Here is a 57,671-nt window from a genome sequence, read left to right as displayed (position 1 = left end):
AGGATTACCCCGGCTACAAGATCAAGGTGCGCAACACGGTGCCGACGTCGCAGATCACCTCGACGCTGATTTCCAAAGGCGTGCTGGGTTCGAAACTCGACGAGCAGATTCGTCTGCAATCGGCGCGTTCGCTGAACTGGGCGGTGGATTTCGAAACCCTGCCGCTGCCGGAAAACCGCGTCACGCCGAGCAAGACCAAGTTCGATGCGATTGGCTTGCCAGTGCCGGAGATCTACTACAGCGTTCCGGACTACTGGCACGCGGGCAAAGAGAAGGCGCTGGAGGACTTCAAGCAGTTCGCCAAACTGCTCGATGCCGATATCCTCAGCACCGACGTCGGCTTCCAGAATCGCCAGCACATCATGGGCACGACGATCATGGGCGACGATCCGAAGAACTCCGTCGTCGACCGTGACTGCCGCACTCACGATCACCACAACCTGTTCATCGCCGGCACCAGCGTCATGCCGTCGTCGTCCTGCGTGAACCCGACGCTGACCGGCGCCGCGTTGAGCCTGCGGGTTGCGGATGCGTTGTTGAAGGAAGTTTAAACCCGCAGAAGATCGACCGTCGTCCGAACGTCCGATCCGTAGGACCGGCTTTAGCCGGGAGGGCTTGCTCCCGGCTAAAGCCGGTCCTACGGGATGACGCCAGGATCGGCCGCCATACTGGCAATAAGCCTTCACCCGTTCTAAACTCCCTGCAACGCGCAATGGATGCGCGGCCTATCAAGGACGGCTGCATGGACACGAGCAAGGATGACCCTGATTCATACGAGCGCTTCAGTGCTGACGATGACGGTCTGGCTCTGCGTGCCCGCAGACGCCAGCCGACGAATGCATCCAACCTCTACCGCAACGTGTTCGCGCTGCTGCTGTTTGCCGCTGTCAGCGCTTACCTGTTCAACCGCCACATCTCAGTGCCGCAGTTGATCCCTCAGGCTCGTATCGCGCCCCGCCCTTCCGCCGTATCCAACCCCGTACCGCCGATCTACACCGCCGACGCCCTGCTTGCGCCCAAACCCTTGGCCGAGTGCATCAAGCCGGACAATATCATCGACGAAGCCGTTGCTACTTGCCGCTATGGCCAGTTCCCCCGTGCCAGCCAGAATGAAGTCGCTCAGGGCATGGTTTCCGCCTCATACCTGGCCAGATTCAAGGCCGAGCAACAGCCTGCGCGAACCAAACGAGTCATCGCTCAGAACGTTGAACGAGACACCGTTTGGCAGTGGGACGGCAAACGCACCTACGCTGCCGAATGGACGATTATCAACGAGCGTATCGACGGCACCAGCGTCTGCGCCAACTACCGGCGTGGGTCGATCGAACATCGGGAATGCCGCAAAGGCGTCAAAGTGTATTTCCGGGAAAAATGCCGGGAATGGTCGGCTCGTGCAAGCAAGGACGGCGCGGATTTCAGCCTGGCGATCAAGCAACGTTTTTGCAGTGCCGCAGACAGCTTCAATCCGTTGAGTTGAGCCTCGCAGACGTCTGCCTTGCGCGATTGCGCTGCGCGCACTTCCCCGCAATGTGATTTTTTCTTCACTTTTTTTCGAAATCTTTTGTAACGGCTTCACCCCCAAAAACAGGGCGTCACGTCCATGCGGTTGCCACCATTGCCATGGTGTTCACCACCTACGGCATCACTGTCGGCATCTCCTCCTGTCTGGCCGGCGCACTCTCCAATATCTGGGGCCCCAAGCGCGTCATGCCGCCGGCTTGCCGACTCTGGGTTCGCTGGTGGCAAGCATCAGCATCCCGGTGATTGGCGCGATGCAAACCTTCTGGCTGTCCTTCGCGCTGGTAGTGATCGGCGGCGTGATTGGCTGCGCCTGCTGACCATCGTCTTCGTGTTCAACATCATCGGCAACCTCGCTTCCAGCGTGATCAGCACCCGCATCGGTTATCGCAACACGATCCTCTGGCTGGCCCCAGCACTCGCACCGCAAAACAAGGCTGCAGCGCTTTCGGTATTGAGCCTGGGTGCTGGCGCTTCGACCTGGGTTGGCCCGGCCATCGTTGCGATCTTCCAGGACAGCTTTGGCCTGGAAGGTGTCGTCTGGGCATTCACCGGGTTGTGCGCGCTGAGCGCCGTGATGACCGCGTTCCTGCAAGATCCGGAACCGGTCTGGGAGCCCAACCTGACCAAGATCAAACGCAAGATCCGCATCCACATCCCGCGCCTCGACAAGCGCTGGGCGCATGCGAGTGACAGCAAGTAAGTCTGCATATCTGTAGGCAAGAATGTGTGCGGGTGTGGGAGCGAGCTTGCTCGCGAATAGGCACAACGCCTCGCCAACAAGTTGGCTCCTACACAGACTGTGTGAAAACTACTCCGCTCGACAATACTGCGTTAAAAACAGGCGAAAAATGCTCATTTAGAACACCTAGACTCCGCTTTTTCGCCTGTTTTTGCCTTGTCTTGTCATCGCTCGTGACGTTTTCACACAGCCTGTACAAAATCTGTATTAACCGCCTTTCGCCCACTCCCGCAATAAATACTTCTGGATCTTGCCCGTCGAGGTTTTTGGCAGGGCCGCGAAAACCACGGTTTTCGGGACTTTGAAGCCGGCCATGCGTTCGCGGCAGAACTGGATGATTTCCGCTTCGGTGACGGCTTCATGGCCGGGCTTCAGGGTGATGAAAGCGCAAGGGGTTTCGCCCCATTTCTCGTCGGGCTTGGCGACGACGGCGGCTTCAAGAACGGCGGGATGTCGATACAACGTGCTTTCGACTTCGATGGTCGAGATGTTTTCGCCGCCGGAAATGATGATGTCCTTGAGCCGGTCACGGATTTCCAGATAGCCGTCCGGGTGCCAGACCGCAAGGTCGCCGGAGTGAAACCAGCCGCCATCGAAGGCTTGGTCGGTGGCTGTCGGATTGCCGAGATAGCCCTTCATCACGGTGTTGCCGCGCATGTAGATTTCACCGATGGTCGTGCCGTCTTTCGGCACCGGTTGGTGGGTCAGCGGATCGGCGACCATCACGCCTTCCAGGGTCGGGTAGCGCACGCCTTGGCGAGCCTTGACCGTGGCGCGATCATCGGCCGCCAGTTCGTCCCATTCGGCTTTCCAGGCGCAGACCGTGACCGGACCGTAGGTTTCGGTCAGACCGTAAGCGTGGGTGATGCAGATGCCCATGGCTTCGACCGACGCGATGACTTTGGCCGGCGGCGCGGCGCCTGCGGTCATCGCATGCACCGGATGCTCGAAGCTGATATCGGCAACGTCCGGTAAATTCGCTAGACCGTTGAGCACAATCGGCGCGCCGCACATATGGCTGACGCGATGCTCGCGGATCAGGCTGATGATTTTCTTTGGGTCGACCCGGCGCAGAAACACATGGGTTCCGGCCTGGGCGGTGATGGTCCACGGGTAGCACCAGCCGTTGCAGTGGAACATCGGCAAGGTCCACAAATACACCGGATGCAAACCCATGCCCCAGGCCATCTGATTGCCGATGGCATTCAAAAACGCACCGCGATGGTGATACACCACGCCTTTGGGGTCGCCGGTGGTGCCGGATGTGTAGTTGAGCGAGATGGGCGCCCATTCATCCTGCGGCCATTGCCACTCGAACTCGGGATCGCCAGCCGCCAGCAGCGTTTCGTAGTCCAGCTCACTGAGCTGCTGGCCCTGGCCGTATTCCGGATCGTCTACATCAATCAGCAACGGCGGGTTGTCCAATAGCGCCAGGGCGTCGCGCACCACCGCATGAAACTCGCGGTCGGCGATCAAGACTTTGGCCTGGGCGTGCTTGAGCATAAAGGCGATGGTCGGTGCATCGAGGCGCACGTTCAGGGTATTGAGCACGGCCCCCAGCATGGGCACGCCGAAATGCACGTCGAGCATCGCCGGAATATTCGGCAACATCACCGCTACCGTGTCGCCTTCTCCTACGCCGCGTTGACTCAGGGCTGAAGCCAGTTGTCGACAGCGCGTGTAGGTTTGCGCCCAGGTGCGACGAATCGCGCCATGGATCACTGCGGGGTAATCGGGATAGGTCGCGGCGGTGCGCTCGATAAAGCTCAGCGGCGTCAGCGCGATATGGTTGGCCGGGCCTTTTTCGAGCCCCTGGTGATAAATGGACATGTCTGCACCCTGGCGAATTATTAGCTCTGAACCCTTCACGCAAGATGAAGGGCCGGTGGTTTCAATTGATTGCTCTCCCACGTTATAGCTTGCCTGCCATCTGCTGCGCTGGCTCCTTTGGGTCAATTGCGCTTTTAGACCGTTTGTGCCACGTCAGCATCCCGCGCTATAGCGAAAGGCTTACACGAGCTGATGGCGATTGGCTCTGGCCGGCCCTCGCCTGGAAGCCTAAGATTGGATCCAACAGCTGATGCGCAGGACGCGCACAGGATCAAGGATGATCGACCATGGCCCGGAGGGCTTACCGACAGGATGTTGGAATGGTCTTGAAGAAAACCCGCCTCGGCGGGTTTTTTGTTGTGTGCGGGAAAGTGTACATCTCGCTCCAACGACACACGTCCAGTATCAACTTGCTTACAACAAGAACACAATCAACTAATAATCCTATGTCAATGTAAATAGTATGAAAAGACGTTCATTCAAGGCGGAGTAAGTTGTACGCTTGCGACTTCTTAACTGTATCGCCTCAGGTCATTACTTATGAACCGCCTCCTCTGGAAGTTGATTCCAAAGACGCAGCGCGAACTACTGCTTGAGCGTCTTCCGGTCATTGACCGGCAAGTCGTGAACAAGACATTGTCCGGCAAGAACCGCTTTCCTGTGGAGTTCGACGCGCTGGAGTGTGTGTTCATTCATGTCCCGAAATGTGCGGGCAGCAGCATTGCCACCGCCTTGTTCGGCAGCACGCCGACGGGGCATATGCCGCTCTACTGGTACGAAAAGCAGTTCAACGAGCGCTTCCAGAACTATTTCAAGTTCGGCTTTGTACGCGATCCGTTACAACGCGCCTGGTCGGCTTATATTTATTTGTTGAATAACACACAAGACCGGGACAAGGCCGCCCAGGCGTTGGTGAGCCGCTACGATAGCTTCGATGATTTCGTCCATCATTGGCTGCGCCCGGAAAATATAACTAAACAGATACATTTCACGCCCCAACATTACTTCCTGCAAGATGCCATGGGCCATCTGAATGTGGACTTCATCGGGCGTCAGGAAACCCTGAAAGAAGATTTCCGCAAGTTGTGCATTCATCTTCACGTCAAAGCCGAACTACCCCACATCAATCGCTCGTCGGCACCCGACAATCAATTCATTCAGTTTTGTTCCCCTGCTACCCGCCGCCGAGTGCGCGAGGTCTATGCCCGTGACTATGAGTTGTTCGCTTATGACTGAGCGAAAACCGCTGATCATCGCGCCGAATCTGTTGGTAAATCAGATGCAACGTGAAGACATGAAGCAGCAGCATGCCTGTTGCATCTGGCTCACGGGTTTGTCGGGCGCCGGAAAATCTACGCTGGGCATCGAGCTGGATCGAACGCTGCAACACAATGGCTTGCACAGTTATTTGCTGGATGGCGATCGGTTGCGTCAGGGAATCTGCCGGGATCTGGGCATGAGCGATGCCGATCGCCACGAAAACGTGCGGCGTATTGCCGAGGTCGCCAGGCTGATGGTGGATGCCGGACTGATCGTGATTGTCTGTGCAATTTCCCCCTTCCGCGCCGACCGCGATGCCGTCAGGCACTCGCTGGCAGCCGGCGAGTTCATTGAAGTGCATATCAGCACGCCCTTCAGCGAATGTGCGCGACGGGACACCAAAGGGCTGTATCGCGCGGCGCAGCAAGGCCGGATCAAGAACTTCACCGGCTACGACAGCCCGTATGAAGCGCCGCTGCAAGCGGAGTTCAGCGTGGATACCAGCGTCGATGATTGCCAGGCCTTTATCGACAAGATTGTCGCCGGACAATTGGGCGACCTGGCATCAGCTGCGTTTTGCGACGCGGCCAATGTGCTATCGCGTAAATCCTTCTGAGCCGGGAACGATCCCGCGCCGCAGGGCTCACATTTTGCAGGCAGCTATCGCCATCGAGGTCGGCGGACGGCTTTTAGGTCAACTCCTGGGTCTCCGCTCGGCTTAACGTCATTTCTGCTGTGAGTACCCATCGATGGAACACTTGTTGCCCCAGAGCTGGCTGGAGCTTTTGCCCCTGCCGTGGCTCAGAACCGTTATCGTCGCGTGCTTCGCCGTACTGGTCGCCTTGTTGATTCGCTGGGTGGCGTTCACGGTATTGCGGCGCATTGCCAATTCATTCGTGTTGCCTCAACAACTGCTGCATCGCGCGGCAAACCCGACCGTGTGGCTGCTGCCGCTGCTGGCCTTGCAGACGGTATGGACGGCGGCACCCGACGATCTGCTGATGATCGCGACGGTGCGCCACGTCAACGGCTTGCTGGTCATCGCCGGTTTCACCTGGCTGGTGCTCAGTTGCGTCAATGCCGTGGGCGAAGCGGTGGCGATTCACAATCCGCTGGATATCGAGGACAACCTCCATGCCCGGCGGATTCAGACTCAGGTCCGCGTGTTGGTGCGCTGCGTGAACGCGCTGGTGCTACTGTTCGGCACCGGGCTGATTCTCATGAGTTTCCCGGCGGTGGCGCAGATCGGCACCAGTTTGCTGGCCTCGGCCGGTCTGGCTGGGCTGGCGGCGGGTTTCGCCGCAAAACCGGTGCTGGGCAATTTGATTGCCGGCCTGCAAATCGCCATTTCCCAGCCCATCCGCCTGGACGATGTGGTGATCGTCGAGGGCGAATGGGGGCGTGTCGAGGAAATCAGCGGCACCTATGTGGTGATCAAGATCTGGGACGAACGCCGCATGGTGGTGCCGTTGCAGTACTTCATCGAGAAGCCTTTCCAGAACTGGACACGCGCCACCTCCAGCCTGATTGGCTCGGTGTTCGTCTGGGTGGATTATTCGCTGCCGGTGGAGGAGCTGCGCGCCGAGGTGCAGCGTATCTGTGAAGACATTCCGCATCTGTGGGATGGTCGGGTTTGCGTGCTGCAAGTCGCCGACACCAACGCCAAGGCGATGCAGCTGCGGGTGTTGTTGAGTTCTGCGGACTCTTCACGCAGCTGGGATGCCCGTTGCCATATGCGCGAACGCCTGATCGCGTTCATCGCCAAACAGTACCCGCAAAGCCTGCCGATGCTGCGTACCGAAATTTCCTCGCGCAATGTGCGTCCGGAAATCGAAGGTCACGAAACCCCAACGGAGGTGCCGCGCCAGCCGCCGGTTTAAACAATGGCCAGAATGCACATCCCCGAACTCGTTGGAGGCTTGCCCGCGAAGGCGGTGGTTTGAGTTCGGAAAAATGGGTGGATGTACCGGCCTCTTCGCGGGCAAGTCGGATCGCCGCCCGCTCGCTCCAACGGGATTCTCGCCAACGAGTTGGCTCCTACAAGGCGTGTCAGTGCTAGCACTTCGCTTCCTGTCAGAAGTGACAGTAGCGAGCGAGCGTCACTTGGGAGGATGCTACCCGGTGCAGCTTATTGGCATGGAGCGCCATCATGGACAATCTGAATTTCATCAATATCAGCACCGATAAAATCACTGCGTTATGGGATGTGGTGCTGCAATACGGGGTGGTGATCCTGCTCAAGATAGTGACCGCAATACTGCTCTGGATCGTGGGACGCTGGTTGATCGGGGTTATCGTCAACATGGTCCGGACGTCGCTGACCAGACAAAAATTCGATCCAACGGTGCTGCGCTACCTGGGTTCGTTCATCACCGTGGTGCTGAACATTTTCCTGGTGATTGCGATCCTCAGTTATTGCGGCATCGAGACCACCAGCCTCGCGGCATTGCTGGCAGCGGTGGGCCTGGCCATCGGTATGGCGTGGTCAGGGCTGCTGGCGAATCTGGCGGCAGGCGGGTTCATCATTGTGCTGCGCCCGTTCAAGGTCGGCGACCTGATCAGTGCGGCGGATGTGACAGGAACGGTCATGGAAATCGGCTTGTTCGTCACCTCGATCAACACGCTGGATAACGTGCTGACGATGGTGGGCAACAACAAGGTTTTTGCCGGCAATATCGTCAACTTTTCCAGCAACCCGTTCCGGCGCATGGAGTTGACGGCAACGCTGCCCGCCTCAGTGGACGAGCAGGCTGTGATCTCAACGCTCAAGCAACAGATCGGCAGCATTCCCGATGTGCTGGCCAACCCGGAAGTGGGCATCAATCTCTCGGCTATTTCCGCGGACACCTTGACCCTGTCGGTCAGGCCTTATTGCCATAACGACCATTACTGGCCGGTATATTACAAATCCGTGGAAGTGATCCGGGACTTGCAGCGCAACATTTCGAAATTCCAGCCAGCAGGCTGATGCGCGGCGAGGTCGGGGCTGATGCGGATCGCTCAGCCCTGACGTCGGGGTTTATTGACCGGACATCCCGCCAACCTTGCCCATGATCAACGCGACAAACTGCTGCGGGGTCATTTTGACGCCGTTGAAGTCCACGATGTCATTGGCGTAATGCAGGTCCGAGACCACGTTGTCGCCATCGACCTTGGCCAGTTGCAGCACCGCGGCCATACCGCCGACCATGTCGCTGGCAGCCTTGGCTTGCTCGGCAATTGCGGCGGCATCGGTCAGACCGGCAGCGCGCGCCTGCAGCGTGGCAAGGTCCTGGATCATGGGCTTGGACAGCACGACTTTGGCGTCCAGCTGGCCAATGCTTTTTGCAGCGACAGCGGACGAAGGCTGATCAAGTGAACCCGGATCTGCCAGATCGACAGCAACCCGCACATGGCTTTCGCCGTTGACGGTTTTGAGCGACAGCTTCTCAAGCTCGACATGCGGCTTGCCGGCCAGCAGCTTGGCCATTTCGGCATCCAGCAGCTGTTGATCAGCTGGCAGCAGCGCCAACTGCAGAGGTTCGCCCGCAGCGGCGGCGGCCTGTTGTTGCGGAAGGATTTTGGTCTGGTACAGCTGATACAGCGCTTGTGTCGCCACGACATCAAAGTTGCTGACTTTGAACGCCAACTGCGCGGCGCCCACGTCGTTGCCCTGATAGTTGATCATGCCAACGTTGTAATTGACCTGCGCCGCAAATTTGCCGTTGTCTTCCTGAGCCAGGTTGGTGTTGACCACATCCTTGAACAGCATGGGCGGCTGACCGGCAACCTGAGCCAGCGCGCTGTTGATTTTCAGATTGCTGTGGCCCAGATAGAAACCGGATTTGCCCTTGGTGCCGCCGCTGTCGAACGTCAGGCCCTGCATACCCAGGACGACCTGGCCGTCGGGACCGGTAACGTCCAGTTTCAGGTTGTCCATGTTGCCGGTGAGTTTGACCTTCTCGGCATCGGCGCTGGCGTCCACATCGACGGTCAGGCCGGAGAAGCTGAACGTGCCGTCCGTATCGTTCATTTCCAGCGGCGACAGGTTCAGCCTCCCGCTGACTGCGCGGTCGTAGCCAACACTGGCGTAACCCGTGACCGGCGCGACGCCTTTGCTCATGGCGAACCACTTTTCAGCGCTTGGGCTTTTCTCCATCTCGAAGTTGCTCTGCGCCATGACCGGTAGCAGTTTCAGCGACTTGATACGGGAGAACGGCAACGGGCCATGTTCGATGCGATCGACAAACAGGAACTCGGCACTGGTGCCGTCGGCGGACAGGTTCGGATCCTGAATGACAAAACGGTAATGCGCAGTGCTGCTGAATACATGGCGGTCAATCGAGAGCAGCTCGATGGTCATGCTGCTGTTGCTGCCCGTGAGCGAGTTCTTCAGCTCCTGGTTGGCATTCTGGATCGAGTCGCGCAGTACGCCTTCGAGTCGAGTGCCGGTGTACCAGGCGCCGCCGGTGGCCAGGGCTCCTGCGACGACGATGACGCCTACTGCGATGCCTGCTGATTTATTCATGTTCGACTCGAGGATTTCCGTTTCTGGATGTTGGAAGAAGTCTTCCCTGAACCAGGGCGGGTTTTGATGGCCTTAGACATGCCAACCAAAATCATGCCGCCTCGGTGAAAAGTTGCGAGAGATTATCATCGACGGCTTGGAACGGCCCAGCGATGTTGTCCTGTTGTGTGTACGAATGCTCCTTTTCGACAGGTGTTGGGCAGCTACATGGCTATTTGGTTGCAGCCATTCCAGATTCATACGCGGGTAGCAATAGTCTTCCTACAGGCGTTAGGCTGACGTCAGGCTTGAAAATACAGGATTCAATAACATGACTGAACTGCAAAGCGAGCGAGGCCCGATCAAGGCTGTAATTTTCGATATGGACGGCTTGTTGCTAGATACCGAAGGTATTTACACCGAGGTCACCCACCTGATTGCCAGCCGCTATGGCCGCACGTTCGACTGGGCCGTGAAACAGCACACCATCGGCCGTGGCGCGCGGGACTTTGCCGGGTTCGTGATTCAGGAGCTGGAGCTGCCACTGTCGGTGGACGAGTTTCTCGACACCCGCGCGCCGATGCTCGACGAGCGTTTTCCCAAGGCTGCGGCCATGCACGGTGCGGAAGCGTTGGTGCGTCATCTGGCGCAGAACAATATTCCCATCGCCGTGGGCACCAGTTCGTCGATCCATTACTTCAAGGCCAAAACCGAACTGCACCGCAGCTGGTTCGAGCTGTTCGAGATCGTCGTCACCGCCGATGACCCGGACGTGGGCGCAGCCAAACCCGCGCCGGATATCTTTCTGGTTGCCGCCCGTCGCCTGGGCATCGATCCAGCCGATTGCCTGGTGTTTGAAGACTCGCCCTTCGGCGTAACCGCAGCCAAAGCAGCCGGCATGTATGCCGTCGCGGTGCCAGATCCACATATGCCGGTCGAGCAGTATGAACATGCCGACCTGCTGCTGGGGTCGCTGGCTGACTTCCCGCTTGAGGTCTGGGGTTTACCGGGAATGAAGGCTTAACGCCCAGGCTTTCAGAGGACCGCCGTTACCGGAGAGAACGCCCTCCCGGCTAAAGCCGGTCCTACTGGTCGCACTCTCTGTAGGAGGGGACTTGTCCCCGAAGAGGCCGGTTCAGCCAAACGCAATCTGGCTGCCAGTTCTCCATTGCCCAGATGGACGCCTTCCCGGACAAGTCCGGTCCTACCCAGACTGTGTGAAAACTATTGCGCTCGACAATACTGCGTTAAAAACAGGCGAAAAATGCTCATTTAGAACACGCCTTCCCGGACAAGTCCGGTCCTGACAGAGCAGTAAAAGAGCGCATTTGCCGTGTGACGGCGCCATGTAACATTTGCTTGCATCTTCGTCGTCGTTTTTTCGCATCTCATCCGTCTTAGTGGTATGCCCAAAATTTATTGGGCCCGGCCTTGTCCGTTTTTTCGGACCGGTTGTCACTCTCAAGACAAGATTGCGCCCCATGTCCAAAAAGTCGCGTTCGCGTATCTGGTTTCTGGTTCACAGCTGGCTCGCCCTGCCCATCTGGTTCTTTGTGTTGATCGTGTGCGTAACCGGTACGCTGGCGGTGGTCAGCCAGGAGATCGTCTGGCTCGCGCAGCCTGAGGTGCGCGCGTCCAAACCTTCGGATGACGCCCCACTGCTGACCCTCGGCGAGGCGGTGATCGCCGTGAACAAGGCGCGCCCGGAACTGGTGATCAGAAACATCGTGCGCCCGGATGAATCACACTTCGCGCTGACCGCCAGCGTCAGCAATCCCGACGGCACGCTGACCACGCTGTACGTGAATCCCTATACGGGCGTCATTCAGGGTAAAGCGGCAACGTTCAACTTCCGCGGCTTCACCCGGGCGCTGCATGGCTGGTGGCTGGTGCCCTTTACCAATGGTTTCAGCTGGGGCTGGTATCTGGTGTCGTTCCTGGGCCTGCCGATGTTGCTGTCGCTGATTACCGGGCTGGTGGTCTACAAGCGTTTCTGGCGTGGTTTCCTGAAACCCAAGCTGCGTTTCAATCAAGGTGCACGGGTTTTCTGGGGGGATTTTCATCGGCTGTCGGGGATCTGGTCGATCTGGTTTATCGCCGTAATTTCCATCACCGGCACCTGGTTTCTGATTCAGGCGCTGCTGTTCGATAATCGCATTTCCATCTCTTCCGAAGGCGTACCGGTGTTTGTCGCCCGAGAAGAAGTGCCGATTTCGCCTTCCGGTGAACGCCCGCCGACCTTCAATCTTGATCAGGCGATCAACGTCGCTCAACGTGAAGTACCGGGGCTGGAAATCAGCTTCGCCGAACTGCCCGGCACCGCCTATGCGCCGCTGACCGTGGGTGGGCGCGGCTGGTATCCGCTGATGTTCCAGACCGCCGAGATCAATCCTTATAACGGCGCGATCATTGGCCAGCGCCTGCTTGCAGACAATTCGAAGCTGGAATTCGTGACCGAATCCATGCGGCCACTGCACACCGGGGATTTCGGCGGGATCTGGATCAAGATGATCTGGTTCGTGTTCGGTCTGCTGTTGAGCATGATGGTCCTCAGCGGTCTGCTGATCTGGAGCAAACGTACGGCGCTGGCTACCGTCGCATTGCTCAAGCGCCCGGAGCGTGACGCGCAACGCCTGAAAGCGGTGAACGCCCTCAGAAAGGAACTCAACTCATGAGCCGGACCGCGACCGCCAACAGGAAAAAACCTGCCCCGCCCACCACTCGACTCGCACGTTGGTGGCTCAAGTGGCGCTTTCATCTGAATATCCTGCTGCTGTTGATTCCGTTGGGCTTCATGCCGGCGTACTTCAAGAATGCTGCGTTTTTTCGCGGCGATGCCGGGCTTGGCGAACGGATGATCGGCGACATTCAGGTCGGCCCGTGGAGTCTGACGCTCGCTGAAGTGCATGACGAAGGCCCCGAGTCGGACGGCCCGGCGGGTTTCGTCAAGGAATTCAACGCGGCGCTCTGCCAGGCGTGTATCAGTCAGGTAAAGGCGGGCTACATGCGCGTTGGCAAACCCCGCAGCCTGCGCGCTGCCGGCGCAATTTTTGAAGGCAGTCCGTACCGGCTGGGCGCAGAAGTGCCGGTGCCGACGACGACTCAGGCCGATGATCAGTTGTGGATAACCCTGGAGGGTTGGGACGGTTCGGTGCATCAGAAAGCAATCCCGCTGAGCGAAGCCTCGCCGAAGACGATCGAGTGGCTGGCCAAGAATGGAGACAAACCATGATCCGCTTGAACGCGTTGAGTCTGCTCGCGCTCGCCAGCCTGATCGGCGTGGGCAACACCGCCTACGCCCACGGCCTGGTGTGCAGCTGCGAAGAACTGCCCGACCAGCAAGTGCGCTGTGTTGGCGGTTTTTCCAGTGGTGACGGCGTGCCCAACGTGACCGTGGATGTCATCGATTACAACGAACGCATCCTGATCCCCGGCAAATTCGGCCCCGACTCCACGGTTACCTTCAAACGTCCGAAAGGTGAGTTCTACGTGCTGATGGATGTGGGCGCAGGGCATGTTCTGGAAGTCGATCATTTGCAGATCAAGCCGGCGCTTTGAAACAGTTCGGCATCAAACGCGATTCGTTGGAGCGAGGCTTGCCCGCGAAAAACGATAACGCGGTGGATCTGGACCACAGAGGGGTTTGATTCGCGGGCAAGCCTCGCTCCAACATGTTATTACAACGCCTTCAAATCAACCCCCAGCGCCGTCGCGAACGCCTTGACCAACGGGCTGCGCGGGGCGTTGTGGCGCAGGATCATGTTGAGGTTGGTGCGAATGTTGATCAGGTCGGGACGCAACGCACGCAACACGCCGTCACGGACCAGGTGCGCAGCGAAATGCTCGGGCAGAAAGCCGATGAAGCGTCCGGTCATGACCAGCATCGCCACCGCTTCGACTTGGGAAGCCGTGGCGGATTGACCGTCGAGGGTCACGAAGTTGGCCTTGTCTCCATGCAGCGCGTAACGATGGTTGACCACTTCACAGCCGCGCAGCACATCGACATCGATCTCGTGCTCATCGACATCGAACAGCGGATGGCCCATTGCGCAGTAGGCGTTTGAAGTTTCCTGATACAGATCGAAGTAATCGAATTCCTCGCGACGCTGATAAACCGGGACAACCCCGACGATCAGGCGCCCTTCGACGATCCCGCGCTCAATGTCATCCAGCGGCGAGGCATGCAGGCGCAATCTGACCTTGGGCGCTTCGTCATGCAGCACGCGCAACGCCGCAATCAGCGGCGAGTTGGGGTCCTGGAAAGTGTTGTCGATCACCCCGATGTTCAGGTCGCCGGTCAGCTCGTTCTGCGCAGAGCTGAGGCGGTCACGAAAACTGTCCACCGAGGCGAACAAATCGATGGAAGCCTGATAGACCAGCTTGCCTTCTTCGGTCAGGCAAAAGCCTTCCCGGCCACGGGTGCACAGGCGCATGCCGAGGCGAATCTCAAGATCGGAAATCTGTTTGCTGATGGCGGCGAGGCCAACGTTGAGCTCATTTTGCGCAGCGCTGAAACCGCCGGCTTCGACCACTGCCTTGAACACCCGTAAAAGTTTGAAATCCAGACCGCTGAGCGACAAAGGAGGGCGGTTTCCGGGCTTGGGGGGCAAGTTTCCAGAACCGGAAAGTGGAGTGTCCATAAAGCTGATTGACCTCAGTTGCCTTTTTCCACAGGCTGCGAGCCATGATACGAACATAGCCAACGGTGATTGGCAACTTCACCTCAAGGACATCAACTTCGCGTGGCCACTTACTCTCTCGTTATCCGGCGCCTGATGATCTGCTCGCTGACCATTGTCGTCAGCCGGGCGATTACCAGTCCGTTGCTGACATTGTTTCTGAGCACGCGATTGGGGCTGGATCAACAGGATGTCGGCTTGCTCATGGGCATTGCCGTGTTCCTGGCAACCTTGCTTGGACTGTATGGCGGTTACATCATTGATCGTCTGGAAAAACGCAAACTGCTGATCGTGGCAATGCTTTCTGGCGCGATAGGTTTCACGTTGCTGACCTTCGCCCACGACGTGTACCTGACCACACTGACGCTGGTGATCACCGAAACGGCATCGGCGTTGTTCCTGATCGGTTCCAAAGCCATCATCAGCGAGAACCTGCCGATTGGCCTGCGCGCCAAAGCCTTCTCCCTGCGCTACACGCTCACCAATATCGGCTACGCCACCGGCCCGATGCTGGGCGTGATCATCGCTGGCTATTGGCCGCTGGCGCCGTTTTTTATCGCCAGCGCCATCGCCTTCGGCAGTCTGTTTTTGATGATCGGCATCCCGCCGACCCAGCGCAGCAACGAGGTCAAGCCGCAAAGTTTTCTCAGCACGCTGCGCACCTTGAAAAACGACCGAACGCTGATCCTGTTCACCAGCGGCAGCCTGCTGAGCACCATCGTGCATGGGCGCTTCACGCTGTATCTCTCGCAATTTCTGCTGGTGACCCAGACATCGACATCCGATGCCTTGACGATTCTTTCTGCCATGCTGGCCTGCAACGCGGTGACGGTGATTTTGCTGCAGTATCAGATCGGACGCTTTCTCAAGCGCGAGCAATTGCCTTACTGGATCGTGGCGGGCACGGCGTTGTTCGTGGTCGGCCTGTTGGCGTTCAGTTTTTCCCACAGCATGCTGGCGTGGTGCATCGCAATGTTCGTTTTCACCTTGGGTGAAATGATCATCTATCCCGCCGAGTATCTGTTCGTCGACACCATTGCACCCGAGAACCTGCGCGGCAGTTACTACGGCGCGCAGAATCTTGCGGCGTTTGGTGGCGCATTAAGCCCGGTGATTTGTGGCTATTTGCTGATCCATACGCCAGCGCCGACCATGTTCTATGTGCTCGCCGGGCTGACCGCAATGGGCGGGATGCTGTGCTTCTGGAGCGGACGCAGCGTGGCGCTGATGGCCAATGTTCACGACCTGGCGGATGAAACTTCCAGCTGATTCACTGCCACGGCGCAGGCTCTCCGAAGAGCTGACCCTGCGCCGCCTGAATACCCATCTCACGAATGACGCGCAACTCGCCCTCGGTCTCGATACGCTCGGCAATCAGCGGCAGATCGATGCTGTGGGCCGCGCGCTGCATCGCTTCGATAAACAGGCGTTTTGGCACTTCTACATCAATGTTGCGGATATAGCTGCCGTCGATTTTCAGGTAAGCCAAGCCCAGGCTTGAGAGGTCGCCAATCATGCTGAAGCGGCCGCCGAAATGCTGCACCGCCAAGGCAAAACCCAGCTCATGCAGGCGCGCGGTCAGGACTTGCAACCCGGCTTGCTCAGACATGCGTCGGGCATCGATTTCAAGGGTCAGCCGCGCGGCAACTGAAGCGTGTCGACGCAGCAGCTCGAAGGCTTGCTCACGGGTGGTCGGGTCTTCCAGCGTGGTGCCCGACACGCTCAATGCCAGTGATTTGCGATGTAGAGTCAGCTGTTCGAAAACAGACTCAAGCATCAACAGGTCCAGCCTGGATGACCAGCCGAAGCGTTCGATCCAGGGCAGGAATCGACCGGCCGGGAGCAACTGCCCGTGTGGGTCACGCAACCGCGCGAGCACTTTGTGATGCAGCACCTGCGTGGGATCACGGGTGTCCACCACCGGCTGGAAAAACAGCTGAAAACTTCGCTGACTCAGCGCCTGATCCAACAAGCGGTACCAGGCGTGATGGTCGTCTTCAGGGTTGGATACCGCGCTGCGCGGCGCCATACTCCAACCCGGATCGTGTTGGTTTTCCGCCTCGACCAATGCCTGGTCTGCCAGCCCGATCACGGTTAAGGGGCTTTCGCCCGGACTGAATGTCGCCAGGCCAATCGACGCAATAGGCGTGACATCAGAAGCGCCGGTTTCCTGCAGGCTGACGAGGCCGCTTCGCAGCTTTTGAACCAGCAGCAACGCATCTTCGCGGCCCATGCCCGGCCCCAGCACGGCAAATTCACCACCGCGATTGCGCGCGAGCAAGTGACGCGTTTGAAGGTGGGCAGCGCAATGGCGCGCGAGCAGATCGCTGATTGCCAAGAGCAGCGAATCGGTGCGATTGCCACCCAGGCGCTCGTTAAGCCCGGCCATGTCATTGACCCGCAACAGCAGCAGATAACCAGGGCTGGCATCCTCTCGACTGGTCAGATACTCCGCGAGCTGCATATCGAAATAACGCCGGTTACCCAGCCCGGTCAGACTGTCCTGCCAGCACTCGGCACGTAGCTGCTCGGTTCGCTGGGTGTTCTCGACAAACAGCGCTTGCAGCTTGTCGACCATCTGGTTCATCGCCTGAACCACCCGCCGCAATTCCGGGGTGCCGGGCAGCGCTGAGAGACTCAGGAACTCACGACGGGCGATGGCATTGGCTTGCGCAACCAGGTAGTCCAGCGGTCTAAGCTGGCGTTTGATCAACAGGCCACCCAACACTGCGCTGAGCAGGCCGCAAATCAATAACCAACCCAGGCTGCCCAACGCGCTTTGCCAGAGTTTCTGCACGGCGAACAGCGGATGGCTGACCACCTCGACCCGTGCCGCCTGCTGCCAGCCGCGACTGATAATCGCACTCCCGCCGGCAGGTTCCAGCGCGATCAATTTGATGAACCATGCGGGCACGTCGTTGGTATTGGGTTGAGCCTGGCGCTGTACCAGCGATTGCCCACTGGCCACGTCCACGACCTTGATACTTGTGTAATACCCACTGTCGAAAATCGCTGAAGCCATCAGTTCGACCATCGCCGGATCATCAATCACCGGCGTCAACGAAAGCGCCAGTGCCGTCGCCGCATCCTGGGCATGGGAGCGCAACTGGGCGACGTATTGGCTACGTGAGCTTTCCAGGCTGATCAAAAATCCGCCGCTGAAGGCAACGACCAAAAACAGGCATATGGCGATCAATAGCTGTTTGAACAATGACATCGGCGCTCCTTGCTGCGGGCAGACTATCGTTCAGGTTCTGGCGGAAAGCCTTCGGCTCGCATTTTTTGCAATACATCCTGCCAACGGGACAGACGTTTGCTATCGCCCATTCTCGTATTGCCGGAATCACCCGGGAGCCATAAACCTTCGCCGTTAAATGCATACACCGGCAGCAAATCCGGGCGCTGGCTCGCGGGCGCAATCACATCGACCAAACTGTCCAGAACCAGGGGTTCGCTGGCTGGCGTGGCGTAGTAGGTCAACACCATATGAGCACGATTCAGGCCTAACGCCTTTACGTAGGTAATCAGCAATTTTTCGCTGGGGACGCCCAGGCGCCGCAGGCTGAAGTATTTGGCAATTGCATAGTCCTCACAGTCCCCTGCGCCCTTGATCAGCGATTCCACCGGCGTCGCCCAGTAATCCGGCTGATGCCACAACTCGCTATCTTCTCGATAATGCAGTTGGCGATTGAAGAACCGATTGACCAGGTTCAACTGTTCCAGCTCGCTGGACTGCCTGCGTGTGGCCAGCAGATTCTGCCAGGCGTCGATGCGCTCCCGCCCTTCTCCCAGCGGCCCATACAAGGCTTCGGCGCGATGGCTGATGACGGCAAAATCCCAGTCAGCATGAACCGCGCCGATGAAGCTGAGGGCAACCAGCACGAGCGCGATACAAGGCCCGCGGCCAAGTTGATCAAACGCCAATCGTGCCGCCATGCAGTGATTCCGTGTGGCTGGCCATTAGCGCTTGATGGTGCAGTTTCGCTCGGAGAAAGACAATGGCGCGGTGAGATCATCTTCTCAACAGTCTGGCGGCAGTCCGAAGAATCAACCACGTTGCAAGCCCGCCATGAAACGACTAATACTTTGGCAACGTTTGACAATGTGTTGAGCTGTTCTAGTGTCAATTGGCTCCAATCCCCGTAGGTCTCTCAGAGAAGTAAAGGGTGATGCGCAATCTCGATAGACAAAGCTTCCTGCGCGGACTTTTGGGCGATGAACAGCCTCCTGCGCATCTGGCCAGGGCCGTTATCGAAGAAAGGCTTCGCAACGCGATCCTTGATGGACGCTTGCCCGCCGGTATCGCGCTGCGTCAGCAGGAGCTGGCAACCTTGTTTGGCGTCAGCCGCATGCCGGTGCGCGAAGCACTGCGGCAACTCGAAGCTCAGTCGTTGTTGCGTGTCGAGACGCACAAAGGGGCCGTAGTCGCATCGCTGATCAATGAAGATGCAATGGACGCCTACGCGTTACGCATTCTGTTGGAATCCGAAGCGCTGCGTCAGTCGATCCCTTTGCTGGACGAAGACGATCTCGCCCTGGCGCGCCGTTGCGTCGAGCAACTGGAGGTCGAAACCGATTACAGCGAGATGGGCAGGCTCAATCGAATCTTCCACATGGCTTTGTATGCCAAGGCACACAACAAAAGGCTGATGATTCTAGTGGAACAGGGCCTGAGTGAGGAGGAGCGATTCCTGCGTTTCAATCTTTCAGCGATGGGTTTTCACAAACTGCCTCAGAAAGACCACTGGGATCTGTTTGAACTGGCCAAAGACAATATGGTGGAGCAAACCGTCCAAGCGCTTGGCCATCACCTCAACCGCGCTATGGAAGCCATCACCCGGTATCTCGGTAGTCGGCCGAGTGCCGAACCGGCAAGATCGTCCGAACAAAAAAAGGATGATGGCTGACGGGGACGACTTGCGCGTGGCTGGTATCGTGCCACCTTTGTTAGCCCGCAGAAAAACAAAACCCCCGAACGCGTAAGCGATCGGGGGTTCTGGAATTCAATCTTGACGATGACCTACTCTCACATGGGGAAACCCCACACTACCATCGGCGATGCATCGTTTCACTGCTGAGTTCGGGATGGGATCAGGTGGTTCCAATGCTCTATGGTCGTCAAGAAATTCTATGGCCAATCCGTTACCAGGTAACGTGTCAGCGAAAAATGTGTGACCTTTACTTAAACAAAACCCCTGAACGCATAAGCGATCAGGGGTTCTGGAATTCAATCTTGACGATGACCTACTCTCACATGGGGAAACCCCACACTACCATCGGCGATGCATCGTTTCACTGCTGAGTTCGGGATGGGATCAGGTGGTTCCAATGCTCTATGGTCGTCAAGAAATTCGGGTACCGACGCGTCTTTCGACGTTTCGGCAAATCGGGTATGTGATAGTCAGGTGTCATTTGTGTGCGTCCGAACTTTCGGTTCGTGTCGTCTTCACAGTCACCGCAATCTGTCTCTTTCGAGTCGCAAATTGCTTGGGTGTTATATGGTCAAGCCTCACGGGCAATTAGTACAGGTTAGCTCAACGCCTCACAGCGCTTACACACCCTGCCTATCAACGTCGTAGTCTTCGACGGCCCTTCAGGGGACTCAAGGTCCCAGTGAGATCTCATCTTGAGGCTAGTTTCCCGCTTAGATGCTTTCAGCGGTTATCTATTCCGAACATAGCTACCCGGCAATGCCACTGGCGTGACAACCGGAACACCAGAGGTTCGTCCACTCCGGTCCTCTCGTACTAGGAGCAGCCCCTCTCAAATCTCAAACGTCCACGGCAGATAGGGACCGAACTGTCTCACGACGTTCTAAACCCAGCTCGCGTACCACTTTAAATGGCGAACAGCCATACCCTTGGGACCGGCTTCAGCCCCAGGATGTGATGAGCCGACATCGAGGTGCCAAACACCGCCGTCGATATGAACTCTTGGGCGGTATCAGCCTGTTATCCCCGGAGTACCTTTTATCCGTTGAGCGATGGCCCTTCCATACAGAACCACCGGATCACTAAGACCTACTTTCGTACCTGCTCGACGTGTCTGTCTCGCAGTCAAGCGCGCTTTTGCCTTTATACTCTACGACCGATTTCCGACCGGTCTGAGCGCACCTTCGTACTCCTCCGTTACTCTTTAGGAGGAGACCGCCCCAGTCAAACTACCCACCATACACTGTCCTCGATCCGGATAACGGACCTGAGTTAGAACCTCAAAGTTGCCAGGGTGGTATTTCAAGGTTGGCTCCACGCAGACTGGCGTCCACGCTTCAAAGCCTCCCACCTATCCTACACAAGCAAATTCAAAGTCCAGTGCAAAGCTATAGTAAAGGTTCACGGGGTCTTTCCGTCTAGCCGCGGATACACTGCATCTTCACAGCGATTTCAATTTCACTGAGTCTCGGGTGGAGACAGCGCCGCCATCGTTACGCCATTCGTGCAGGTCGGAACTTACCCGACAAGGAATTTCGCTACCTTAGGACCGTTATAGTTACGGCCGCCGTTTACCGGGGCTTCGATCAAGAGCTTCGCGTTAGCTAACCCCATCAATTAACCTTCCGGCACCGGGCAGGCGTCACACCCTATACGTCCACTTTCGTGTTTGCAGAGTGCTGTGTTTTTAATAAACAGTCGCAGCGGCCTGGTATCTTCGACCAGCAGGGGCTTACGCAGTAAATGCTTCACCTCCACCGGCGCACCTTCTCCCGAAGTTACGGTGCCATTTTGCCTAGTTCCTTCACCCGAGTTCTCTCAAGCGCCTTGGTATTCTCTACCCAACCACCTGTGTCGGTTTGGGGTACGGTTCCTGGTTACCTGAAGCTTAGAAGCTTTTCTTGGAAGCATGGCATCAACCACTTCGCGCACTAAAAGTGCACTCGTCATCAGCTCTCGGCCTTAGAATCCCGGATTTACCTAAGATTCCAGCCTACCACCTTAAACTTGGACAACCAACGCCAAGCTGGCCTAGCCTTCTCCGTCCCTCCATCGCAGTAACCAGAAGTACAGGAATATTAACCTGTTTTCCATCGACTACGCTTTTCAGCCTCGCCTTAGGGACCGACTAACCCTGCGTCGATTAACGTTGCGCAGGAAACCTTGGTCTTTCGGCGTGGGTGTTTTTCACACCCATTATCGTTACTCATGTCAGCATTCGCACTTCTGATACCTCCAGCAAGCTTCTCAACTCACCTTCACAGGCTTACAGAACGCTCCTCTACCGCATCACCCGAGGGTGATACCCGTAGCTTCGGTGTATGGTTTGAGCCCCGTTACATCTTCCGCGCAGGCCGACTCGACTAGTGAGCTATTACGCTTTCTTTAAAGGGTGGCTGCTTCTAAGCCAACCTCCTAGCTGTCTAAGCCTTCCCACATCGTTTCCCACTTAACCATAACTTTGGGACCTTAGCTGACGGTCTGGGTTGTTTCCCTTTTCACGACGGACGTTAGCACCCGCCGTGTGTCTCCCATGCTCGGCACTTGTAGGTATTCGGAGTTTGCATCGGTTTGGTAAGTCGGGATGACCCCCTAGCCGAAACAGTGCTCTACCCCCTACAGTGATACATGAGGCGCTACCTAAATAGCTTTCGAGGAGAACCAGCTATCTCCGAGCTTGATTAGCCTTTCACTCCGATCCACAGGTCATCCGCTAACTTTTCAACGGTAGTCGGTTCGGTCCTCCAGTTAGTGTTACCCAACCTTCAACCTGCCCATGGATAGATCGCCCGGTTTCGGGTCTATTCCCAGCGACTAGACGCCCTATTAAGACTCGCTTTCGCTACGCCTCCCCTATTCGGTTAAGCTCGCCACTGAAAATAAGTCGCTGACCCATTATACAAAAGGTACGCAGTCACCCAACAAAGTGGGCTCCCACTGCTTGTACGCATACGGTTTCAGGATCTATTTCACTCCCCTCTCCGGGGTTCTTTTCGCCTTTCCCTCACGGTACTAGTTCACTATCGGTCAGTCAGTAGTATTTAGCCTTGGAGGATGGTCCCCCCATGTTCAGACAAGGTTTCTCGTGCCCCGTCCTACTCGATTTCATTACCAAGAGATTTTCGCGTACAGGGCTATCACCCACTATGGCCGCACTTTCCAGAGCGTTCCGCTAATCTCAAGATAACTTAAGGGCTGGTCCCCGTTCGCTCGCCACTACTAAGGGAATCTCGGTTGATTTCTTTTCCTCAGGGTACTTAGATGTTTCAGTTCCCCTGGTTCGCTCCATACACCTATGTATTCAGTGTAAGGTAACCATCTTATGATGGCTGGGTTCCCCCATTCAGACATCTCCGGATCACAGTCTGTTTGCCGACTCCCCGAAGCTTTTCGCAGGCTACCACGTCTTTCATCGCCTCTGACTGCCAAGGCATCCACCGTATGCGCTTCTTCACTTGACCATATAACCCCAAGCAATCTGGTTATACTGTGAAGACGACATTCGCCGAAAATTCGTACGCTTGCTCACTTAAGAGCAACTCACACATTTTACCTTAGCCTGATACCCACCAGTGAAAGTGGCTACCAGTCTATATTTCTATCACATACCCAAATTTTTAAAGAACGATCTAATCAAAGACTAGAAATCAACATTCACCATCACACGATGGAATGCTCATTTCTAAGCTTTACAGGCAACAGAAGCAGTAAGTGGTGGAGCCAAACGGGATCGAACCGTTGACCTCCTGCGTGCAAGGCAGGCGCTCTCCCAGCTGAGCTATGGCCCCGTATTTCTACAGGCGTTTCCCACACAAAATTGGTGGGTCTGGGCAGATTCGAACTGCCGACCTCACCCTTATCAGGGGTGCGCTCTAACCAACTGAGCTACAGACCCAATTTCGAGCTTGTAGCCGCTAGCCTGAGCTATCAGCGTGGAGCTTAAAGCTGCTTCTAATCGTCTTCTTCAATGAATCAAGCAATTCGTGTGGGAACTTACGCTACAGCTAAGGTCTTCGATTAAGGAGGTGATCCAGCCGCAGGTTCCCCTACGGCTACCTTGTTACGACTTCACCCCAGTCATGAATCACACCGTGGTAACCGTCCCCCCGAAGGTTAGACTAGCTACTTCTGGTGCAACCCACTCCCATGGTGTGACGGGCGGTGTGTACAAGGCCCGGGAACGTATTCACCGCGACATTCTGATTCGCGATTACTAGCGATTCCGACTTCACGCAGTCGAGTTGCAGACTGCGATCCGGACTACGATCGGTTTTCTGGGATTAGCTCCACCTCGCGGCTTGGCAACCCTCTGTACCGACCATTGTAGCACGTGTGTAGCCCAGGCCGTAAGGGCCATGATGACTTGACGTCATCCCCACCTTCCTCCGGTTTGTCACCGGCAGTCTCCTTAGAGTGCCCACCATTACGTGCTGGTAACTAAGGACAAGGGTTGCGCTCGTTACGGGACTTAACCCAACATCTCACGACACGAGCTGACGACAGCCATGCAGCACCTGTCTCAATGCTCCCGAAGGCACTCCGCCATCTCTGGCAGATTCATTGGATGTCAAGGCCTGGTAAGGTTCTTCGCGTTGCTTCGAATTAAACCACATGCTCCACCGCTTGTGCGGGCCCCCGTCAATTCATTTGAGTTTTAACCTTGCGGCCGTACTCCCCAGGCGGTCAACTTAATGCGTTAGCTGCGCCACTAAGAGCTCAAGGCTCCCAACGGCTAGTTGACATCGTTTACGGCGTGGACTACCAGGGTATCTAATCCTGTTTGCTCCCCACGCTTTCGCACCTCAGTGTCAGTATCAGTCCAGGTGGTCGCCTTCGCCACTGGTGTTCCTTCCTATATCTACGCATTTCACCGCTACACAGGAAATTCCACCACCCTCTACCATACTCTAGCTTGCCAGTTTTGCATGCAGTTCCCAGGTTGAGCCCGGGGATTTCACATTCAACTTAACAAACCACCTACGCGCGCTTTACGCCCAGTAATTCCGATTAACGCTTGCACCCTCTGTATTACCGCGGCTGCTGGCACAGAGTTAGCCGGTGCTTATTCTGTCGGTAACGTCAAAACCGATACGTATTAGGTAACGGCCCTTCCTCCCAACTTAAAGTGCTTTACAATCCGAAGACCTTCTTCACACACGCGGCATGGCTGGATCAGGCTTTCGCCCATTGTCCAATATTCCCCACTGCTGCCTCCCGTAGGAGTCTGGACCGTGTCTCAGTTCCAGTGTGACTGATCATCCTCTCAGACCAGTTACGGATCGTCGCCTTGGTGAGCCATTACCCCACCAACTAGCTAATCCGACCTAGGCTCATCTGATAGCGCAAGGCCCGAAGGTCCCCTGCTTTCTCCCGTAGGACGTATGCGGTATTAGCGTCCGTTTCCGAGCGTTATCCCCCACTACCAGGCAGATTCCTAGGCATTACTCACCCGTCCGCCGCTCGCCACCAGGTACAAGTACCCGTGCTGCCGCTCGACTTGCATGTGTTAGGCCTGCCGCCAGCGTTCAATCTGAGCCATGATCAAACTCTTCAGTTCAAACATCTTTGGGTTTTGAGAAAACCCTAAACTTGGCTCAGCAATCGTTGGTTATTTCTTTGATTTCTCGCGGAGTAACTTACGATGCTGATAATCAGTTGACTTCAGTCTGACAGCGCAAGCACCCACACGAATTGCTTGATTCAATTGTTAAAGAGCGGTGGGTTGATTCTTTCGTCTCAACCGAGGCGCGCATTCTACAGCAGCGCCAGTTACTGTCAAGCGGTTATTTTTCGAAGTTTTCAAAGTTTCCTTTGCAACTTCAACCACTTGCGCTTCGATCAACTTCGCGTTGCTCGTGAGCGGGAGGCGAATTCTACAGCGTTACAACCTGCTGTCAACCACCTTTTTCACCGCTTCCGATCAACTCATCGAAACCTCTTCCCCGCCAATCAAACCGGCTAACTACTTGATTACCAAGGAGTTTTCCGTTTCATCTGCTCCGGAAGAGGTGCGAATTATAGACAGATTCGAGAGGCCGTCAACCGTTAATTCAGGCTTTCTGCAAAAAAGCTTATATAGAGCTGGAAAATGCACTCTTCTATATATAGAAGGGCTACAACACTCCCGCTTCACGCAGAAGGCATACCTCTGCCGCTTCCAGCCCCAATACAGCCTGAAGCACCTCGGACGTATGCTCACCCAATAAAGGCGGCGCAAAGCGATACTCGACAGGCGTTTCGGAAAGCCGGATCGGGCTGGCAACCGAAGGAACGCTTCCACCCAGCGCGTGAGGCAGACTCATCGCGAGACCCCGCGCCTGCACCTGCGGATCAGCAAACACCTGCGCAAGGTTATTGATCGGCCCACAAGGCACACCAGCCACCTCCAGCTCGCCAACCCACTGCGCAGTCGTCTTGAATACAGTCGCCTGGCGAATCAGCGGGATGAGCTGCGCCCGATTGGCCACTCGCAGCTTATTAGTAAGGAAGCGTGGATCGTCAGCCCACTGCGACTGCCCAGCGACCTCGGCAAACTTGCGGAACTGGCTGTCATTGCCCACCGTCAGGATGAAGTCGCCATCAGCAGTAGGAAAATCCTGATACGGGACGATATTCGGATGCGCATTACCCAATCGCTGTGGCGCGATCCCCGTGGTCAGGTAGTTCATCGCCTGATTGGCCAGACAAGCCACCTGCACATCCAGCAACGCCATATCGATATGCTGACCAGAACCGCCCTGATCACGATGCGCCAGAGCAGCCAATATCGCAGTAGTCGAATACAGTCCGGTCAGAATATCCGTCAGCGCAACGCCAACTTTTACCGGCCCCGCACCCTCTTCAGCCTCAGGCCGCCCGGTCAGACTCATCAGCCCGCCCAAGCCTTGAATCATGAAGTCATAGCCGGCGCGCTTGGCGTAAGGTCCAGTCTGCCCGAAGCCAGTAATCGAGCAATAGATCAGCCGCGGATTAACTGCTTTCAGCGACTCATAATCCAGGCCATATGCAGCCAGGCCACCGACCTTGAAGTTCTCGATCACGATGTCAGATTTGCCTGCCAACTCCCGCACCAGTTTCTGACCTTCAGGTCGGGTGAAGTCGATGGTGACTGACTGCTTATTCCGATTTGCGGAAAGGTAGTACGCCGCCTCGCTGGTATTCTCGCCGTCGGCATCCCTTAGAAAAGGGGGACCCCAGGCGCGCGTGTCATCGCCATTGCCGGGACGCTCCACCTTGATCACCTCGGCTCCGAGGTCCGCCAGGATCTGCCCGGCCCACGGCCCGGCCAAAACCCGCGACAGATCCAACACCCTTATATGTGAAAGCGCACCCATGATCGGCCCCTCTATTAATAGAAAGCCTGGATACCGGTTTGGGCGCGCCCGAGAATCAGCGCATGCACGTCATGCGTCCCTTCATAGGTATTGACCACTTCCAGGTTGACCAAATGGCGCGCGATGCCGAACTCATCAGAGATCCCGTTACCGCCGAGCATGTCGCGAGCCATGCGCGCGATATCCAGGGACTTGCCGCAGGAGTTGCGCTTCATGATGGAAGTGATTTCCACGGCAGCGGTGCCTTCGTCCTTCATGCGACCCAGACGCAAACAGCCCTGCAATGCCAAAGTGATTTCAGTCTGCATATCTGCAAGCTTCTTCTGGATCAACTGATTCGCTGCCAGCGGGCGGCCGAACTGATGGCGATCCAGCGTGTACTGCCGAGCGGTGTGCCAGCAGAATTCGGCCGCACCCAATGCTCCCCAGGAAATGCCGTAGCGCGCCGAGTTCAGGCAGGTGAACGGACCTTTAAGGCCGCGCACATCCGGGAAGATGTTCTCTTCGGGCACAAACACGTTATCCATGACGATTTCGCCAGTGATGGACGCACGCAAACCAACCTTGCCATGAATAACCGGCGCACTCAGCCCAGACCAACCCTTCTCCAGTACGAAACCGCGGATATCACCCGCGTCGTCCTTACCCCAGACCACGAAGACATCGGCAATCGGGCTGTTGGTGATCCACATCTTGCTGCCCGACAACCGATAGCCGCCGTCGACCTTTCTGGCTCGGGTGATCATCGCACCAGGGTCCGAACCATGATTGGGCTCGGTCAGGCCGAAACAGCCGATCCACTCGCCGGAAGCCAGCTTGGGCAGGTACTTCTGTTTTTGTGCCTCGGTGCCAAACTCATTGATCGGCACCATCACCAGCGAGGATTGCACGCTCATCATCGAACGGTAACCGGAGTCCACGCGCTCTACTTCCCGAGCGATCAATCCGTAACACACGTAATTCAGGCCGCTACCACCGTACTCCTCGGGAATCGTGGCGCCCAGCAGGCCGATTTCACCCATCTCGCGAAAAATTGCCGGATCGGTTTGCTCATGGCGAAATGCTTCGAGGACTCTGGGCGCCAGCTTGCCTTGAGCGAACTGCGCAGCGCTATCGCGAACCATGCGCTCTTCTTCAGTGAGCTGTTGATCCAACAACAGTGGATCGATCCAGTTGAAGCTTGCCTTGGCACCCATGAAAACCCTCACTCAGTCATGCAAATTTGTTGTGCATTGATCCTAGACCCGTATCAGCCGCGCCACAAACGAGGATTTTGCATGCACTTGTGCTAATTTCTCACTCCGAAATTGCTAAACCCTGAATATTGACTGCTGATTAGTGAGCGCTACGAACATGCGTCGAAAAATACCCAGCACCGCCGCCCTGGTCAGCTTTGAAGCCGCTGCACGTCACGAAAGTTTTACCAAGGCGGCTGACGAACTTTCGCTGACCCAAAGTGCTATTTGCCGACAGATCGGCAGCCTTGAGTCTTTCCTCGGCGTGGAGCTATTCCGACGTTCGCGGCGCGGAGTGAAGCTGACAGAAGCAGGCCTTTCCTACAGTCGACGTGTAGCGATGCAACTGGACGCTGTCGAGCGGGACACCTTGTCAGTCATGGGCCAGCAAGGGACAAACGCTATCGAGCTGGCGGTCGTGCCTACTTTCGGCACTCAATGGCTGCTGCCACGCCTCAAGGATTTTCAAAAGCTTCATCCTGAAGTGACGGTTAATCTCACCAACCGCACGCGCCCTTTTCTCTTCGCAGATACCGAGTTCGACGCTGCGATTTATTTTGGCGATGCCGACTGGCCGGGTACCGAGTCCTATCGTTTGATGGGCGAAAATCCCATGCCCGTGTGCAGCCCGGCATTGCTCAATGGCCGAGCCAGTCTCAGCCCCGACGAACTAGCCGAGCTGCCGCTACTGCAGCAAACCACTCGGCCCTATGCGTGGCGGCAGTGGTTCGGCGGGCTCAACTTCAACGTCCCACGCGACATGACCGGCCCGCGCTACGAACTCTTCTCGATGCTCGCCCAAGCGGCCATTCATGAAATGGGCGTCGCGCTGATACCGCCCTTCCTGATCCAGAGAGAGCTGGCAGAACAACGCCTGGTGGTTGCCAATTCCTACGCCCTGTCGAGCATCAAGGGTTATTACCTGATGATTCCGCTGCGAAAGGCCGAATCGGCTTCCTTACGAGCATTTCGGGACTGGCTAATAGAACAGGCAAAAGCCTACGAGCTAATGAAATCAGGGGGCTCAGCGACACCATAATTATGTAGTGCTATACATTATTAACTACATATATAAACTTATGTCGCCTTGATGAAACTGCATTCCCGTCAGGAATAGCAGGTATAAAGTGCCGGAATACATGGCCTGCGGGCCTATTTGAGGTAACTTTTGTTCTTTTTCATTTTTTAAATCAGCAACTTCGAAAAAATCGTCTATTTTCCCTTAAAGCCCCGGATATAAAGGGCTGTGGTCGACCATTGCGACATTAGGTCACAGCATGACTTGTAGTTAATTTATGGTCTCATTACAGAATCTGTTGAAGAGACCGAACTTCGCCTGCAAAATGCCGCGCCCGCCCTTGTTCGGCTGGGTCGTGCTGATCGGCAGCCTAAAAGCACCGCATTGGCGCTCTCGACTCATTGAGAACTATAAAAAGATCACGCAGGAGACTTCACGTGCATATTGGCGTTCCTCTCGAGACCCAAACGGGTGAAAAGCGGGTAGCTGCAACCCCGGAAACCATCAAGAAATTGATCGGTCATGGCCACCGCGTCACGGTGCAAAGTGGCGCGGGCGTCTACGCCAGTGTCCCGGATAGCGCCTATGAAGCTGCAGGTGCCGCTATTGGTACGCTCAGTGACGCTTTGGGCGCCGAGTTGCTGCTCAAGGTCGCGGCCCCCAACGATAGCGAGCTGTCGCATATAAAGAGCGGCGCGATCGTGGTCGGGATGCTCAACCCCTTCAACAGCGAAACCATTGGCAAAATGGCCGCGCAAGGCATTACCGCTTTCGCCCTCGAAGCCGCGCCGCGTACTTCCCGCGCACAAAGCCTCGATGTGCTGTCTTCGCAAGCCAACATCGCCGGTTACAAGGCCGTGTTGCTCGGCGCACATCACTATCCGCGCTTCATGCCGATGCTGATGACCGCCGCCGGCACTGTAAAGGCGGCTCGCGTTCTGGTGCTGGGCGCTGGCGTGGCCGGTTTGCAGGCCATCGCTACGGCGAAACGCCTGGGTGCAGTGGTTGAGGCATCCGATGTGCGTCCGGCCGTGAAGGAGCAGATCGAATCGCTGGGCGCCAAGTTTATTGATGTGCCTTACGAAACCGACGAAGAACGCGAATGCGCGGTCGGGGTTGGCGGTTATGCGCGCCCGATGCCCGCAAGCTGGATGCAGCGTCAGGCCGTTGCGGTGCACGAGCGCGCCAAACAATCGGACATCGTCATCACCACGGCGCTGATTCCGGGTCGCAAGGCGCCGGTGCTGCTTAGCGCAGAAACCGTGGCGCAGATGAAGCCCGGTTCGGTGGTCATCGATCTGGCAGCAGCGCAAGGCGGCAATTGCCCGCTGACGGTTGCTGATCAAGTCGTCGTCGAGAACGGCGTGACCATCGTCGGCCACACCAACCTGCCCGCGATGGTCGCCGCTGACGCCTCAGCGCTGTATGCCCGCAACCTGCTGGATTTCATGAAGCTGCTGTTCGACAAGGACGGGCAACTGCACATCAATCAGGAAGACGACATTGTCGTTGCGTGCCTCATGTGCCGCGATGGCCAAGTCATCCGCAAGAACGGTTAAGGATAAAAATAATGGAAGAGCTGATCTCCCCAGGTATCTATAACCTGATCATCTTCGTTCTCGCGATCTACGTGGGTTATCACGTGGTCTGGAACGTTACACCCGCCTTGCACACACCACTCATGGCCGTGACCAACGCGATCTCGGCCATTGTGATCGTCGGCGCCATGCTCGCCGCCGCACTGACCGTTACACCGCTGGGCAAAACCATGGGCACGCTGGCCGTGGCGCTGGCCGCCGTCAACGTGTTCGGTGGCTTTCTGGTAACGCGACGCATGCTGGAAATGTTCAAGAAAAAAGCACCTAAAGCCAAGGAAGAGGTGCGCAAGCCATGAGCATGAATCTCGTCACCGTGCTGTATCTGGTCTCTGCGATCTGCTTCATTCAAGCGCTCAAGGGTCTCTCTCATCCGACCACATCACGCCGGGGCAACCTGTTCGGCATGCTGGGCATGGGGCTGGCGGTGATTACCACCATCGGTCTGGTCTACAAACTCGCGGCGCTGTCCAACACCAGCGCCGGCATCGGCTACATCCTTATCGGCTTGCTGGTAGGCGGCACCGCTGGCTCGATCATGGCCAAGCGCGTCGAAATGACCAAGATGCCCGAGCTGGTTGCCTTCATGCACAGCATGATCGGCCTGGCTGCGGTGTTCATCGCCATTGCTGCAGTGGTCGAACCGCAATCGCTGAACATTGTGCCCAACCTGGGCGATGCGATCCCGACGGGCAACCGCCTGGAGTTGTTCCTCGGCGCAGCTATCGGTGCAGTGACCTTCTCCGGTTCGGTGATTGCGTTCGGCAAGCTCTCGGGGAAGTACAAGTTCCGCCTGTTTCAAGGCGCACCGGTACAGTTCGCGGGTCAGCACAAGCTGAATCTGGTGATTGGTCTCGCCACGCTGTTTTTTGGCTTGATCTTCATGTTCACCGGCAACCTGAGCGCCTTCGCCGTGATGCTGGCTCTGGCGTTCGTGATCGGTGTACTGCTGATCATCCCGATTGGCGGCGCAGACATGCCAGTCGTGGTCTCGATGCTCAACAGCTATTCAGGCTGGGCGGCGGCGGGTATCGGCTTTTCGCTGAACAACTCGATGCTGATCATTGCCGGTTCGCTGGTGGGATCTTCCGGCGCGATCCTCTCGTACATCATGTGCAAGGCGATGAACCGATCGTTCTTCAACGTGATCGGCGGCGGCTTCGGCGGGGCCAAGGACGTTGCCGGTCCGGCGGGCGCCACGGAAGCGCGCCCGGTCAAGTCCGGCTCGGCCGACGACGCGACCTTCCTGCTGACCAACGCCGACACGGTGATCATCGTCCCCGGCTACGGCCTGGCGGTGGCGCGGGCGCAGCATGCGCTTAAAGAGCTGACGGAAAAACTCACCCATCACGGTGTCACGGTGAAGTACGCAATTCACCCGGTTGCCGGACGCATGCCCGGCCACATGAACGTGCTGCTGGCCGAAGCCGAAGTGCCTTATGACCAGGTGTTCGAGATGGAGGACATCAACTCCGAGTTCGGGCAAGCCGACGTGGTGCTGGTGCTGGGTGCCAACGACGTGGTCAACCCGGCGGCGAAAAACGATCCCAAGTCGCCCATCGCCGGAATGCCGATTCTGGAGGCGTTCAAGGCCAAGACCATCATCGTCAACAAGCGCTCGATGGCAAGCGGCTATGCCGGCCTGGACAACGAATTGTTCTATCTGGATAAAACCATGATGGTGTTCGGCGACGCCAAAAAGGTGATCGAGGACATGGTGAAGGCGGTCGACAACGCGTAGCCTCCAAACGCGTTTATCCAAGCCCCAGCACGCGAGTCGGCTGGGGCTTTTTACATTCCATGTAACAGTGTTTTGCGTTGCAACCCGTTAATTAGAGCCTCCAGATGCGACCTTGGTAGCGGGACGAAAAACGCCCAACTCACTAAACTGGACCCTCGCTTCCACCCCCGAGATAAGAATCCAATGTACCGTGACCGTATCCGCTTGCCTTCGCTCATGAGCAAGGTGATGAGCGCGGCTGATGCCGCAGCCTTGATTCAGGACGGCATGACCGTCGGCATGAGCGGCTTCACCCGTGCAGGTGAAGCCAAGGCGGTGCCCAAGGCACTGGCCGAACGCGCCAAAGATTTCCCACTCAAGATCAGCCTGATGACGGGCGCCAGCCTGGGCAACGACCTGGATAAACAGCTGACTGAAGCCGGCGTGTTGTCGCGGCGCATGCCGTTTCAGGTCGACAGCACACTGCGCAAGGCCATCAACGATGGCTCGGTCATGTTCATCGACAGCCATTTGTCCGACACCGTCGAGCAACTGCGTAACCGGCAGATCAAGGCCGTGGACCTGGCCGTGATCGAATGCGTGGCTATCACCGAGGAAGGCCATCTGGTCCTGAGTACCTCGGTGGGCAACTCCGCGAGTTTCGCCATTCTCGCCAAAGAAGTGATCGTCGAGATCAACCTCGCCCAGCCGCTGGAGCTGGAAGGCCTGCACGACATCTATATACCCAGCTACCGCCCGACCCGTTTGCCGATTCCGGTACTCAACGCCGACACGCGAATCGGCAACACTGCCGTGCAGATCGACCCGGCGAAAATCGTCGGCATCGTCATCAGCAATCAGGCCGACTCGCCTTCCACGGTGCTGCCGCCAGACACCGACACCCAGGCCATCGCCAATCACCTGGTCGAGTTCTTCAAGAAGGAAGTGCGTGAAGACCGCCTGACCAACAAGCTCATGCCATTGCAGGCCGGGATCGGCACCATCGCCAACGCCGTGATGCATGGCCTGGTCGATTCGCCGTTTCACGACATGACCATGTATTCCGAGGTCTTGCAGGATTCGACATTCGAACTGTTCGACGCCGGCAAACTGAGCTTCGCCTCCGGCAGCTCCATGACCTTGTCGGCCAGCAAACATGCCGAAGTCTTCGCCGACTTCAACCGCTACAAATCGCGTCTGGTGCTGCGTCCTCAGGAAATATCCAACCACCCGGAAATCATTCGCCGCCTCGGCATCATTGGCATCAACACCGCCCTTGAGTTCGATCTGTACGGCAACGTCAACTCCACTCACGTGTGCGGTACACGCATGATGAATGGCATCGGCGGTTCCGGCGATTTCTCGCGAAACGCGCACCTGGCGATCTTCGTCACCAAGTCGATTGCCAAAGGCGGCGCTATTTCCAGCGTCGTGCCCATGGTCAGCCATGTGGATCACACCGAGCACGACGTGGACATTCTCGTCACCGAGCAAGGGCTGGCCGATCTGCGCGGCCTCGCACCGCGCGAACGTGCCCGGGTGATTATCGACAACTGTGTCCATCCCGCTTACCGAGCTGCGCTCAACGCGTACTTCGAAGCGGCCTGCGCCAAAGGCGGACACACCCCGCACGTGCTGCGCGAAGCACTAAGTTGGCACTTCAGGCTGGATGAAACCGGCAGCATGCTGCCGGCCTGATGCAAACAGTTGCGGGTGAGCAATACAATTTCTCGCTCGCCTGCAAACTGAAATCGCCATAACTGGCAGAACTGTACTTCTGTACCGGTCATTTTCAGGCCCTAAAACGTCTATTTCACTGCTTTGGCGCACAAAACGCACCATTTAGGTGCCGACCGGTACAGTTGCCCCATTTATGAACAAAACAGTGCCTCTAAACAGTTAACTGAACCCTCACAATACAAGTGAACTGTGTCTGGAGAGACTGGCCAACTGAGAGGAAGATTGGCACCAGTCAAGCCACTATCTAAACCCGCCACAAGCGGAAGGAAGTCACACCATGGAACGTACAGTCAGTTCCGACATGTTCTACGAAAACACCGCTACTACCGCTCAAGCTGCATGGCCGATGCGCGCATTCGCTAACCTGATGCTCTGGCAGCGTCGCCTTTCCAGCCGCCACCAATTGGCTCGCCTGGATTCGCGTTTGCTGGCTGATGCTGGTATCAGCGAATCGCAACGTTACGAAGAGCTGAGCAAGCCGTTCTGGCGCTAATTTAGCGCACGCTGGTCCCTGACCTTACAGGTCTCTCACCAGCAACCCGAATTGCTACATACAAGACCCGTCGCAGGTAACTGCCGACGGGTTTTGTCATTTCAGGGCCTGGGATTTCGCCTGTGCAAATGTCATGTGCAGAACAAACCGACATCATCGGGCACAAGTCCCCCTCCTCCCCAAACCTGCACAGATTCGGTAGGACCGGACTTGTCCGGGAAGGCGCTGGATCAGGCAGATCGATGTTGGAACATCCGACGTCATCGGGGACAAGTCCCCCTCCTACCCTAACCTGCACAGATTCGGTAGGACCGGACTTGTCCGGGAAGGCGCCGGGTCAGGCAGATCGATGTTGGAACATCCGACGTCATCGGGGACAAGTCCCCTCCTACCCTAACCTGCACAGATTCGGTAGGACCGGACTTGTCCGGGAAGGTGCTGGATTCGGCAGATCGATGGAACATCCGACGTCATCGGGGACAAGTCCCCTCCTACCCTAACCTGCACAGATTCGGTAGGACCGGACTTGTCCGGGAAGGCGCCGGGATCAGGCAGATCGATGTTGGAACATCCGACGCCATCGGGGACAAGTCCCCTCCTACCCTAACCTGCACAGATTCGGTAGGACCGGACTTGTCCGGGAAGGCGCCGGGTCAGGCAGATCGATGTTGGAACATCCGACGTCATCGGGGACAAGTCCCCTCCTACCCTAACCTGCACAGATTCGGTAGGACCGGACTTGTCCGGGAAGGCGCCGGGTCAGGCAGATCGATGTTGGAACATCCGACGTCATCGGGGACAAGTCCCCTTCTACCGGAACAGGTACAGTTTGATCTATGCTAATAACCACCTGTACAGTTATGCCGATCAGGCCTGCCTGGATTTAAGCCAGCATGACCAGCCAGTCACCGGCTATCCGCCGCGATGGCACAGGTGGCATTGCTGGGATAGGCTTAATAGTTATTACAGCCGCACCTGATGAAATTTTCATGATGTCTGGCTGTGATCTGACCTTATAGACGTCCGCGTTTCTTACTAATGGAGTTTCACCATGTCCCGCCTACGTTTGCTCAGCGCTGTAGTCCTGCTGGCCGCCGCAACGAGCGCAAGCGCTTCCAGCTTTGTTGTTACTACGGATGCGGTCGTGCGTGCAGTGGATGCTTCCACCAACGCCACATCGAACATTTCGTCCTCCTTCAAGGATGACAAAATCGTGCGCGCCGCTCGCGACGACGCGGCTAGCTTCGTTGCCAGTGCCGGCGAAATCCGTGGCGTTCAGCTCGAAGGCGCCTTCCAGCATATCCGTCAACTGGCTCCGCAACTGGACGCTACCGATGCTCAGCTGGCTCAAGCCATCCTGACCATCTGATTGACCTGCGCGGCGGTCGACACTGCATCGTCGATCTGCCGGGCTGGCTCTGGAACGGGCATTGCGCTAGCCTTGGCGCCTCGCTTTGCCAGTTCTCGAGACCATGCGTTTATTGCCGCTCCTATTGCTGACGCCCTTGGCGACCCTGATCTGGGCAGCCCAGGCTCAGGCGTTCGATACGACCACGCAAAGCCTGGTGATCAGTGGTTACGCCACCAGCCAGGTGACGACCGGCCCGTTCGACAACAAGCTGATAATTGCCGCCCAGGATGACGCTGCAGTGTTTATCGCCACTGATGGCCAACTGCGAGGAGCACAGCTTGAGTCGGCGTTGCAGTATTTGCGTCAGACCCAGCCAAAACTTCGTGCCAGCGACCTTGAACTGGCGCAGGCAATCCTCGTCCAATAACCGCTTTCTACTCTTCTGCATTTTTTTGGAGACGTTTCATGCGTACCCCGCTGATTGCCGCCTTGGGCCTGCTGTTGCTGGCCAACGTTGCCCAGGCTGAAACCGTCGTACAGACCAGTCACATCATCGTCAACGCGTTTGCCCGCACCATCGACTTCACTTCGGACACCACCACTTCGGTGCGCGATTCCAAGCTTGTTGTCGAGGCCAAGGACGATGCAGCCAGTTACGTCGCCAGCCGTGGCGATATCCATGGCGCGCAACTCGAAGCCGCCTTCGACATGCTGCGCACCCGCGTTCCCGAAGCCCGCAATGCCAGCGATCAGGTTCTCGCCGAAGCCATCCTCGCACTGTGAGGCAGCTTGGTGCCTGGCTGTTGGCGTGCGCACTGGCGCTGACCGCCACGAGCGCCTTCGCCAGCCTGAGCCTGTCGCTGACCACTGACGGGCTCACTCCTGCGCAACAGCAAGCGACCCAGACCCTGCTCGACGAAGCGCTGCTCGCGCTGCCGCCGAGCTTTGTCCGCGATCTGGATCGGCGCGTCGAAGTGCGCTGGTCCGCCGACATGCCGACCAACGCCTATGGCCAGGCATCCGGGCCTTATCGATTGGACCTCAACAGCAGTCTGCTGGCCGGTCTCACTGACGGCTCGGCTGCCACCGCGAAAACCAATCGCCCTCACGGCACCGTGCGTAACGAAATGCTTGCGACCGTGCTGCATGAGCTGACCCACGTTTATGATCGCGCCCGACTCTGGCAAGCCCCGCAGCGCTCACTGATTATCAAATGCTCGCGACGCAGCAACACCCTGGGCAAAGTCGGCCTGCCGGAAGACTGCCGGGGCGAAACCGATCGGCGCTTCACCCTCAGCGACGACCCGCGCCTGCTGGACCTAGCCGGCTGGCCGCAATACGTTGGTCGTCGAGGCGAGCGCGAACAGCACAATGGCCAGGTCGCGCGCAGCCCGGACATCTACGAAACCACCAGCCCGCTGGAGTTCGTCGCGGTCAACATGGAGTATTTCCTGCTTGATCCGGCCTACGCCTGCCGCCGCCCGGCGCTGTACGACTACTACAAGCAGCACTTCGGCTGGGCACCCAAGGCGAAAGACGCTTGCCCGACGTTCTACCCGTACCTGAACGCCGGCAGCGACTTCGGTCGCCAGCCGTTGGGCAAGCTTGATCCCGAGCGCGTCTACGAGGTCGACTACCTGCTGGCCGAAGCCAACCAGAACATGATGAGCCGTTGGGGCCACAGCATGCTGCGTCTGGTGATCTGCAAACCGGGTCGTCCGCGTGGGCCCGACTGCCGACTGGATCTGGACCAGCATCTGGTGTTGTCCTATCGAGCATTCGTCGGCGACGTGCAGTTGTCGAGCTGGGATGGCTTGATGGGCGCTTATCCATCACGGCTATTCGTGTTGCCGCTGGGTCAGGTCATCGACGAATACACCAAGACCGAACTGCGCAGCCTGGCCTCGGTGCCGCTCAAATTGTCTCGCCCGGAAATCGAAGGACTGGTGCAGCACGCGGCCGAAATGCACTGGAGCTACGACGGCAATTACTTCTTCATCTCCAATAACTGCGCCGTGGAAAACCTCAAGCTGTTACGCAGCGGCACCCATAACCCACGGCTTGGCGATCTGGACAGCATCCTGCCCAACGGCTTGCTGGAAGTGTTGAAAGGGCGCGGACTGGCGGACACCAGCGTGCTGGACGACCCCAAGGAAGCCTTGCGCCGGGGCTATCGCTTTGACTCCTACCGCGACCGCTATCAAGCGATGTTCGAAGTCGTGCGCAAGCGCCTGCCCATTAAACAGACCACGGTCGAAGACTGGCTGTCGCTGCCTGCTCAGGAGCGCAAACCGTGGTTCGCCAAGGCTGATCTGCAGAGCAGCGCGGCAATGCTGTTGCTTGAACAAGCCAGCCTGCGTCGGCAATTGCTGACCGCTCAGGATGAGGTCAAGCAACGCTACCTGAGCGCGCGTGAACAAAAAGACGGCAGCGTCTCCAAAGCCACCCAAACGCTGCAGGAAATCCTCGCCAGCAGTGGCTTCCTGAGTCGACCGGCGGAACTGCTGGACAGTGGCGGCTATGGCTTGCCGCAAGCAGCGGAATGGAAACGCCTGGAAGATGAAAGTGGCCAACGCCAGAAACAGCTCCAACGCCTGAGCGGTGACCTCGACAAAGAAGTCCGCGCCCTGCTCGAACCCGAACGCGCCGCGGAAATCGCCGCCAACGAAGCCAACCTCAAACAACTGGGCGAGCACCTGCGGGCGCTGCATAAAGCGGCGGGCGGGCTGGAATTGCCTTGAGTGTTTGCAGGCGAAACACTGAGTTCGTAGGAGCGAATTTATTCGCGAAGGCGTCAGCCATGACACCGAGTTGTGTCAGGAAAGCATCTCGCGATCAATCCGGTCCGCTCCCGGATAAATCCGGCCCTACAGAAACGAGCACCTGCTAAACCTTCTTCTTCCTCGGCTTCAGGTACTTCATCAAGCCCTGAAACCAGATCACCAGACCGGGATTGCCCTTGATCTGGATATCCTGATCCTGAATACCCTTCATGAACGCCAACTGCTTGTTCTTGGCCTGCAGTGTGGCGAATCCGAAAGCGGCATCCTTGAAACAAATGGCGAACGCAGGTTCAGCAACGGTACCGGCACGGCTGGTGATGCGCTGGTCGCTGACCACGAAATGCCGCGCCACCTTGCCATCGAAGGTTTGCAGCTGAAAAGTCAGCGCCTTGCCGGCCAACTGTTGTTGAAACGCAGGATTGCTGCGACTGGCCCGAGACATCAACAGGCCCAGCATCCAGAGTAGAAAACGAAACTTCATGACACTGCCTCGGTAGAGAGTTCCGGTCGGAGCAACCGGCGCAGCAGTGTAGCGGTTCGCATGATGCACTTCAGCAGGAAAATGCATTCCTGTTCGGCGAAGATAGCGGCAATAACGTGACTGATCGGTCACTATTTTCAGCGATAAGCAAAGCGCCATGCTGAGAAGGAATGGCGCTTGCCCGGGGTTCAACGGATCAAACAGGAATCAGCGGATGCTGCTGATGCTGCCTTTGTTGCCAGTCACCTTGACGTCGACCTTCTTGAAGATGAAGTAGTCTTTGACGTTCACTTCATAACGAGGCGCAACGATCAGGTCGGCGCCCGAAGACTTAACAGCCTTGTAGGCTGCAGCCGCCTTGGCTTGTGCGACCGGATCAGGAATTGGCAGACCCAGGCCGCCCAATGCACCGCCACCACCGCCGCCAGCGCCATACACCACGCCGTCCGCGAATTGAGTGTCGCCACCAAAGGCAAAGAAGTTGAACAGGATATTGGTGGACGATTGACCACTGATGGTTTCGCCAACCTTGACGTCTGCTTTCAGATCACTTTTGACAACGCCTTCCAACGGCGCACTTGGCTGACTCATGTTGTAGCTGACGCAGCCGCTGGTGGTCGCAATCAAGGTCGCAATCGCAGCAGACATCCATAGCTTTTTCATAGCACTTTCCTGGGTAGTTTTTTAGGGGTTATCAACAGCGGCGGAACTTTAAGGGAATAAGGAATATTAAAAAGTCGGAAAATTCCTAGGATTACGTAGTCCCCAATACTTAGTTGTAGGGAAATTTCTGACACAGCAATACCCGGACAAAACTTGAAAAGTCCTGACATAAAGTAGGAAAAATATTAATAGCGCGTAGTTGATTTACAGACCAAGTGCCGGGATCGGCGATCAGAACTGCATGCGGCCGATGGGCACGGTACTGAACGCATCGCGCAGTTCGCGGGCGGTGATGGATCTGCTCACGCACCTAGCCAAGGTGGCTTGGGTACGCGAGCAGAAGTAGTAGAGGGGAACGAGGGACCAAATTGAGCGGACTACCCACAGCCCCCCGTTTGTGGAACCAGACGGATATCGACCCGACGATTAGCAATGCGACCCGCCTCGGTGTCATTGCTGGCGATGGGCAGGCTGGCGGCAACACCCTGAACAGCGAAGCAACCGGAAGGGATCTCACCGACGCGCTGCAACCAGTCACGCACCGCAGAGGCCCGCGCTTGCGACAGTTGGAGGTTTTGCTGAGGATCGCCCGTGGCATCGGTATGGCCGACGATGACGATCAACCAGCCGGGCCGCGATTTGATAGCCAGCAGCGCATTGATCAGCACCTTGTCGGAGTCAGGCTTGAGTTCCGCTTTGCCTGCATCGAACAGCGAAAGGCTGTCCAGATGCAAAGGATCGGGAATCGTCTGCTCCTGCTTGAAGATACTCACAAGGCTTGTAGATCCGTCGCTTTCCGGGCTGGCTAACCATGTTTTCCAACCTACCCAACTCGCAATCGCCAGTACAGCAGCCAGTGCCAATAGCCACCAACCCGTACGACGCCGCGTTGTTTCAAGCGCTAAAGCCGGAACCTCGGGAAGGCGGGGGGTTGGCAAGATGACAACAGGCATCACAAAGGCTGGTTCGGGAGCCCTTGTCATTTGCAATACCGGTTGCCCCGCGACAGCGTTTCGCTCCAATCGGTACATCAGATTGCTGACTTGCTGACGCAGGGACGCCAGCGTGACTATTGGAAATTCAACCTCCCGCAGCAACAGTCTATTTAGGCGCTCTAGTTTGGCGTCAAGCTGAATGAGCGCCGGTACGCTTCGCGGCCCCGTATCCATACTGCGCAGCAGCGGTTGCAGCTGCGCGAACAACCAAGCCAGGATATCCACGCGTACCGATGACATTGGCGGCCATAAATACGACCATTCACGGCCAAGCGCCTCTATCAATGTCACCCCTTCCGTCATTCCCTCCAGCCCATGCAGGTAGCTACGCGCCAGCGCGAAGTAGGCAACGGTTTGTACTTCCGCCCCGTTTCTTTCAAACAATGTCAAACACAGCTGCTCCACCTTGGCCCAATCCACATCGGGACAAGCCGGGTGATTCAGCTTGGCGAGCTCGTCGCATAGCGTTAAAAACTCACTAAATTCGCGCGGATCGCCGCCGACGCGGATTCGCATTTCAAACAACGCGGTCATCCCGCTTTCCTTCTATGGCAGGCTCAGGGTTTCGACAAATAGTTCTGGCGCTTCAAGTGACGCACCAGAGCTCGGCCTTCGGGGGCTAGCGTTGTGCCGAAATTCAGCCACTGGCCTCCTTTCATCTGCACATCAAGGGAGTATTCCAAATGCCCTGGCAGAGTCTGCGGCAGCATTTGGATATTCACTGCCGCAAGGCGTGGCTCGTACTTCAGCAGAGTGTCAGTCATTGAGCTCATCAGCCCATGCGCTGTGGCGGGCAAGCCTTGCAGGACCGTGCCCATGTCCGGCAAACCGTAATCTGGCAAGTGACTGAGCGTACCGGCTCGGCTGTTGAGGACCCGCTGCAAATTATCGAGAATCGACAACGTGGACTGATCCTCTTCGCTGACTTTATGCATGTCCAATTCGCCATCGAAGTTCTGTAGAAGCATTTCGTAAAGCGAAGGATTGGGCTCATTCATCGCTCATTCCTTCGCCAACGGTCGCAGAGTCAGTTGGCTGTCTCTCAACTCGATGACTCGCGCCCGATCCGGGTCCAGGTCGTCGCGGGTCAGCGTGAGGCGCCACGCATTTAATTTGGTATCGGGCTCGCGGAACAGCGCTACCACCACGACAAACTGAGCATCCTCGTTCATGGGAACATTCAGTTGCGCGCCCTCCTCCGGTTTCACCACCACTGCACGCTTGTCCAGAACATCACCGACCAAGGCGTTATCGTCATTGCTCACTAGCTTGTCGTAGTCGGCGCGCTCCACGGCCTTGTTATCGCGCAGCTGGTAAACCCGCACCAGCGTCGGCACTGACAACACAGTCATATCCGTCTCATCAGTGTTAGCTGATGAGCGGCCGCTGAAGTCCAGATGCAGGTTTTTTACCTGTTTGTAGAAAACTGCCTTGGTCATGGATGCGGTGGATTCTGTGACTTTCTGCGTCAGCCCACAGCCGCCAAGCAGTGCGCCGAGCGCAAGCAACGCCACTGAGTTAAAAACGGTACGCGACATGCTGCACCTCCCTGTTCTTTGGGTTGTTTGAAAGACCTTGATAGCGGCCCAGATTGATTGTGATTTTGTCGTGTTCCGCGACCTGCCGGGCTTCACCGCCCAGGCCGAGGACACAGGTCATGCCGAGCAGAACTGGCGCGCCGCCCAGAACCGGCTTCGGCAGGCTGTTCACTGGCAGCGATAACTGCAGCATTGCGGTGCAACGCCAACCGAGGTACACGCGCAACAGCACTAACAAGTCGCTGTGCAACTGAGCACCGGGCAGCCAATCGCGAGCTTCGTTCAAATCTTCAGTGAACAGCGCCAGATGAAGCTGGCTGTTGGCGTCATAGCCAACGCTGCCCAACGGCATACCTTGCGACAGACGCACGGGATGACTGGACGAAAGGCTGGCGGGCTGCGCCAAAAGAACTTTCTGCGGCCAGTGCGGTGTAACCCGCGCCTGAGTATTGGGTGCCAGCAACTTGACCAGCGCGACAATGCCTTCGGCGTTGCGGGTAGGCAGACGCATCACGCTCAGTAGCGCCAAAAAGCGTGATATCGGCGTCGCGATCTGTTTGGCGGTTCCGGGAATCCCCAGGCCGATCAACCCCAGCAAGCACTGCGATGTTGCATCGCTGCCTCCAGCCTCGAACGTCGCCGGATACGAGTACTTGCGCCAGATGCGATAGAACTGGGTGAAAATCCGATGGTTGAAAATATCGAGGAAAGCTTCCAGCGCTTCGTGGCCTTCCCGGCGCTGGGCGATGTCATCCAGATAAGCAGTCGGCAACGGAGAGTCGACCCCGTACAGACCAAGTAGACGGGTGCGCACAGTGGCCGGACGTTGTGGGTGAACGCCGCTGGTTTCGATTCCTTTCAGTTCGCTGACAGGAAATCCCATGCCGGGGTCGGGCCGAAAGCGTACCGGGTCATCCGCAGGATGCGTCGTGCTGCCCAGCGGCGGATGGTTCGGCAAAGCCTGTTCCAGCAGTTGGCAGAAGCGATACAGATTGGCTTCCGTCACCCGAGCTTTCAGCGCCTCCAGTAAACCGGAAGTCTTCAGCCGGGAATACGCTGACTGTGATTCTCGTTCCATCGCAGGCATTTTCCTGTTGGTTGCAATATCAGCGTGAGCTGGTTGTACAAGTGGATATCTGCATACAGCGCAAAGAAGCGGTTAAGCATTTCGCCGAACAGGCTGATGTCGCCCTCGCCGGAAAAACCATTTGCGTCCAGGGTGATCTCGATATCCACGCCTCGTAGCAGGAACCCTTTCTCGAAGCGCTGGATCAGGTGATGCTTGACCTCGACTATCGCCGCCAGGCGACGCCGATTCAGCTCACTGTGCGTCCAGTCGTAAAGCGCCAAAGTACCGCGCAGCACCTCCGCGCTGTCGAGCATCGGCAGAAAATTAGAGCCCAGGTGACTCAGCACTCGCCAATGAAACCGATCCCGGTTCGGCGGGTAGCAAGGCAAAGTCGGGGCACACAGGTTGCGCACCCGCAAACCAAACTGGTTGGATTGCACGACGGTGTCGAGCAACGTGCTTTGCAATGCCTTGCGCGGTAACTGGCCATGGGTGCCGGTGAGCCGTAAAGACAGGCTTTGGCTGACCTGCAACTGGTCATTGTCAAAACCCTCGCCGCCCAAAACCAGCCAGGTGTCGTGCAGTCCATTGGCGCCGCGCTTCAAGCGGGTGTGAAAGTATCGCTCGGGTGCTTCGTCGCGGAGCATGCCGCCCTTGTGCCTGAAGCTGGTGAACGGCACATAGTCATGGCGCTCCGCGTTCTTTGCCGCCGTGACCTTATCCACCGAATAAATTTCGATATGGCCGTCCTGTAGCCGCATGGGGCGAAGCAGGTAGTCGGTTTGCAACGGATCGATGGTGAGCGGATCGGCTTCCAGCGGAAACAGATTGATCACGGGTACGGCGTGCAGACGGATGTGTTCTGCGCTCAGATTGAACGCATGGGGCCACGGCTCACTTAGCACCACTTCAAGTTCAAACCAGGGCGTTGCGGGTGGCAGCTTTAGCTGTTCCAGCCCGCAGAGGGTGACGAACATGAATTTTTCGCGAAAGGTGAAATACTCCAGCAGCAACTGATAACCGCTGAAAGCGCTGTCGCCCTTGGGCCATAAGCGATCCGCCTCGGCAAAACCCTTCGGCGCAAAATGGCCTGCCAGCCGCTGACGATCCAGTTCAGGGAACCGCACGTACAAGGTTTGAGCATTCAGGGTCAGCGCCTGGTGCAGCGCACTGGCCAGCGGCGCGCCAGCGTTCAGATACAACGGAAGGTTACTCAGATCGACCTGGCCCCAGTCAGCCAACAAACCGCAATTGAAACGCAGCCTGAGCAGCGAACGGCCGTCCGGTTCGTGGGCATGCCGTACCGATTCCAGAGTGATCGGCTGCAGCGTTAAATCCTGAGTAGTAGTGTAGGAGCAACGTGTCTGATGCGGCCCAATAGGTTGCGACAGCACTTCGAAGCCCTGGCCGATCGGCTCACTACGCTTGATGTGTTCAAGTTCAGGAGTCAACTCGACAATCGATAGCGACGGAATAGTGCGCAAATAATGCGGCCACAACAGACTGACCAAGCCTTCGGTCAGCTCCGGCAGGTCATCATCCAGTTTCTCGCGCAGCCGCCCCATCAAGAAGGCAAAACCTTCGAACAGGCGCTCCACGTAAGGATCGTGTGCTCCCGGCTTGTCCAGGTTCAGCTGCGCTGCCCGGTCCGGAAAAGCTTCTGCGAACTCCTTGCCCGCCTCACGCAGATAGCGCATTTCGGCGTCAAAGTACTGCAGGGTCAGATTGTCCATGCTCAAAGAAAGAATCCTTATAAATGATAGTTAGGCGCAGAGCACTGCGGCGCGTACAGGGTCAATCGCCACCAGCGCAGCCAGCAGCGCCTCCATTCGCCGGGCGAGGGAAGGTTTGTCTGCATCGCTGCGCTGCGCTTTCAAGCGCAATAACTTGAGCAAACGTGCCTTGATCTCGAAATTCAGCTCGGGCTCCCACTCGGCCAGGGCGTGGCGCTGTGCGGTGACATCCAGTTCGCTCAGCAGATGAACAGCCAGATCGTTTTTGCCGTATTGCTCGGCAACCCGCGCCATCAGCAAACGCAGCAGCCAGCGCTGCCGACCGGTCTGTACGCCGGGCCGCGCGGCCAGCCAGGCGAGCGCCTCATCGATGCCGCCGCTGTCGGCTTGCGCCAACGCTTCGGCCTCAAGTGAAAGGATCTCGGTATCCGCCGATACCGGTGTCGCCGCTGGTACTGGCAACCACTGCTGCGCACGATTGCCACTGACGTGCTGGGTAATCCACTCCCGAGTCGTCTCATCGGCGAAAGGAGTACCGTCGCTCCAGCGCAACTCCTCAACGCCCGGCAAACGATCAAGCAACATGCCCAGATCACGCTTGACGATATCGGCCCAGCTGTCTTGAGGGGCTGGCTGTTTACTCAATGCCTGGCAGAGGTACCACTGCAGATCGAGCCAGAAATGATTCACGCCTTCGGCGTACATCCGCTCGACCTGATCAAGCAGTTCATTCCAGCTCTGTTGTAGGTACGAACGCTTTAGTTGCGCCCGATAGTCGCCGCGCGGCGCAGCAAGCCGAGTTTTGCCGCTTTCATCTTGAGGTGGCGGTTCGTGAAGGGTGTCCCAGCGCAGACTTTTCATTAATCGGTGGGCAGCCAGCCAGCCTTGAGGTTGCTCGCGCAAATAACCTGCCAGCGCGCGGCCGCCGTCCAAAAGATCGCGTCCGGATTTCGGCGCTATGGCAGGCGATCCAGAGGCTCGATTATTCGGTTCGCTACTCGCGCTGTTCTGCGGCACAAGCGCGTCTACTCCACCGGACTTCGCCAGCCGGGCAGACAACGCGGCATACAATGCGCCCAATGCAGGACGCTGATTTTCCGGCCAACTGCTTAGTCCCTGTTCCAACCAGGCCAATGCAGCAACGGTGCGCTCGGCCTCGGCTTTCACCACTTCGGGATACAGCGACAGGCTGTCCAGCACTTTGCTGCTGGCCAACCACTCCAGCGCCATTTTTCGACTGTTGGGCCTCGCGGGCAGTATCTCGGTGTAACCCTCCACCAAAGCGGCAAGCAAAGTCAGGCCGTCAGCCAGGCCAAGTTCCCCATCTTTGTGCAGGCGCGCCCACAGGTAATAAGTGGCCACGCGAAGGTCTTTGCAGGAATGGGTTAGCAGCGTCTGCGCCAACTGGACGACCTGATCGACATCGGCGCCGGACAGTTTGTTGACCTCCTCGCGCATGCGCTGAAAATCATCGTCGTATCCCGGGTCCTCACCTGTTGGAGAATCCGCAGTGATCGGCAGCAACCATGCAGCCCAATTCGTGGCCTGTTCGCGGGCAAGTGACACCGCATCGCGCTCACCCAGGCATCGGGAAATCAGTGTGTCCAGACTCATTCAAAAACTCCGTTCTGCGCGTAGGGCTCCGCTGCTTTGCCCCCATTAAGAAATATCTCCTTCGGCATCTTGAACCCCCGCAACTTGAGCAACGCCATCGGCCCCGCGCCCAGTTCGGTGCGCAGATGCCAGGTCAAACCGAGGCCGTCGGGGGCGGTGAGGACCATGCGGTAACGACTTTCGCCGTCGTCCAGCAGGGTCATTTTGGCGTTCTCCAGCAGGCGGATCAGGCCCCAGGTGCCTTGATAGTCGCCGAACAGGCGCTCGCCGGTGTGCACGCTGGTCCACGTGAGGCTCGCGCCCGGATGGTCGCTGCGGCCCGGCCAGTTGAAGCGTTGCCATTTTTCCCGCTGATTGAAGTACTCGTGTTTTTCGCCGTTGAGGGTGAAGGTGGTTTGCACCACGTTGCGCACGGCTTTGCCACTGAGCTCGAAACTCAAGCCCATGCCGCCGTCGGTGTAGAGCACGTCGGCCAGATGGCTGAGCTGGTTGATGGCGGTCAGAAATTGCGGATTCAGGCGCAAGCCCTGGCTATGGCGCGTGTCTGCCACCCACTGGCTGCCTTCCTTGCGCAGCACGCCGCTGAGCTGGCGCTGCAAGAATTGTTCGATGCGCCCGGAATCGGCGCGGATCATTTGCCCGAGCATGGGCAGCGAGATGTCGCTGGCGGTGGCCGCAAAGGGGTAACGGCCGGTGAAGGCGCTGTCCCAGTCGCTGACAACCGCACGCTGCCACTGTTTGTTGAGGCTCGCCGCCGAGGGTTGCAGGACTTTTTGCCAGGCTTGATCCAGCGGCTGCACAAACAAGGTCTGGCCAATTCCGGCCCATTCGGCGCCCAGACTCGCGGCGATCAGACGGCCATAGGATTGGGTGTCGGTCAGGTCGATGCTGTTGCCCTGAAACACCGTTTGCGCCAAAGCCTGGGTCATTTCCAGCGGGTCGGGTGCGTTGCTGATTTGCTGCAACTTCAAGCGCACGCGGGTCACGCGGGTGAGAAACGCCTGCACGCTCAGGCTGTCATCGCTGGCCGCACTTTCCGGGCCTTTGCCGAGCAGGGCCAGCAAGGGACCAAAGGTTGCATCCAGCGGCCCGCGCGGGCCGAGTCCTAGCTGGTCGATGACGGGGGTCGCGTCCTGTTTGATCAACTGCTGAGCCGACTGAATCAACGAGTCAGCCAACGCCTGCCCACGCGTGCCGGCCTGTCCTTGCCACGCCAGGGTATTCATCAGCGCGATGACCGGCGATTGGCGCACGTCGCTCATCAGCGTCAACTGGTCGATCACTTCGGCCAGGCTCTTGGCCTGCTTCCAGCGCAGGCTGTTGAGAAACGCCAGCCACGCACCGCTGTAGTCCTGAAAGTAGCGTTGGGTGAGGCGTTCGCGCAGCACATCCGGGGTCAGTTCGGCGGCGATGTCCGTCTGGCTGTCGCTGAGCACCCAGTCGATTTGCTCGCGGCGTGCGTCGGCAATGTCATCAATCGCCTTGCGCACCTGGCCTTCCCAGGCCTGACGGGTGAACACGCCGGGCACCTCGGCGCCCGAGGACAACAGCGCCAGCGCATCGGTGTCGCCGACCATGTCGTGCAGGCTCAATGCCGGAGAGTGATTGGCCGCCGCGTCGAGCACTTTCTGGTACAGGTTGGCTTCGGCATTGCGCTGGCCCAACTGCCCCAGCAGCACTTGTCGCGCCTGGGCCACCAGCGTCGGATTGGCTTCAATGCGCCAGTCCGGGTGCGCGGCCAGGTGCTCGCTGTAAAACTTCCAAAGTCCGGGCGACAAGCCTTGCCACAAGCCCGGCGAAATACCCTCACGCTCAGGTTCGGCATTGCCCAAAGCCTTGGCCAGAAAGGCTGCATCGGCTTTTTCCGGACGCGCCATCATCAGGTACGCCTTGAGCTGTTGGTACGCGTCGTTGGCACGCTTGGCCCGCTCGGGACTGTCCGGCGCCAGCTTGACCAACGCCCGCAGCTGACGTTGCAGGTTTGCCGCCGCCGGGTCGCGCATCAGGCGATTGTTGGCTTCGATATAACGCGGCCACAAGGCATCGAGCAGCGCCTGATTCTGGTTCAGGCCAAAGCGCTGATACCAGGCCGCGCCGTGTTCAAGGCGATAATCCAGCCGCGCCATTTCCCGCACCCAGTCGTTCAGCGCTCGCAGCTGCGCATCACCATTGCCGGGCTGTTGCAGGGTCGCGAGCGAGGTGTGCAACTGGGCGATTTGTTGCCGATTGCTGGCGAACGACAACAGCATGCCCGCGCCCCACAGCAGTGCCAGGCTGAGCATCAATACGTAGCCGATGCGGGTGGCGGGCCAGCCCAAGCGACGCACATTGACGGCCCGGTCTTCAACTACGCCACGCCACGCCGGATCCAGCAGCCAGAGGTTGGGGTAATCACTTGTAGCTCGCGACACTGGCAGGCTGAACCACACACCACGCAGCGGCAAACCCCGAGCGAAATCACCGAGCAACGGCGCGAGCGCCTGGCGCCAACGGGCGATGCCCTCGGCTTGCAAGTCGCGAGACAAACGAAACAGGAAATCATGCTCAAGCGCGGTTTCCATCTGCGCCAGGCCCGCCAGCCGCAAAGGCTGCGGCAACTCGCCGAGGCAGCTTTCCAGCTGCGGCGCCGTCAAGCGCGCCGGCAACAGACAACCCACCGAATCGGTCGGGCGTTCAAGTTGCGACCATTCACTGGCGCAGACCTGCCACAGGTGCAGCGGCAACTGCCAACACAAGGCACTCGCCAGACTTTTCAGGTTGCGCGTCCCCGTATTCATCGCCGCAGCATCGGCGCTCTGCGCCTTGCTCAACGCCCAAACCACCCCATCCAGCGGCCGCCCACGCGTCAAACCGCGCCACCGCGCAACGAACGCCTCATGCAATTCAACCTGCGGACTGCCACCCCACAACAACACCGTGCCCTGGCCTTCCTGCCAAAGGTCTTTGGCCAAGCCGGGAGCGATGGCTTCGATCTGCTCGGGTTCGCCGACGATGAGTAGCAGGCGGAAGTGGCGGCGCCAGAAGAAGTGGGAGCGGGCTTGAAGACGTGCTTTGCACCGGTCAGCTACCTCTTGATCCGCTTTACAGGGAACTACGCTAGGGAGATCAAGATGAGTTTTACCTCTTATGCGAGAGATCAACTCCTTCGCGGCCAGTGCTCTCTCTACCAGCCCTCCAACCCCTTCAAAGAAAAGCAGTACCAAACAGACAACCAGTAAGCCTGCCGATAACTTGACTCGCTCGGCCTCATTTTCTATCTGGACTAAAGGGTTATCGATCCAGATCAGCAGGCCGCCACTGACAAGTACGCACAGGACCACAATCCAGATACCGATTCGCTTCATTTTCACGATTAATCCTTATTTATCGTCAAGCAGGCTGAACAACGCAAACCTGCGAGGAAGCGTCGTGGAACATAATCAGTTGAGCATGCCGGTCCGCCTCAGCCCCCTCGCTTGCGACAATCAAAGCCACGTTGGCGACGGCACATCCTGGAAGGCCAAATGAATCGTCCAGCTGCTGACGCTTTTCGCTATCAGGCGGATAACCTGCGACAGTCAGCGCGATGTTTGCGTCGCATACGACGTCAGGAGACATCTGCGATTGCCAGGTAAAGTATCGGCCGGTGTCGGGCTGAAGCTGCCCCCACAGAACGGCGTCTTTCAAGGCGTCTGCTTGATCGTTTATCTGTACCGGACGATGAACAATGGCGGCCGGGGCGATACCTTTCGTCACGCACCAATCAGAGTCCGCAAGCAAGACTGCCGAAACCGACTCGGCCTGTTCGGCGATTGGATTGAGGAACAGATTGACCTCAACCGATAACAAACATTGGCAGGGGGCACGCTCATCCAGCCAGGCATCGATCCAGAGCAGGCCGTCGTCCTGATTGGCAAAAACCACTTGATCAATCGCGTGTTTGTCGCCGATAGATGATTGCCATAGCGACAAGACTTCCTCATCCCCTAACACCTGGTTGTGCCTGATCCGCACACGTAACGGCATGTCGGGTGCATAGCATTGCAACTCGGCGTCTATCCCGCGCATCACCTGATCGAAATAAGCCGCCAAGCGCGCTGCGTACTCATTGTTGGTATGAAGTTGCGCAGGCGGAGTCAACTGGCTCAAGCGCACAGTCCGCTCCTGGCCCTCAAGATAAAACGGTTGCAATGGCTTACTGCCCAAACGGAGTGCTTGGGCGATTTGATTGTTACCTGCCGCAGAGCAATAGGAGGTCGCCAGTAAGGCGATAGCGCGTTGCCCGTGCGTAATCAGCAGCTGTTCCTGCTCACCACGGGTCTGGTTCCAACTGTCCACAAACTCAACGCGTCGCTCAAAAGCCAGTAAACGAAAGGCATAAAGCACCAGCCCCAGCATCAACGGCAGGACCACTGCGCAACACCAGAACCACAGCGACATACGCCAACGATTTTCCGGCCACAGCAAAACTACAAGGCCGGCCGTTATCAGCGCGCAAAGCAGAACAACAAGGCACCAGCGCTTATGACTCGGTGGAAGCGGGGCTGATAGTTTCTCAGGCAAGGCTCGAAGATCGACTGGCACGTCACACTCCCCCGGCCTGGGGCAAGGATGTGATCAAGGTGCAGCCGCAGGCACAGCAGTGCCCGTCCAGCGCAACTGGACGACCTTTATGCTTGGAACGCACATCGCCTTCGGCAATCTGATTCAATCCATGGAAAGGGATAGGGCAAAACACCTTATCGCCCAGGCAGGCCACGGGTTTGCCCATGAATTTCATACCGCTGACGCCCGTCAACACCACACCGCCAGATGAAAGTTTGTCGCCTTCGCGAATTACGCCTCGCATGAGAACCTCCAGATATCAACGCCCTGGCGTTTTAACGCGCCACTTGGGGAATAAAAGAAATATCGACGTAGTATTTTTTCGGGTTGCGCTTATGCATAAACACTTTGAGAAGCTCGGTATTTATGTAATCGGAAGGGTCGAACCAAATATTTTCACTTTCAAATACATGGATGCAGTTTGTCGCTGGATTCAACCAGTGACAGACCACGATAAAAGGGTTCTCGCCATTAACCGTCAGGCTATGATTAAGCCTCACTGACTGGAACTTGGCGTCGACAACTACACCATCGCGTTGCAGATAATCCTTCTTGCGACGTTTCAGCTTGCCGATCAGAAATATAACTCCACCGACAAACAACATCGGCCCACCCATCGTTGCCAGAATCAAAACCGAACCCCAAAGTTCAAAAAAACCACTTAGCTTTGCACCCTGCGGGTCCTCTGGCGCATACAGAACCTCGACTTTTTCACCTACCGAGTAGGAGGGTGGATTGGTCCCGGCCGAGGAAGTGAACTCGACCGTTTGCCCATCCTCAGTGACAAACTGTACGACTGGCTTGAAAGTGATAGAGTCCTGGCTTCGCTGGCTATCAAGATCTATTACCGTACCTTCCACGGACACTGCATTCTCCAGAAAGGCGGTGGAACTGTTATAGGCCATCACAGCGCCCAAGAGCATAGCAACGCCCGAAGCGGTGAACACGTATTTTATAATCGAAAAAATCTTCACTCTAAACTCCTTAAAAAGACAACGTGAGGCTCTCCACTTTGGAGTGGAGTCAACATTAATATCGTTCGCCATATTTACGCAGGCACTCTACCCACTAGGCAAAGTCTCTGTTACTTCCTGATGCACAGGTTCCAGGCTATTGACTACGCAGCGCATTGTGCTGCTGTCCAAAACAATCGTACCTTTTTCAGAAAATTGACCAAATGGATTTTTTTCTGTTCTATGGACGTTAACTCCGCCCCCCCAATAGGGATCGGCATAGCTTTGCCCGCGCATTACTTTTGTATAATGGCCAAACGTATCCTTGGATACCGGGTTGCCCGGCCCTTGCGGATCCTTCAATGATGAGACCTTATAATAATCCGGATCGTACCAATCCTTGACCCATTCATAGCCGTTATCCGACATTGAATATAAACCCAATGGATTGGGTGGAAACATATTTACTGGCAGAGGTGTATAAAACCTTGTCTTCCAGCCCATTTGCTGTGCAAAAGCCATCCTGTCTCCATCGCTGGAGATATTAATTCCCTTGGGTTCATACGATTCACTAACCAAGCTTCGGGGTTCGGCTTTATAAGTGCCGTCATCGGTAGCGACCATCAGAAACTGCCCACGGCTGCGCGCGGCATATTCCCACTGAGCTTCAGTAGGCAGAGCAAAAGGAAGCTCAGTGATGAAGGATAGCCAGGCACAGTACTGCTCCGCCTCATACCAGTCCATATGGGCGGGTGTATTGGAGGTGGAGTTAATATTGTCCCAACTTTTTTTACTGGCCATCCCTTTATCCCGCAGTTTTAGACCACCTAACCTCAGATGAAATTGATATTCATCGTTGGTCACCTTGAATTTATTGATCGAATAGCTACTTAGCTCAACTTTATGCAGCGGCTTGCTGTCCTGATCGCGATCATACGGCGCTCGTTCAGGGGCGTACTTAGAACCAAAGTCACCCATCAAAAACTCACCGCCTTCTACGAAGACCAGATTGTCTTTAACAGATTTAATGAACTGCTGAAACTCCGCCTGAGAAACGGGCGTAATCGCCGGCTCGGATAATTCCACAGCCTGTTCGCAGCCTTGCAGCGTCAAGGATATAAAGATACCCGATACGATTCTGGCACTCTTCATTGCTGATCCTTTAACTCAGAAGGAGCGGCATCAGACTTATCCATGGATGGTAACGGTGTCACAGGGTCCGGACTATTGACTACGCAGCGCATTGTTTTGTCAGCTAAATAAATCGAACCTTTTTCTCCGAAACGACCATAGGGATCTTCGGCTGTTCTAAAGACATTAACGCCCCCTCCCCAGTAGGGGTCGGCATAGCTTTGACCACGTGTCACCTTCGTAAAATGGCCAAACTTATCTTTGAACACAGGTTTATCCGGTCCTTGAGGGTCTTTCAGTGGTGAGGATTTATAGTAGTCCGGGTCATACCAATCCCTGACCCATTCATAGCCGTTATCCGACATTGAATATAAACCCAAGGGGTTTGGCGGAAACATATCTACGGGTACCGGTGTAAAACTCCCGGTTTTCCAGCCCATTTGTTTGGCAAAAGTAACCCGATTTCCCCGACTAGAAATATTAATTCCTTTAGGATCGTATGACTCTGTAACCAAACTGTAAGGTTCCGCTTCGTAAGTACCATCATTGGTGGCAACCATCAGATACTGCCCACGGCTGCGCGCAGCATATTCCCACTGAGCTTCGGTAGGCAAAGCGAAAGGTAGCTCGGTGACGGAGGCCAACCAGCTGCAGTATCGCTCTGCCTCATACCAATCGAGGTGGGCGGGCGTATTGGGTAACGAGTTGTTACTGTCCCAATCTGACTTGGATACTCTGCCTTTTTCTCTTAGTTTCAAGCCCTTGAATTTGAGGTGGAACTGAAACTCAGAGTTAGTCACCTTGAACTTAGTCATGGAATAACTACTGAGCTCAACCTTATGCAGCGGCTTACTGTCCTTATCACGGTCATACGAGGCTCGTTCAGGGGCATACTGAGGACCAAAGTCACCCATCAAAAAATCACCGCCCTCAACGAAAACCAGATTATCTTTAACGGATGCAATGAACTGCTGAAACTCCGCCTGAGAAACGGGCGTAAGCGCAGGCTCGGATAATTCCACAGCCTGTTCGCAGCCTTGCAGCGCCAAAGGAATAAAGATAGCCAATACGATTCTGATAATTTTCATTGCCGATCCTTCAACTCAGAAGGAGCGGCATCAGGCTTATTTATGGATCGTGGGTGCGTCACGGGTTCCGGGTTGTTAACTACGCAACGCATTGTGCTACTGCCCAGAGCTATAGTACCTCTTTCGCCAAACCGTCCCATTGGATCCTTTTCTGTTCTATGTACGTTGAAACCGCCCCCCCAATGAGGATCGGCATAGCTTTGCCCTCGCATCACTTTTGTATAGTTGCCAAACGTATCCTTGAATACCGGATTGCTCGGTCCTTGCGGATCCTTCATTGGTGAGATTTTATAATAATCCGGATCGTACCAATCCTTTACCCATTCATAACCGTTGTCCGTCATCGAATATATTCCCAAAGGATTAGGTGGGAACATATCCACGGGCAATGGAGTGAAACTTCCGGTTTTCCAGCCCATTTCTTTGGCAAAAGTTACCCGATTCCCCCGGCTGGAAATATTGATACCTTTAGGATCGTATGACTCCGTAACCAAGCTGTAAGGTTCGGCTTTATAGGTACCATTATCAGTAGCAACCATCAGAAACTGACCACGGCTACGCGCGGCATACTCCCACTGAGCTTCGGTTGGCAGTGCAAAAGGTAAATCCGTGACCGAGCCGAGCCAGCTACAGTATTGTTCAGCCTCATACCAGTCGATGTGTGCAGGTGTGTTAGGTACAGAGTTAATGTTATCCCACTCTGACTTTATCACCGCACCCTTTTCTTTTAACTTCATGCCGTTATATCGGAGGTAGAACTGAAATTCTATGTTAGTCACCTTGAATCTATTGATCGAATAGCTAGTTAGCTCAACTTTGTGTAATGGTTTACTGTCTTTATCCCAGTCGTACGACGACCGTTCAGGGGCGTATTCAGGGCCAAAGTCACCCATTAAAAACTCGCCGCCCTCAACGAAAATCAGATTGTTTTTAATGGATGCTACAAACTGCTGAAACTCCGTATCAGTAACAGCTACCGGTCTAGGCTCTGTTGGTGTCGTTGCCTGCTCGCAACCTTGCATACCAAGAACAACGGCGACGCCGAACATAAGATTTATCGTATTCATCGATTTTCCTTGATATCAGACCAATTGACCCAATTCCGTCCCGCATGGGCCAAAATCGCAACGCTTCGGAAAATCGGGATTGGGCATAGTATTGAGCTGATAGAACTCCGTATCATTCATGTCCAGCGCGTAACCCAGGGCAATTTCTTTCTTCAGTCGTTTAAAAATATTGAGCAGATCTTGCGCACGATTGTGGCCTTCCTGAAGGAAGCGTACCAAGTGTTGCGCCTGCTCTTTTACTATTTCAGCTTCGCTATTTTCTCCTCGCAAACTTGAGCCATTTGCCGTGATACGGCACATCACCTTGCTCCACTCGGAGATAGTTTGGATACTTGTTAGCACGCAAATAATCGCCTCCTTGCGGTCAACGTAAATATCACCCAGTAGGGTCCTATTGTCCGCATCAAGGTGATCGATTTTCCCGTGCCTGGTCAGCAGATAAAGGAGAATTCCCTTGGCTTCTGGCGTGTGGAGTAACAATTCTCGCTTAGATTCAATAATATTTCTGGCAAGCCGATTGCGTCTTTCCGACGCCTCCATACCCTTACGGCCTTCCTCCTCAATAGTGATGATGAATTCGTTGAACTTTCTACCGAGATCATCAGCTGTTTTGAGGGCCTTGTCATACCCCTGATAAACCTGCCCCCCTATCTTATCCATTTGCATAACGCAATACTGGCTATATGCATTGAAAGCGTCTCGGGTTATAACGTTAAAAAAACTATAATCCAAACTATACAACTGATAAATCAACCAAGCCCCAAACTCAGCAATATTGGCAACGCTGACTTCTGCTATAAGCCCACCCTTGGCGCCTTTCCCCCAACACAGGCTGGCGGCAACATGGAAGCAAAACTTGCCGTTAATAAACGTGCAGTAAAATTTGCCGCCAATGCCAAGGCCCACCAGACCGGCAATGCTGCTGCCAATGCTGCAAAAGTCAGTGAACTGGCCGCTGGATTTCAATATCCCTGTGGGCGCTGCCGGATCGCCAGGCGGTGGGGTGGGTTTCATCCATTGCAGGGATCCTTTCATGGCGAGTTCTGCACGGGCGCCGCGAAAGAACTCGCCCGTTATCTGCAGCCCTTCATCCTCTTTATCCATTTTCTGATAAAACGTTTTGCCGTTTTTGCGCTCGCGAAAAGTGGGTGGCTTTCCACCCGGTTGCCCGGCGATTATTTGTTCGTCGCCCAGCTGTGCCACTTGCAACTGCGCTTCAAGTTGTAACGAACTGCCGACGAAACCGCTGACTTGGGCATCAAGGCAGAGCCGAATCAGGCCCAGGTCAACGGTACCGGCATTTTCTATTTCCATCTTCAGTTCCCAGCCGGTACGGTCCGGGACAAAAAAGCTCAGGTTGCCGAAACCCGATGCCACGGTCAGCGTGCGCTTGTATTCACCGTTGATGGAAAGCTGCTTTTTTTCTACATCAAATTCGACCTTGCCACCCGCATTCGAAGTAAAGCGCATTAACTGTGCAGCGCCGGAAGCGTCGACGTTCGCTCCCAACTTGGTCTGGCCGTGAAGGCTGTCATTCCAGCTTTTAGCCCAGTCGAAAAGTACGTAGTCCTCGTTCAAGTCGTTCAGGACATCCTCGGCGTCGGCCCACTTGAGGACATCTTTCAGCTCGAGTTTAAACTTGGGCGCTTTCAGAGTAGTCAGCTGCTTTTTCAGCTTATCGGTATCAATCCGCGTATTGCCGTTTTCGCCTTTAACGTAGATGCTTTGGGTCGCGTCTTTTTTGTCAGTGCCCTTCAAGGAAACCGAGTGCAGTTTGCGACCGTCCTTGGTTTTGCTGAAATAGCCTTTGTTGACGTAAGCAAGGCCAGAGCTTTTACCCTCACCCTTGCTTTTACTGCCTTTCCCGGCGACGGGAATAAGCTCGACGACGTCTTTATAGCCCAGACCTTTATGGGAAAGATCGGCCAGTTTGTCTTGTACCTGCTTTCTTTTTTTCTCCAGTTCGATTTCTGCCGCGTCAACTTCCCTGAGTTGTGAAACGGCAGCCAATGCATCAGCCATGGCTGTCTGCGCATACCT

46 protein-coding genes, 2 tRNA genes and 4 rRNA genes (2 of these 52 cut by a window edge) are annotated in these 57,671 nt (G+C 56.5%); 23 read left to right on the top strand and 29 right to left on the bottom strand.

Features of this window, described 5'->3' with window-relative positions:
• The 3 genes from AABC73_RS01290 to AABC73_RS01280 form a co-directional block, all read left to right on the top strand.
• A protein-coding gene (locus AABC73_RS01290) for a GMC family oxidoreductase (protein ID WP_020293732.1) crosses the window boundary here: on the top strand, positions 1–551 show its final stretch. It extends 1,084 nt beyond the left edge of the window; 551 of the gene's 1,635 nt are visible here — the last part of the coding sequence; its start codon lies beyond the left edge, outside the window; the stop codon is at positions 549–551.
• Between the two features lie 191 nt (positions 552–742).
• On the top strand, positions 743–1,477 hold the full coding sequence (locus AABC73_RS01285) for a hypothetical protein (protein WP_341522123.1): 735 nt from the start codon (positions 743–745) through the stop codon (positions 1,475–1,477).
• Positions 1,478–1,849: 372 nt separating this feature from the next.
• The gene (locus AABC73_RS01280) at positions 1,850–2,221 is read left to right on the top strand and encodes a hypothetical protein (protein ID WP_341522122.1); all 372 of its coding nucleotides are present in this window, start codon (positions 1,850–1,852) and stop codon (positions 2,219–2,221) included.
• 246 nt (positions 2,222–2,467) lie between these two features.
• On the opposite strand, the gene AABC73_RS01275 is transcribed toward AABC73_RS01280, so the two are convergent.
• Entirely contained in the window at positions 2,468–4,090 is a 1,623-nt protein-coding gene (locus AABC73_RS01275) for an acyl-CoA synthetase (RefSeq protein WP_341522121.1), read from the bottom strand.
• 540 nt (positions 4,091–4,630) lie between these two features.
• On the opposite strand from AABC73_RS01275, the gene AABC73_RS01270 reads away from it, so the two are divergent.
• From AABC73_RS01270 to AABC73_RS01255, 4 genes are all read left to right on the top strand, one after another.
• Positions 4,631–5,326 (top strand): sulfotransferase family 2 domain-containing protein, encoded by a 696-nt coding sequence (locus AABC73_RS01270; RefSeq protein WP_341522120.1) that lies wholly within the window; start codon positions 4,631–4,633, stop codon positions 5,324–5,326.
• Complete coding sequence (gene cysC / locus AABC73_RS01265; RefSeq protein WP_341522119.1) at positions 5,319–5,966, top strand: adenylyl-sulfate kinase; 648 nt, start codon at positions 5,319–5,321, stop codon at positions 5,964–5,966. The genes AABC73_RS01270 and cysC overlap by 8 nt, the downstream gene beginning before the upstream one ends.
• A gap of 145 nt (positions 5,967–6,111) precedes the next feature.
• Positions 6,112–7,230, top strand: coding sequence for a mechanosensitive ion channel family protein (locus tag AABC73_RS01260; RefSeq protein WP_341522118.1), 1,119 nt, complete (start codon positions 6,112–6,114; stop codon positions 7,228–7,230).
• A gap of 269 nt (positions 7,231–7,499) precedes the next feature.
• Positions 7,500–8,318: a mechanosensitive ion channel family protein gene (locus tag AABC73_RS01255; protein ID WP_341522117.1), complete on the top strand. Its 819-nt coding sequence runs from the start codon at positions 7,500–7,502 to the stop codon at positions 8,316–8,318.
• 51 nt (positions 8,319–8,369) lie between these two features.
• Here the strand turns inward: AABC73_RS01255 and AABC73_RS01250 are convergent, their stop codons facing one another.
• Positions 8,370–9,857 carry a YdgA family protein gene (locus AABC73_RS01250; protein ID WP_341522116.1) on the bottom strand — a complete coding sequence of 496 codons (1,488 nt, stop codon included), beginning with the start codon at positions 9,855–9,857 and terminating at the stop codon, positions 8,370–8,372.
• A gap of 310 nt (positions 9,858–10,167) precedes the next feature.
• On the opposite strand from AABC73_RS01250, the gene AABC73_RS01245 reads away from it, so the two are divergent.
• The 4 genes from AABC73_RS01245 (at position 10,168) to AABC73_RS01230 (ending at position 13,394) form a co-directional block, all read left to right on the top strand.
• On the top strand, positions 10,168–10,860 hold the full coding sequence (locus tag AABC73_RS01245) for an HAD-IA family hydrolase (protein ID WP_341522115.1): 693 nt from the start codon (positions 10,168–10,170) through the stop codon (positions 10,858–10,860).
• A gap of 457 nt (positions 10,861–11,317) precedes the next feature.
• Positions 11,318–12,511 carry a PepSY domain-containing protein gene (locus AABC73_RS01240; RefSeq protein WP_341522114.1) on the top strand — a complete coding sequence of 398 codons (1,194 nt, stop codon included), beginning with the start codon at positions 11,318–11,320 and terminating at the stop codon, positions 12,509–12,511.
• Positions 12,508–13,068, top strand: a complete 561-nt coding sequence (locus tag AABC73_RS01235) for a thiamine pyrophosphate-binding protein (RefSeq protein ID WP_341522113.1) — start codon at positions 12,508–12,510, stop codon at positions 13,066–13,068. The genes AABC73_RS01240 and AABC73_RS01235 overlap by 4 nt, the downstream gene beginning before the upstream one ends.
• The gene (locus AABC73_RS01230; protein ID WP_341522112.1) at positions 13,065–13,394 is read left to right on the top strand and encodes a hypothetical protein; all 330 of its coding nucleotides are present in this window, start codon (positions 13,065–13,067) and stop codon (positions 13,392–13,394) included. The genes AABC73_RS01235 and AABC73_RS01230 overlap by 4 nt, the downstream gene beginning before the upstream one ends.
• Positions 13,395–13,513: 119 nt before the next feature.
• Here the strand turns inward: AABC73_RS01230 and AABC73_RS01225 are convergent, their stop codons facing one another.
• The gene (locus AABC73_RS01225) at positions 13,514–14,476 is read right to left on the bottom strand and encodes a LysR family transcriptional regulator (protein ID WP_341522111.1); all 963 of its coding nucleotides are present in this window, start codon (positions 14,474–14,476) and stop codon (positions 13,514–13,516) included.
• Positions 14,477–14,578: 102 nt separating this feature from the next.
• On the opposite strand from AABC73_RS01225, the gene AABC73_RS01220 reads away from it, so the two are divergent.
• Positions 14,579–15,784 carry an MFS transporter gene (locus AABC73_RS01220; protein ID WP_341522110.1) on the top strand — a complete coding sequence of 402 codons (1,206 nt, stop codon included), beginning with the start codon at positions 14,579–14,581 and terminating at the stop codon, positions 15,782–15,784.
• A gap of 1 nt (position 15,785) precedes the next feature.
• Here AABC73_RS01220 and lapD read toward each other — a convergent pair whose 3' ends face one another.
• Both lapD and lapG read right to left on the bottom strand, forming a co-directional pair.
• The gene (lapD, locus tag AABC73_RS01215) at positions 15,786–17,732 is read right to left on the bottom strand and encodes a cyclic di-GMP receptor LapD (RefSeq protein WP_341522109.1); all 1,947 of its coding nucleotides are present in this window, start codon (positions 17,730–17,732) and stop codon (positions 15,786–15,788) included.
• A gap of 23 nt (positions 17,733–17,755) precedes the next feature.
• Positions 17,756–18,451 (bottom strand): cysteine protease LapG, encoded by a 696-nt coding sequence (gene lapG / locus AABC73_RS01210; RefSeq protein ID WP_341522108.1) that lies wholly within the window; start codon positions 18,449–18,451, stop codon positions 17,756–17,758.
• A gap of 233 nt (positions 18,452–18,684) precedes the next feature.
• Here lapG and AABC73_RS01205 point away from each other — a divergent pair, with 233 nt between their 5' ends.
• The gene (locus AABC73_RS01205; protein WP_341522107.1) at positions 18,685–19,422 is read left to right on the top strand and encodes a GntR family transcriptional regulator; all 738 of its coding nucleotides are present in this window, start codon (positions 18,685–18,687) and stop codon (positions 19,420–19,422) included.
• A 100-nt stretch (positions 19,423–19,522) separates the two neighbouring features.
• On the opposite strand, the gene rrf (AABC73_RS01200) is transcribed toward AABC73_RS01205, so the two are convergent.
• From rrf (AABC73_RS01200) to AABC73_RS01165, 8 genes are all read right to left on the bottom strand, one after another.
• Positions 19,523–19,638, bottom strand: a 5S ribosomal RNA gene (gene rrf / locus AABC73_RS01200).
• A 108-nt stretch (positions 19,639–19,746) separates the two neighbouring features.
• A 5S ribosomal RNA gene (gene rrf, locus AABC73_RS01195) occupies positions 19,747–19,862 on the bottom strand.
• A 151-nt stretch (positions 19,863–20,013) separates the two neighbouring features.
• A 23S ribosomal RNA gene (locus AABC73_RS01190) occupies positions 20,014–22,907 on the bottom strand.
• A gap of 251 nt (positions 22,908–23,158) precedes the next feature.
• Positions 23,159–23,234: transfer RNA gene (locus AABC73_RS01185), tRNA-Ala, on the bottom strand.
• Positions 23,235–23,264: 30 nt separating this feature from the next.
• Positions 23,265–23,341 (bottom strand) — tRNA-Ile (locus tag AABC73_RS01180).
• Between the two features lie 123 nt (positions 23,342–23,464).
• Positions 23,465–25,003 (bottom strand): 16S ribosomal RNA (locus tag AABC73_RS01175).
• The 16S, 23S and 5S rRNA genes sit together here with 2 tRNA genes alongside, the layout of an rRNA operon.
• A gap of 556 nt (positions 25,004–25,559) precedes the next feature.
• Positions 25,560–26,783 (bottom strand): CaiB/BaiF CoA-transferase family protein, encoded by a 1,224-nt coding sequence (locus AABC73_RS01170; RefSeq protein ID WP_341524366.1) that lies wholly within the window; start codon positions 26,781–26,783, stop codon positions 25,560–25,562.
• Positions 26,784–26,794: 11 nt separating this feature from the next.
• The gene (locus AABC73_RS01165; protein ID WP_065833841.1) at positions 26,795–27,976 is read right to left on the bottom strand and encodes an acyl-CoA dehydrogenase; all 1,182 of its coding nucleotides are present in this window, start codon (positions 27,974–27,976) and stop codon (positions 26,795–26,797) included.
• Between the two features lie 157 nt (positions 27,977–28,133).
• On the opposite strand from AABC73_RS01165, the gene AABC73_RS01160 reads away from it, so the two are divergent.
• From AABC73_RS01160 to AABC73_RS01115, 10 genes are all read left to right on the top strand, one after another.
• Positions 28,134–29,054: a LysR family transcriptional regulator gene (locus AABC73_RS01160; protein WP_341522106.1), complete on the top strand. Its 921-nt coding sequence runs from the start codon at positions 28,134–28,136 to the stop codon at positions 29,052–29,054.
• Between the two features lie 416 nt (positions 29,055–29,470).
• Positions 29,471–30,592: a Re/Si-specific NAD(P)(+) transhydrogenase subunit alpha gene (locus tag AABC73_RS01155; protein ID WP_341522105.1), complete on the top strand. Its 1,122-nt coding sequence runs from the start codon at positions 29,471–29,473 to the stop codon at positions 30,590–30,592.
• Positions 30,593–30,603: 11 nt separating this feature from the next.
• Positions 30,604–30,927 carry an NAD(P) transhydrogenase subunit alpha gene (locus AABC73_RS01150; protein ID WP_003438157.1) on the top strand — a complete coding sequence of 108 codons (324 nt, stop codon included), beginning with the start codon at positions 30,604–30,606 and terminating at the stop codon, positions 30,925–30,927.
• On the top strand, positions 30,924–32,369 hold the full coding sequence (locus tag AABC73_RS01145; protein WP_341522104.1) for an NAD(P)(+) transhydrogenase (Re/Si-specific) subunit beta: 1,446 nt from the start codon (positions 30,924–30,926) through the stop codon (positions 32,367–32,369). Before AABC73_RS01150 ends, AABC73_RS01145 begins: the two co-directional genes overlap by 4 nt.
• Before the next feature lie 183 nt (positions 32,370–32,552).
• On the top strand, positions 32,553–34,046 hold the full coding sequence (locus AABC73_RS01140) for an acetyl-CoA hydrolase/transferase family protein (protein ID WP_331149779.1): 1,494 nt from the start codon (positions 32,553–32,555) through the stop codon (positions 34,044–34,046).
• A gap of 319 nt (positions 34,047–34,365) precedes the next feature.
• Positions 34,366–34,581: a DUF1127 domain-containing protein gene (locus AABC73_RS01135; protein WP_020291569.1), complete on the top strand. Its 216-nt coding sequence runs from the start codon at positions 34,366–34,368 to the stop codon at positions 34,579–34,581.
• Positions 34,582–35,632: 1,051 nt separating this feature from the next.
• On the top strand, positions 35,633–35,950 hold the full coding sequence (locus AABC73_RS01130; protein WP_020291570.1) for a DUF2388 domain-containing protein: 318 nt from the start codon (positions 35,633–35,635) through the stop codon (positions 35,948–35,950).
• A 103-nt stretch (positions 35,951–36,053) separates the two neighbouring features.
• Positions 36,054–36,359, top strand: coding sequence for a DUF2388 domain-containing protein (locus AABC73_RS01125; protein ID WP_341522103.1), 306 nt, complete (start codon positions 36,054–36,056; stop codon positions 36,357–36,359).
• A gap of 38 nt (positions 36,360–36,397) precedes the next feature.
• Complete coding sequence (locus AABC73_RS01120) at positions 36,398–36,715, top strand: DUF2388 domain-containing protein (RefSeq protein ID WP_341522102.1); 318 nt, start codon at positions 36,398–36,400, stop codon at positions 36,713–36,715.
• Complete coding sequence (locus AABC73_RS01115; protein ID WP_341522101.1) at positions 36,712–38,673, top strand: DUF4105 domain-containing protein; 1,962 nt, start codon at positions 36,712–36,714, stop codon at positions 38,671–38,673. The genes AABC73_RS01120 and AABC73_RS01115 overlap by 4 nt, the downstream gene beginning before the upstream one ends.
• 145 nt (positions 38,674–38,818) lie before the next feature.
• Here the strand turns inward: AABC73_RS01115 and AABC73_RS01110 are convergent, their stop codons facing one another.
• The 16 genes from AABC73_RS01110 to AABC73_RS01035 form a co-directional block, all read right to left on the bottom strand.
• Entirely contained in the window at positions 38,819–39,196 is a 378-nt protein-coding gene (locus AABC73_RS01110; RefSeq protein ID WP_065833938.1) for a helicase, read from the bottom strand.
• Positions 39,197–39,403: 207 nt separating this feature from the next.
• Complete coding sequence (locus AABC73_RS01105) at positions 39,404–39,859, bottom strand: hypothetical protein (RefSeq protein WP_341522100.1); 456 nt, start codon at positions 39,857–39,859, stop codon at positions 39,404–39,406.
• 377 nt (positions 39,860–40,236) lie between these two features.
• On the bottom strand, positions 40,237–41,388 hold the full coding sequence (locus tag AABC73_RS01100; RefSeq protein ID WP_341522099.1) for an OmpA family protein: 1,152 nt from the start codon (positions 41,386–41,388) through the stop codon (positions 40,237–40,239).
• A gap of 23 nt (positions 41,389–41,411) precedes the next feature.
• Positions 41,412–41,852, bottom strand: a complete 441-nt coding sequence (gene tssE / locus AABC73_RS01095) for a type VI secretion system baseplate subunit TssE (RefSeq protein WP_341522098.1) — start codon at positions 41,850–41,852, stop codon at positions 41,412–41,414.
• Between the two features lie 3 nt (positions 41,853–41,855).
• Positions 41,856–42,392 (bottom strand): type VI secretion system lipoprotein TssJ, encoded by a 537-nt coding sequence (gene tssJ, locus AABC73_RS01090; protein ID WP_341522097.1) that lies wholly within the window; start codon positions 42,390–42,392, stop codon positions 41,856–41,858.
• Entirely contained in the window at positions 42,373–43,470 is a 1,098-nt protein-coding gene (gene tssG / locus AABC73_RS01085; RefSeq protein ID WP_341522096.1) for a type VI secretion system baseplate subunit TssG, read from the bottom strand. Before tssG ends, tssJ begins: the two co-directional genes overlap by 20 nt.
• Positions 43,434–45,200, bottom strand: coding sequence for a type VI secretion system baseplate subunit TssF (gene tssF / locus AABC73_RS01080; protein ID WP_341522095.1), 1,767 nt, complete (start codon positions 45,198–45,200; stop codon positions 43,434–43,436). Before tssF ends, tssG begins: the two co-directional genes overlap by 37 nt.
• 24 nt (positions 45,201–45,224) lie before the next feature.
• Entirely contained in the window at positions 45,225–46,808 is a 1,584-nt protein-coding gene (tssA, locus tag AABC73_RS01075) for a type VI secretion system protein TssA (RefSeq protein WP_341522094.1), read from the bottom strand.
• Complete coding sequence (locus tag AABC73_RS01070; RefSeq protein ID WP_341524365.1) at positions 46,805–50,152, bottom strand: ImcF-related family protein; 3,348 nt, start codon at positions 50,150–50,152, stop codon at positions 46,805–46,807. Before AABC73_RS01070 ends, tssA begins: the two co-directional genes overlap by 4 nt.
• Before the next feature lie 25 nt (positions 50,153–50,177).
• On the bottom strand, positions 50,178–51,371 hold the full coding sequence (locus AABC73_RS01065) for a hypothetical protein (protein ID WP_341522093.1): 1,194 nt from the start codon (positions 51,369–51,371) through the stop codon (positions 50,178–50,180).
• Position 51,372: 1 nt separating this feature from the next.
• Entirely contained in the window at positions 51,373–51,636 is a 264-nt protein-coding gene (locus AABC73_RS01060) for a PAAR domain-containing protein (protein ID WP_341522092.1), read from the bottom strand.
• A gap of 31 nt (positions 51,637–51,667) precedes the next feature.
• Positions 51,668–52,366, bottom strand: a complete 699-nt coding sequence (locus tag AABC73_RS01055) for a DUF3592 domain-containing protein (protein WP_341522091.1) — start codon at positions 52,364–52,366, stop codon at positions 51,668–51,670.
• 87 nt (positions 52,367–52,453) lie between these two features.
• Positions 52,454–53,497, bottom strand: a complete 1,044-nt coding sequence (locus AABC73_RS01050; RefSeq protein ID WP_341522090.1) for an SUMF1/EgtB/PvdO family nonheme iron enzyme — start codon at positions 53,495–53,497, stop codon at positions 52,454–52,456.
• Positions 53,494–54,564 (bottom strand): SUMF1/EgtB/PvdO family nonheme iron enzyme, encoded by a 1,071-nt coding sequence (locus tag AABC73_RS01045; protein ID WP_341522089.1) that lies wholly within the window; start codon positions 54,562–54,564, stop codon positions 53,494–53,496. Before AABC73_RS01045 ends, AABC73_RS01050 begins: the two co-directional genes overlap by 4 nt.
• Positions 54,561–55,631: an SUMF1/EgtB/PvdO family nonheme iron enzyme gene (locus AABC73_RS01040; RefSeq protein ID WP_341522088.1), complete on the bottom strand. Its 1,071-nt coding sequence runs from the start codon at positions 55,629–55,631 to the stop codon at positions 54,561–54,563. Before AABC73_RS01040 ends, AABC73_RS01045 begins: the two co-directional genes overlap by 4 nt.
• A gap of 15 nt (positions 55,632–55,646) precedes the next feature.
• Positions 55,647–57,671 carry the 3' portion of a hypothetical protein gene (locus tag AABC73_RS01035; RefSeq protein ID WP_341522087.1) on the bottom strand. Its footprint extends 225 nt past the window's final position, so only the last 2,025 of its 2,250 coding nucleotides appear in the window; its start codon lies beyond the right edge, outside the window — the gene reads right to left on this strand; its stop codon occupies positions 55,647–55,649.

This window comes from Pseudomonas sp. G.S.17, from assembly GCF_038096165.1.
In the GTDB taxonomy this organism is placed as follows: Bacteria; Pseudomonadota; Gammaproteobacteria; order Pseudomonadales; family Pseudomonadaceae; genus Aquipseudomonas.
Note: the sequence above shows the minus strand (reverse complement) of the source record. Positions and strands in the feature narration are given on the sequence as shown.

Bases quoted from the DNA above. Each gene is read 5' to 3' on its own strand.
- AABC73_RS01285 (WP_341522123.1), top strand. From the start codon at position 743: ATGGACACGAGCAAGGATGACCCTGATTCATACGAGCGCTTCAGTGCT.
- AABC73_RS01275 (WP_341522121.1), bottom strand. From the start codon at position 4,090: ATGTCCATTTATCACCAGGGGCTCGAAAAAGGCCCGGCCAACCATATC.
- AABC73_RS01270 (WP_341522120.1), top strand. From the start codon at position 4,631: ATGAACCGCCTCCTCTGGAAGTTGATTCCAAAGACGCAGCGCGAACTA.
- cysC (WP_341522119.1), top strand. From the start codon at position 5,319: ATGACTGAGCGAAAACCGCTGATCATCGCGCCGAATCTGTTGGTAAAT.
- AABC73_RS01255 (WP_341522117.1), top strand. From the start codon at position 7,500: ATGGACAATCTGAATTTCATCAATATCAGCACCGATAAAATCACTGCG.
- AABC73_RS01250 (WP_341522116.1), bottom strand. From the start codon at position 9,857: ATGAATAAATCAGCAGGCATCGCAGTAGGCGTCATCGTCGTCGCAGGA.
- AABC73_RS01245 (WP_341522115.1), top strand. From the start codon at position 10,168: ATGACTGAACTGCAAAGCGAGCGAGGCCCGATCAAGGCTGTAATTTTC.
- AABC73_RS01240 (WP_341522114.1), top strand. From the start codon at position 11,318: ATGTCCAAAAAGTCGCGTTCGCGTATCTGGTTTCTGGTTCACAGCTGG.
- AABC73_RS01235 (WP_341522113.1), top strand. From the start codon at position 12,508: ATGAGCCGGACCGCGACCGCCAACAGGAAAAAACCTGCCCCGCCCACC.
- AABC73_RS01230 (WP_341522112.1), top strand. From the start codon at position 13,065: ATGATCCGCTTGAACGCGTTGAGTCTGCTCGCGCTCGCCAGCCTGATC.
- AABC73_RS01225 (WP_341522111.1), bottom strand. From the start codon at position 14,476: ATGGACACTCCACTTTCCGGTTCTGGAAACTTGCCCCCCAAGCCCGGA.
- lapD (WP_341522109.1), bottom strand. From the start codon at position 17,732: ATGTCATTGTTCAAACAGCTATTGATCGCCATATGCCTGTTTTTGGTC.
- lapG (WP_341522108.1), bottom strand. From the start codon at position 18,451: ATGGCGGCACGATTGGCGTTTGATCAACTTGGCCGCGGGCCTTGTATC.
- AABC73_RS01205 (WP_341522107.1), top strand. From the start codon at position 18,685: ATGCGCAATCTCGATAGACAAAGCTTCCTGCGCGGACTTTTGGGCGAT.
- AABC73_RS01165 (WP_065833841.1), bottom strand. From the start codon at position 27,976: ATGGGTGCCAAGGCAAGCTTCAACTGGATCGATCCACTGTTGTTGGAT.
- AABC73_RS01160 (WP_341522106.1), top strand. From the start codon at position 28,134: ATGCGTCGAAAAATACCCAGCACCGCCGCCCTGGTCAGCTTTGAAGCC.
- AABC73_RS01150 (WP_003438157.1), top strand. From the start codon at position 30,604: ATGGAAGAGCTGATCTCCCCAGGTATCTATAACCTGATCATCTTCGTT.
- AABC73_RS01145 (WP_341522104.1), top strand. From the start codon at position 30,924: ATGAGCATGAATCTCGTCACCGTGCTGTATCTGGTCTCTGCGATCTGC.
- AABC73_RS01140 (WP_331149779.1), top strand. From the start codon at position 32,553: ATGTACCGTGACCGTATCCGCTTGCCTTCGCTCATGAGCAAGGTGATG.
- AABC73_RS01135 (WP_020291569.1), top strand. From the start codon at position 34,366: ATGGAACGTACAGTCAGTTCCGACATGTTCTACGAAAACACCGCTACT.
- AABC73_RS01130 (WP_020291570.1), top strand. From the start codon at position 35,633: ATGTCCCGCCTACGTTTGCTCAGCGCTGTAGTCCTGCTGGCCGCCGCA.
- AABC73_RS01125 (WP_341522103.1), top strand. From the start codon at position 36,054: ATGCGTTTATTGCCGCTCCTATTGCTGACGCCCTTGGCGACCCTGATC.
- AABC73_RS01120 (WP_341522102.1), top strand. From the start codon at position 36,398: ATGCGTACCCCGCTGATTGCCGCCTTGGGCCTGCTGTTGCTGGCCAAC.
- AABC73_RS01110 (WP_065833938.1), bottom strand. From the start codon at position 39,196: ATGAAGTTTCGTTTTCTACTCTGGATGCTGGGCCTGTTGATGTCTCGG.
- AABC73_RS01105 (WP_341522100.1), bottom strand. From the start codon at position 39,859: ATGAAAAAGCTATGGATGTCTGCTGCGATTGCGACCTTGATTGCGACC.
- AABC73_RS01100 (WP_341522099.1), bottom strand. From the start codon at position 41,388: ATGACCGCGTTGTTTGAAATGCGAATCCGCGTCGGCGGCGATCCGCGC.
- tssE (WP_341522098.1), bottom strand. From the start codon at position 41,852: ATGAATGAGCCCAATCCTTCGCTTTACGAAATGCTTCTACAGAACTTC.
- tssJ (WP_341522097.1), bottom strand. From the start codon at position 42,392: ATGTCGCGTACCGTTTTTAACTCAGTGGCGTTGCTTGCGCTCGGCGCA.
- tssG (WP_341522096.1), bottom strand. From the start codon at position 43,470: ATGGAACGAGAATCACAGTCAGCGTATTCCCGGCTGAAGACTTCCGGT.
- tssA (WP_341522094.1), bottom strand. From the start codon at position 46,808: ATGAGTCTGGACACACTGATTTCCCGATGCCTGGGTGAGCGCGATGCG.
- AABC73_RS01070 (WP_341524365.1), bottom strand. From the start codon at position 50,152: ATGAAGCGAATCGGTATCTGGATTGTGGTCCTGTGCGTACTTGTCAGT.
- AABC73_RS01060 (WP_341522092.1), bottom strand. From the start codon at position 51,636: ATGCGAGGCGTAATTCGCGAAGGCGACAAACTTTCATCTGGCGGTGTG.
- AABC73_RS01050 (WP_341522090.1), bottom strand. From the start codon at position 53,497: ATGAAGAGTGCCAGAATCGTATCGGGTATCTTTATATCCTTGACGCTG.
- AABC73_RS01045 (WP_341522089.1), bottom strand. From the start codon at position 54,564: ATGAAAATTATCAGAATCGTATTGGCTATCTTTATTCCTTTGGCGCTG.
- AABC73_RS01040 (WP_341522088.1), bottom strand. From the start codon at position 55,631: ATGAATACGATAAATCTTATGTTCGGCGTCGCCGTTGTTCTTGGTATG.